Below are 42,595 nucleotides of genomic sequence, written 5' to 3'. Positions count from 1 at the left end.
CACTTCAAGCTGCGCGACAACCCGAGCTTGTCCCGCGCCTACGTCGACGCGCTCGCCGCCGAGTACGTCGGCCTCTGGCGACGCCGCATGATCGACGGCGCATGGGTCGTCGCCGAGGGCGCCATCTACGACATGTGGGACGAGGGACAGCACGTCGTCGACGAGCTGCCGCAGATGCGCCGCTACTGGGCCGGCACCGACTACGGCACCACGAACGCGTTTGCCGCGCTGCTGCTCGGCGAGGGCGTCGACGGCCGCCTATACGTGTGTAGCGAGTGGCGGCACGACTCCCGCCGCGTGCACCGGCAGATGACCGACGCCCAGTACAGCGCCGCCGTGCGAAACTGGCTCGCCACGTGGCGTCATCCGGACGCGGCCCCCGACGCGCCTGCGGGCGTGACGCCCGAGTGGACGTTCATCGACCCCAGCGCCGCGAGCTTCATCACGCAGATGTGGGCCGACGGCTTCCCGGGTATCGCCCGCGCGCAGAACGACGTGACCGACGGCATCCGGTCCGTGGCCGCACTGCTCGCGTCCGGCCGCCTGCTCGTACACCGCTCCTGTGAGGGCCTGCTCGGTGAGATGGCCGGCTACTGCTGGGACCCCGCCGCCACCGAAAAGGGCGAGGACAAGCCGCTCAAGGTGGACGACCACTCATGCGACGCGCTGCGGTACGCCCTCCACTCCACCGCTCACGAATGGCGGCACCTGCTCAGCCTCGCCGCGTAAGGAGCCGCCCCATGGCCGCAACCGCACCACTCACCCTCCCCATACGACTCACCGTCGGCGACCACACGGTCGACGCGGGAGAGCTCACCCTCGAACCCGGCGAGCCCCTGCGCCCCGCAGTCGCCGGATTCCTCCGCGCCGCCGCCGACATCCTCAACGACCAGGAGGTGACCCCGGATGCCACTCCCTGAGACCGGCGCCCCGTGGCCGCCCCCGCAGTGGGCAGAGGTGTACCGCGAGATCGCCCTCGACGACGCCTGGTACTCCGGTGACCGGCGCCGTCTCGCCCGCATCTACGAGCCCCACCCGCGCCCGGCCGAGCGTCGCCGCCTGTGGGGCCGCAAGTCCCTCGACCACCACCCGCGCCGAGACAACCGGCTGCACGTTCCCCTGCCCGGCGATATCGCCAGCACGTCAGCCGACCTGCTGTTCGCCGACATGCCCGCAATCACCGTCACAGATACCAACACGCAAGCGCGGCTCGATGTGCTGCTCGACGAGGGCCGCGTACAGCAGACGCTCATCTCTGGCGCCGAGCAGGCCGCCGCGCTCAGCAGCGTCTACCTGCGCGCAACGTGGGACCGCGAGCTGGTCGACCGGCCGATACTCGACGTGGTGCAACCCGACGCAGCCCTGCCCGAGTTTCGATATGGGATGCTGCGCGCCGTCACGTTCTGGCGCGAGCTCACGACCGACGACGCGCACACCGTGCTGCGCCACTTCGAGCGGCATGAGCCGGGCCGCATCACGCACGCGCTGTACGAGGGCACCGCCGACACCGTCGGCCGGCCCGTGCCGCTCACGGAGCACCCGGACACGGCCGAGCTGGTCGACAGCCTCGACACCGACGGCGACGGGCAGTCCATCAGCACCGGCATTCGCAACCTCACGGCCGCTTACGTGCCGAACATGCTGCCCAACCGCAGGCACCGCGGCGCCCCGCTCGGGCGCAGCGACTACGCCGCGCCGATCTACGACCAGTTCGCCAGCCTCGACGAGACGTGGTCGAGCTGGATGCGCGACATCAGGCTCGCCCGCGCCCGGCTGATCGTTCCGGACGGCTACCTGCGCGACAACGGCCCCGGAGAAGGCGCGAGCTTCGACGAGGACCGCGAAGTGTGGACGAGTCTGCGCATGCCCCCGACCGAGGGCAACGGCATCACGCTCGCTCAGTTCGAGATCCGCGTCGAGGAGCACCAGCGCACCGCCGAAGCGCTCATGCGGCAGGCCGCCCAGTCCGCCGGCTACAGCGCCCAGTCCTTCGGCCTCGATGGCGGCGGGCAGCCCATCACCGCGACGGAGTCGGACAGTCGGGACGCCCGGAGCATGGTGACCCGGAAGAAGAAGGCCGGGTACGTCAGGCATCCGTTGGCCGACATGCTGCACGTCATGTTGCAGCTCGACGCGGTGCAGTTCGGGCAGCGCATCACCCCCGAACGCCCCAACGTCGAGTTCGGAGACGGTGTCGCCGAGTCCGAGCAGCAGACCGCCACAACGCTCGACCTGCTCAACCGTGCAGGCGCTGTCTCCACCAAGACCAAGGTCAAGGTGCTGCATCCGGAGTGGGACGACAGCGATGTACAGGCCGAGGTCGACGCGATCCTCGCCGAGACCGGCGCGGGCGCGCCCGACCCCGTCGGAAACTTCCCCATGGCCGCGTGATCGGTCAGACGTACTGACCCGACCCGAGAGGGACACCAGGGCAGGCACCGCCCGCCCAGAACTTACGGGCCATGCGGCACTGCGTGCAGACCCGCCCGTACCCGTCGGCCGGCCGTTGCCAGTCATGCGGCCGGCCCGGCACGGGCGCGTCGTAGTCACCCCCGATGTGCCGGCGAGCGCGTTCGACGTTGGGATACGGGCGATAGGCCATGGCCCCATCATCACGCGAGGGGGTGACAGATGCCCATTCACCCCGGCATGGTCGAAGACCTCGCCGCCGGCACGCGCGACCTGTACGCCGGGGCCGAGGAACGCCTACTCGGCATCATCGCTCGGCAGCTCGCCGCCGGCCTCGACGCCCCAGGGTGGGCCGAGCGCAAGCTCGCCGCCATTGCCCAGCTGCGCCGCGCCTCACAGGGCGTGGTCGATGAACTGGGCAAGGCCGTGACCCTTGAGGTTTTCGACGTGGTCGCCGAGGCGTACAACACGGGGCACCGCGCCGCGGTCGCCGAACTGGGCGCCCTGTCCGACGACGCCCGCGCCCTGGTCGACGACGTGACCCCGAACGCTCAGGCCGTCGACCGCCTCGCACAGGAAGCGGTCGACGTGGTGACCTCGACGCACCGCTCGATTCTGCGGGCAGTCGTCGACCGGTTCCGGGCGATCGTCGCCGAGGTCACCGCCACGCCCCTACTGGGCACCGGCACCCGTCGACAGGCCACACAGGACGCCATGCGCCGGTTCGCCGACGAGGGAATCCGGGCGTTCGTCGACAAGGCCGGCCGCCGATGGCAGCTCACCAGCTACGCGGAAATGGCCGTCCGTACGTCCGTTGCGCGCGCCGCGACAGAGGCCCACATGCGGACCCTGTCCGACGCCGGTATCGACCTGGTCATCGTCTCGGACGCGCCGCGCGAGTGCCCTCTCTGCCGCCCGTGGGAGGGCCGCGTACTGGCCATCAACGGACCGACCGGCAAGCGCACGGTCGAGCACGCCATCGAGGACGGGCGCATGGTGCCCGTGAAGGTGGCCGGAGCGCTCGACGAGGCGCGCCTCGCAGGCTTGCAGCATCCCAACTGCCGCCACAGCGTGAGCGCGTACGCGCCCGGTATCACGCGCACCGAGCAGGCCGTCAGCGACCCGAGCGGCTACGAGGCCGGGCAGCGTCAGCGCGAGATCGAGCGGCACATCCGCAAATACAAGCGCCGCGCCGCCGCAGCCGTCACCCCGGAAGCGAAGAAGGCCGCCGAGGCGAAGGTCAGACAGTGGCAGGGCGCCATGCGCAACCACCTCACCGCGCACCCCGACTTGCGCCGCCTGCGGCGCCGCGAGCAGCCCGGCGCCTCGAACCTCCCGCCGAAGCGAACCGAAGCCACGGCCGAGCAGGTCGAAGCCGCCCGCTTGTGGTCGGGCGACGAGCAGAGCGCGCGGGAAATGAGCGACGACCAGCTCGCCGCCGCAGCACGCTCGAACCTGCTCGACGAGCGGGCCCTCGCCCGCGTCGAGGCCGAGTCCGACCGACGCGACCGCGAGGAACTGCTCGCCCGCACCCGCGCCGCCCTGGCCGACGGTGACCTCGCCGCGCTCAGCGACGAAGAGCTCGCCCGCGCGTACGGGCACCTGTCCGACGCCGACGCGTTGCGCGTCATGACGGAGATGGACCAGCGCGACCGCGCCGCCAGCCTCCCCGGCGTCCGGCCCGAACTGGTCGGACTGTCCGACGCGCAGCTGGCCGCCCGCGCCCGCAACGCCGACCCGGCAACGCTGGCGCTGCTCGCCGCCGAGGCCGCCCGACGCGACGCCCTCGCCCGGTTGTTTCCCGGCGGACACCTGCTCGCCGAGCTGGTCGACGTGTCCGACGATGAGCTCGCATGGTGTATGCAGTACGCCACCGCCGACGAGCTCGCCCGCATCGCCGCCGAGATGGACCGCCGCGACGGCGTGCCGCTCCCGGCCCCGTCGGACACGTCCGACGCGGTCGCCGACCTGCTCGCCAACCGTGACGCACTCGCCGAAGTCATGGCGCCCGCGCCCGGCCCGGATGAGTGGGGTGCGTGGGCGTCCGACGCCGAGCCGTCCACGTCCGACAGCACAACGCATGACGCGTCGGACACGTCCGACGACGAGCAGGAGGAGCGGCGTATCACGCGCCGTGAGGCGCGGGAGCTGTACGACGAGTACGTGTACGCGCAGTACCTCGCGGCCGAGGAAGATTGCCGCGGCTACCTGCTGAACAAGCGCGCCGAGATGGCTGGCGTCGACCCGATCAGTCTGTTCAGCGGTCCCGCGCGCATCGCCTACGCGCGCGCGTCCGACGAACTCAAGGCATGGTGGGCTGAGCACGGCCGTATGACGCAGGCCGAGTTCATCGAGCAGGCCACCGGCATACGGTCGGCAGCCGCCGAGCGGGCTCGGCAGAATGAGGCCGAACACCAGCAGCGGAGGTAGCGCCGATGGGTACGCGTGAGGACATCGTCCGGGCCGTGACCGCCGGCCGAGAGGCAGGCCGCCGCGGCGACCGCCCGACCGCCTGCCCACACCCCCGTGACTCCCTGCTGCGCACCGCATGGATTCGCGGCTACGCCGAGACCCGGCCGCTCGCCACGCGCGACCGCGCCGAGTAGTACCACCCCTGACAGCACGACCCCGAGGGCCCGCCAGGTGCGGGCCCTCACTGCTATGACCACACGCCCGCCAGGAGCGGGCCCACCAGCCCCAGGAGGGCACCCCATGAGCGACGACAACGGCACCCCCGGCGGCCAGCAGCAGGGCGCACCGGCAGGCGAGGGCGGGCAGGACCCGACCGGCACCGCGCCGAAGCCGACCCCGCCCGCGGCACCGCCAACCGGGGAGGGACAGCAGCAGGGCGAGGACACCGCCGCGCAGATCGCACGGCTTGAGACCGAGCTCGCTGACGCCCGCAAAGAGGCCGGTAAGACCCGCGTCACGGCGAAGCAGAAAGCTGCCGACGACGCACGCGCCGAGCTCACACAGCAGCTGCTCGGCATCCTCGACCCGTCCAAGGCCGGAGAGCAGGCCACCCCGGAGGAACTGACGCAGCAGCTCACTGCCGCGCAGGAACAGGCCCGACAGACCGCCGTCGAGCTCGCCGTCTACCGCACCGCGCGGGAGGCCGGGGGCGACCCCGATGCGCTGCTCGACAGCCGATCATTCGCCGCCGCTGTCGCCGAGCTCGACCCGACCGACACCGCCGCCGTTAAGGCCGCGGTCGAGGCCGCGGTGACAGCGAATCCGAAGCTCGCCGTCCAGCAGCCCGCAGGGCCGCCGCGCTCCGGTGCCGAGTTCTCCGGGCCCCCGTCGCAGGGGGTCACCGCCCAGCAGTTCGCCGCCATGGACTACGCCCAGCGTGCCGAGCTGTACCAGTCCGACCCCGACACATACCGGCGCCTGGCCGGTTCCTGACCCCGGCGCCCACCGCCGGGCATCCCCAACCGCCCGGCACCGCGCCGGAGAGAAGGAGCACCCGTCATGGCCGAGACCAAGGCCGCGAACCTGATCGTTCCCGAGGTGTGGGCCGACATGGCGCAGGCGAAGTTCGCCGGCGCCGTGCGCGTCGGTGGCTCGTCCGCCGTCATGGTCGACAGCACGCTCGTCGGCCAGCCCGGCGACAGCATCAACTTCCCCAAGTGGGGGGCGCTCGGCGAGCTCGACGAGCTGACCGAGGCCGTCGCCATGTCCACCGCCGTCATGGGGCAGACCAGCAGCAAGGCCACCATCAAGGAGGCCGGCAAGGCCGTCGAGATCAGCGACAACGCCATGCTGAACGCGCTCGGCGACCCCCGGTCGGAGGCGCAGCGGCAGTTCGGCATCCTCGCCGCCCGGAAGGTCGACGCGGACCTCATCGGGCAGGCTGCGGCCGACGAGACCGCCCAGGGCGGCGGCAACCCCTACCGGTACACCGCCACCGAGACCGCCCTTTCATGGGGCGTGATCAACCACGCCGCCGCCCTGTTCGGTGACGAGTTCGACCCGTCCGAGTTCGCCGGACTGTTCATCAACTCCGCGCAGCGCACGCAGGTGTGGGACGACGCGCAGTTCACCGACGCCGCCAAGCTGGGGACCTCGATCCCGGTCACCACGGGCACGATCGGCGCCATCGCCGGTATGCCGGTCATCGTGACCGACCGCGTTACCGCAGGAACGTTCCTGCTGCTCAAGCAGAACAGCCTCGGCCTGCTCTACAAGCGGCGGCCGATCGTCGAGCACGACCGCGACATTCTCAAGCGCACCAACGTGATCACGACGAACATGCACTACGCGGTGAAGCGGCTCGACGACAAGGGCGTCTGCGTCGGCACGCTCGCCACTGGGGCCGCGTGATGATGCTCCGCCGCTACCACCACGGCGCGTCCGACACCACGTCGGACGACGCGTCCAAGTCTGCGAGCGCCCCGTCGGACAGGAAGGCCACGGGGCGCCCGCGCAAGCCGAGGGGGTGACCTGTGGGCCGCGTCTACGCCACCCCCGAACAGCTCAGCGCGTGGACCGGCCAACCGGCCCCGCCCGGCGCCGAACGACTGCTCGCCCGCGCGTCCGAGGATGTCGACGACGCCCTACTCGCCGCCCTGTACGCCACGGACGCCGCGGGCATGCCGACGCACCCCGACACAGTGCAGGCCCTTGCCGACGCCACGTGTGCACAGGTCGAGTACCAACTGGCGACCGGTGACGACGGCACCGGCGCGGCCGGCCGGTGGGACTCGGTCAGCATCGGGCCCGTATCCCTGTCCGGCCGCAAGGACGGACCGACAGCCGCGGGCGATGTCGGCCTCGCCCCGCGCGCGCACCGCGCGCTGCGCCGCGCCGGACTGCTGCCGGGGGTGATCTGGTGAACGTCCCCGGCTGGCTGCTGCGCCACCGCATCACGGTCGAGCCGTACCGCGGCGACTCCGCGTACGGGCCCACGTACGGGCCCGCGGTCGCGGTGCGCGCCCTGGTCGCCGAAACCGTCAAGACCGTTCGGGACAAGGAAGGCCGCGAAGTCACCAGCACGGCACAGATCATCGCCGAGCCGGATCTCGACTGCCCGGCCGAGTCGCGCATCACCCTGCCGTCCGGCCGGATCACGCGGGCGCTGAACGTCGCGCACCACACCGCGCCAGGACTCCCGGTGCCCGAATCAGTGGAGGTGAGCGCGGAATGATGCGCACGCGTCTGCGCTGGAACGGCGACGCCGCACTACGCGGCACCCGCGCCGGCGCCCTCCGCGGCCTGCGCCTGGGCGCCGAACATGTCCTCACCGTCTCGCGGGCCCGCGTCCCGATCGAAGAGGCCACCCTCGAACGCTCCGGCGTTGCCACCGTCGACGAGCAGCAGCTCACGGCCGCCGTGTCGTACGACACCGTGTATGCCGTCCGCCAACACGAAGAGTTGACATGGCGGCACGACGCGGGGCGCACGGCGAAGTACCTCGAAGGGCCGTTGACGGAAGAGGCCGCGGCGGTCGCGCAGATCATCGCCGCGCAGTTGCGGAGGTCGCTCCGTGGCTGACCTGCTCGACGGGCTCGCCCGCTATCTGGCTGCCACCGGCCACGGCATCTACGACCCAACCGGCACGAGCGGCGACCTGTTCGTCGAGACCATGCCCCCGGAACCGGCCGAGGCGGTCGCGCTGTGGCTGTACGACGGTGGCGAGCAGGACGCCCGCAACGACTTCGACGACCGCAGGTTGCAGGTGCGCACCCGCGGGGGGCCCGACCCGCGTGTGTCCCGCCGCCGCGCCGAGGCGATTTACAGCGAGCTGCACGGATTGGCGGGCGTCGAGCTGCCCGACGGCACGTGGCTCATCCTCGCCGCCGCGCGCGGCACCCCCGCCCCCATGGGCCCGGACTCATCCGGCCGACACGAACACGTCTGCAACTACGACATCAGCGTGTCGGCCCCCACCAAGCACCGAATCTGAAAGGAGGGGCGCCCATGGCAGGCAGGCCCATCGACGCCCGCGGCTGGATTTTCGAGGTCGAGGATCACGCGGCCCCCGACACGTGGCTGCGTATCGGCAAGCTCAAGAGCTGGAACGTCAACCCGGGTGAGAACGAGGAGACGGCCGACACCACGACGTTCGACAGCGAGGGGCACTATGAGCAGGACGTGATGCAGCGTGGCGCCACGCTGTCTCTCGAAGGGTTGTACGCGGCCACGTCCGGAACGCAGGACCCCGGGCAGGCGTACATCGACGACGTGTGGGCGTACCGGCTCGGCGAGGAGTCGCGCGGCCGGATGCGCTACCGGCACACCTCGCAAACGACGTGGGCGGTGTGGGAGTGCACCGTCACGCCGGGCGAGGCCGGCGGCGAGACCAACGACAAGACAAGTTGGGCGGCTACGTTCACCCGCTGTGGTGCGCCCACATCTGCCGCCGTCACCGTCCCGGCCGGGTTCACCACACTGGCCGCGACCGATACGCAGGGCGACAAGACGCTCGCCGCGGCTGACACGAAGGGCGGCACCAAGTGACAACCGACGACCAGCTCGACAACGAGCAGGCCGAGCCGGACGAGTCGCCCGAGCAGTTCGCGGACTTTGACGCGTTCTTCGCCGAGCAGCCCGAGCCCGTGCGCACCGGCATGCCGTTCCGCCTATACGGGCGCGAGTGGCGGCTCCCCCGCGAGCTCGGCGGCATGTTCGCCCTCCTGGTGCAGCGGTTGCAGGCATCCAAGAACCCCGAGGACGTGCGCACGCTGGTCGGTTACCTGTTCGGCCGTGACGCGCTCGACACGTTCGTCGCACATGGTATGGACGACCCACAGTTCGGGACGCTGCTGCTGTGGGCGACCGAGAACATCCGCAAGCCCGGTTCCATGACCGTCGCCGAGGCTGACGCCGAACGGCAGCGGCGTGACGCCGCGAAGGGAAAAGCCAAGGCGCGCCCGAAGAAGAGCACGGCGAAGCGGCCGACTTCTGGCGCGCGGTCCTGACCAACTGGGCGGCGGTCGAGGCTGACCTCGCCCGCGAGTACGGAACCACCCCACAACAGCTCGCCACGGTCTCAACGCGCCGGCTGCTGGTGCTGCTCGGCGGTCTACCCGCCGAGAGCAGGTTCGCGCAGGCATGGGCACGCACGCCCCGCACGGTGACGGACCCCGTCGAAATCGCCCGGCTGACCGGGCAATGATCAACAACCACAACTGAATAGCGCGCCCCGACGGGCGCCGATGGGGGGTGCCCAATGGCCCTCACCATCGGCGAACTCGTCGGCTTCATCGACCTCGACGACTCCGGCGCCCGCCGTGGCGTGGCCCGGACCGAGGCCGACCTCGCAGGGCTCCAGCGGGACGCCGACGGCCGACTGCGGGACCTACGCGGCAGGTTCGCCGCGGCCGGCGCCGACATGGGCGCCTCGCTCGGCGACGGCATCGGGGGCGGAGCGGAGCGGGCAGAGCGCAGTCTCGCGGGCATCGGGCCGCTGCTTGGCACCACAAAGACGGCCGCCCTCGCACTGTCGGCCTCAGCGGTGGTGGCTGCGGGCGCGCTCGCCGCTGTGCCGCTCGCTGTCGTCGGTTTGGGCGCCCTGGCGCTCAAGGAGAACGAGCAGGTCAAAGACGCGTTCGGCGACATGGCCGAGCACGTCAAGGAGCAGACGGCCGAGCTCGCAAAGCCGCTGGTGAAACCCTTCGTCGCGGCGGCTGGACAGCTACAGGGGATCTTCGACGACCTCGCCCCGCAGATTGGGCAGCTCTTCGAGGGCGTCGCCCCGCTGATCGAACCGCTCGTCGATGGGATCGGCGGCCTCGCCAAGGGCGCCATGCCTGGGCTCGTCACCGCGGTCGAGGCCGCCCGGCCGGTGATCGATGCCCTGTCTACCGGGCTCGCCGCGGTCGGTGATGGTGTCGGCGGCTTCTTCGAGGGCGTAGCCGCGGGCGCCGGTGGCGCCGCTGAGGGTCTGGGCGGCCTACTCGGCGCGGTAGGCGACATCCTGCCCGCCGTCGGTCAGCTTGTCGGGGTACTCGCTGAGGCGGGCGGGCCGGTTCTCTCGGCGCTCGTCTCAGCCCTGGGGCCGCTGGTGGCGAGCTTGGCCGGTGCGCTGGGTCCGGCGCTGGCGAAGCTCGGGCCGCCGCTGGCGCGACTGGTCGGCAGGCTCGGCGAAGCGCTGATGCCGATCGTTGAGGAGCTGGGCCCAGTCCTGGACGCCGCCGCGGACGCGTTCGGTGTCCTAATTGATGCCCTTTCGCCGGTCTTGCCTGTTATAGGCAAATTGGCCGCCTCTGTCCTGCCCGCCCTGATTCCGATCATTAACGCGGTAAAGACGATCATCGAGGCCGCCGCCCCGGTGGTCATGCTGCTCGTAGCCGCACTCGCGGACGCCCTCGAACCAGTGCTGTCCGTACTGCCGAGCGTGATCGAGCCGATAGCTACGGTGCTCGCTGATCTTGCCGAAACGATCCTGCCGATCCTGGCAGACCTGATCGTCGCGCTCTCACCGTCCCTGGCCACACTCGGCCAAACCTTCGCCGAACTGCTGGTCGCACTGGCCCCGCTGATCGTTGCCGTCGGCGAGCTGCTGATCGGCGCCCTGAACGCACTCATGCCGATCATCGAGCCGCTGATCGAGCTGATCGGGAAGCTGGCCGGAACGCTCTCGGGTGGCCTCGCTGCTGCGGTAACCGATGTGGTCGTACCGGCCATCGAGGCCATCGTCGCGCTGCTGCATGGCGACTTCAGCAAGGCATGGCAACTGGCCAAGCAGGCGGCCGGGAACGCGGCCGAGCTGGTCGGCAAGGCCGCGTCGAAACTCGCCTCCCTCGTCGGCAAGGGCATCGCTGCGGCTGTCCGCTGGCTCACAGGGCTGCCGGGACGCGCGTTCGACGCGGTGCGCCCGCTCGCCGGGAAGCTCCGCGACCGAGCGGTCGAAGCCATGCGGAAGTTCAAGGATGGCCTGGTTCAGAAGGGCCGAGACGCGATCGCGTGGGCGAATGATCTTCCCGGCAAACTCGCCCGCGCCGTCGGCAACCTGAAAGACCTGTTGGTCGGCAAGGGCAAGGACGTTGTGCGCGGCTTGTTGCGCGGCGTGAAGTCCATGGGCGGCTGGCTCAAGAGCAAGCTCATGAGCTTCGCGAAGAACATGATCCCGGGTCCGGTCGCAAAGGCGCTCGGGATCTCCTCCCCGAGCCGCGTCATGGCGCGCGACATCGGCCGCTGGATTCCGGCGGGCATCGTGCAGGGCATCGAGGGCGGGGCGGGAGCGGTCGCGCGCACCATGCGCACCCTCGTTACTCCGCCCCCTGTCCCCCAGCTCTCGCCCGCGCTCGCGGGAGCCGGCCCCTTCGGGGCAGCCGGTTCCCTCGGCGTGGCTGGAGCTGGCGGGCCGCTGGTCGCGGTCGAACACTGGCACGCCGCCGAGCACGGTTCACCCGACGACAACGCCCGCGCGCTCGCCTGGCTCGCGAAGGCAAGGGGGTGACCGTGGCGCTCGGCGATCTGGTGACCCGCCCGGGGCACGTGCAGTACGGCGAGCTGCTGCTCGGCCCCGGCACCCCGTACCGGTGGCGGCAGATCACCGGATGGGAGGAACTGCCCGCGCTCGACTCGGGCACCGTCTCACGCCCGGATGCGCACGGCGCGATTCCGGGAACCCTGCTCGCGCAGGCGCGCACGATCGGCCTCGACGGGCTGACCGTGCGCGCCCCGCGGGCAACCATCGGCGCCGCGGTCGCCGCGCTCAACCGCAGCACGGTGCCCGTCGTCGACGAACTGCCGCTCATCGTGTGGCTGGATGAGCGGGGGCCGCTGCTCTCCTACGCGCGCGCAGTGCGGCGCGCGATCCCGGCCGGACTCGGGTACCGCGTTGGCACCATCACGGGAGCCGCGATCGAGTTCGAGGCGACAGACCCGCGTCGGTACGCGCTGGCCGAGCAGACCGCGAGCGCTGGACTGCCCGCGCGCGAACCGGGCCTCGGCTGGCCGCTGGTGTGGCCGCTGGACTTCGGACAGCCCGGCGAGTCCGGCACGATGACCGTCCACAACCGCGGCGACGCCGCCACGCACCCCGTGATCGAGTTCCGGGGGCCGATGGACCGGCCCGCGCTGACGAACATCGGCAACGGCGACACCCTCGAATACGACCTCCCGCTCGGAGCCGATGACCTGCTCGTCGTCGACACCCTCGCGGGCACGGCCACCCTCAACGGCACCGCCTCGCGACTGTACGCCGCGACGGCGCGCTCGGTGCCCGAGCAGACATTCACCTTTCCCCCCGGCGAGACGGCTCTCGTCCTGCGCGCGACCGGCACCCCCGGCGCGTCCGTGACCGTCCGGTACCGCTCGGCCTTCTGGTAAGGAGTACGACCGCATGACCGTGCGCGCTGCATGGCTGCTGCCCCAGGGGCAGACCCGCGAGGACACCCGCGTAGCCCCCGTCGGCACGGTGACGCCCGAGGGCGAGCTCACCAGCCGTGGCGGCGTCATCCCGGGCGGGGCACCGCTGCTCGCCGCCCCGGCCGGCGCGATGACGCTACAGATCGGCGTCGGCCGCGCCGTGGTGCAGGGCACCGCCGCGCAGGGCCCGTACCCGGTCGTCATCGACGCGCCCGAGCTGGTCGACATCGCCCCCGGCGACGCCCTCGACCGCATCGACACCGTGATCGTGCGCGTGCTCGACGGTATGTACGACACCGAGGGACAGACGGCGGCCGTGGTCGAGCTGGTGCAGGGGGAGCCCGCGGGCGCCCCGACACCGCCCGCGCTGCCGCCCGCGTCGCTGCCGCTGTGGGACGTGCGGGTGCGCGCGGGCGCGGCGGCCTCGACGGGCGGTGTCGACTGGGCGAGCGCGCTCACGGACCGGCGCCGGTACACCGTGGGCATGGGTGGCATCGTCCCCCGCGGTGCCACGGACGACGAGGGCGCGTACGACGGCGCGTACCGCGACCGTGGCGGGGTGCTGGAGCGGTGGGACGCTGCGGGCGACGCGTGGCGCCCGTACCGGCCGCCGGAGATCCCCGCCGAGTCCGTCACCACCGGGTTTCTGGCGGGCACCGGTTGGTCAGTGAACACGTTCAACGCCCGGCGCCGGAACGGCACGGTGACGTGGTCGGTGTACCTGTCCCGCACGGGCGGCAACCTGTCCGACTCCTCCAACCTGCCCGACTCGTTCGTCGGCTCCCTGCCTGACGGTTGGGCGCCGCTGTTCGCCTACGAGGCGGTGGCGACGGACGGCTACGGCGACGGCAGCGCACGGTGCGATCCCGACGGACAGGTCACGTTGCGGACGTGGTCGCCCGGCATCGTCCTCGAAAAGGGTCACAACCTCCGCATCAGCGCCACCTACGTGCAGTGATCCCGAGGGGGTGCCGTGATCCCGACCCCCTCAACGACCTACCGCGTGCTACTTACGGACCTGCTGACCGACCGGCTCGTCGACTCTCTTCCCGTACAGGGCCTCGCCCTTGACGACTACATCGGCAAAACCGGGAGCTTGCGCGGCGTTGTGCCCACTCCGAACGCTGAGGTTGCGCAGCGAGCGCGCCGGGCGCTCACCCCGGGCCGCACCGGTCTGTGGGTCGAGCGTGGCCCGGATATCTGGTGGGGCGGCATCCTGTGGACCCGTAAACCTGGGATGGACGACCGCGGGAATCTCGGCGCGGAGATTCAAGCTGGCGGCTGGGAGTCCTACCTCTACCGCCGGTTGCTGGTCGACGACTACGCCGCGACCGCCCGCGATCAGTTCGACATCGTGCGCGACTTGCTCGCCTACGTGCAGGCGACGCCCGGGGGTGACCTCGGTATCGAGGCCGACCCGGGTCTATCTGGTGTGCTGCGTGACCGCGAGTACAGCCGGTACGACCTGCACAGCATCGGTGACCTGCTCGACCAGCTCGCCGAGGCAGAGCAGGGGTTCGAGTGGCGCATTGCTTCGTATCGACGCGATGACCGCACCCGGGCGCGGCGGCTCCAGCTCGGGCACCCGACGCTGCGAACGGGCGCGGCCGATGCGGTGCTCGACCACCCCGGGCCGATCGTGTCGTACTCGTGGCCGTCCGACGCCACCGAGATGGCTACCGCCTGGCAGTCACGCGGCGCGTCCATCAACCGCAACCAGACAGAGGACTCGGCGCCACTCACCTCGCCACTGTTGACCGCCGAGGATGACCTCGCGAACGGGTGGCCGCGGCTCGACGGCACCAGTGACTACAGCACGGTTGAGCGCCAGGACGTACTCGACGGGCACGCACGCGCCGACCTTGCCGCCGCACGCCGCCCCGTCGAGATACCCGAGATCGAGGTACTTCTCGGTGGGCTGGTCAGCCCCGCGCTGATCGGCGCGACCGTGCGCGTCCGAATCCGCGATCTGTGGCACCCCCGACCGCTCGACGAACGGTTCCGTGTCGTCGGCATGTCCGTCTCCCCGCCCGCGCGTGGCCGCCCCGAGACGGCACGCCTGTATCTGGAGGTGCCGTGATGGCGCACGTCCCTCGCGACATCCTCGACCGTCTCGCCAAGCTCGAACGCGAGGTGCGCACGCTGCGCGGTCGGTCACAGATCCGGCCCGCACTCGACTCCGTACTCGGTGGCGATGTGGTGATCGGCCGCGGCGGGCAACTCGTCGCACAGACCCCCGACGACGTGCGCACGTTCGTCGTCGGACAGACAGCGGAGGGCGATTGGGGCATCGGTCTCGGCCGCGAGGACGGCTCGCGCGCACTGACCGTAGGCGACGAGAGCCAGGCATCCGGCCAGATGATCCGCATGTTCAGCCGCGACGGACGCATCATCGTCTCCGACGACGCGTACGCCGACCGCTGGCTCGGCCGCCCTTGGATGCCCGTCCCGCTGTACCCCACGAGCGCCCAAGTCACTAGCTCCGCCGGCTATCTGATCGGCTGGCGCGGTGCTGGGCCCGTGCACAACGCCGTCGCATACCTGCGGCTGATCACCTACGCGGGCGCGGGCGGCGGGCAAGTGCGCGTCGTGATGACCCTGCCCGGCGGCGTCGAACGCGTACTCGCCGAGTACGACGCCGCCGCAGACACCTCGACCTCGCGGACGATCACGTATCCGCTCGACGGTCTCGACTACCTCGATTACGTGAACTGGCGAATCGACCACCGCACCAAGGGTGCCGGCAGCGTCGAAACCGACGTGATCGCAGCGTTCACCCGCAACACCTTCAGCGCTGACGAAGCGCCCACCATCCCCGCCCCGTAAGGAGCACCCCCTTGGCCACGCTGCCCGAGTCCATCCCCACAGTCCGAGTCACCGCCCGCTACCTGCGGCCGGACGGCACCCCGCTCAAGGGTCGGGTGATCTTCCGGGCCCCCGCGCTGCTCACCTTCGGAGCAGCCGACGTAATGCTCGACGGGCCGGTCGAGGCCCAGCTCGACGCATCCGGCGCGATTGCCGTGGTGCTGCCTGCCACGGACGCCCCCGGTATGGACCCGGTCGGCTGGTCGTACACCGTGACGGAAGCACTCGCAGGCGTGGCGAGTAACCGCTCGTACTCTCTCCTGCTCCCCCTCAACGACCCGGAGGTCGACCTCGCCGACGTGGCCCCGACCGACCCCGCGAATCCGAACTACGTCCGCGGCGCCTCGGCATACGAGATCGCCGTCGCCGAGGGTTTCGTCGGCACGCCCGTGCAGTGGCTCGACTCGCTCATCGGCCCGGCTGGGCCCGAGGGTCCCGTCGGCCCGGCTGGGCCGCAGGGTGAGCCCGGACCGGTCGGCCCGCAGGGGCCCAAGGGTGACCCGGGCGACGGTTCGGTCAACTCCGTGAATGGTGATCTGGGGCCCGACATCATCCTCGACGCGGCCGACGTGGGCGCCGTGCCGGACACCGCCCCGGGCTCACCGGGCGGGGTCGCTCAGCTCGACGACGCGGGCGTACTCCCCGCCGCGCAGCGGCCGACCTACAGCGCCGCCGATGTGGGCGCCGTCGCTGTCTCGGAGAAGGGCGCCCCGTCCGGCGTCGCCGAGCTCGACACGGGCGGGAAAGTGCCCGCCGCGCAGCTTCCGCCGCTGGGGACTGCCGAACTGCCCGTCATCGACCCGACCGCGCCCGAGTACGGCGCCACGGGCGACGGTACGACCGACGACGCCCCCGCGCTCCAGGCCGCCCTCGATGCCGCGCGCGACGGGGGCGGCGGCTGGATCATCGTCCCGCCCGGCACGTACCGGTGCGCCACGCTGCCACTGCGCATCTACCGCCGTACGCGGCTCACGCTCGCCCCGGGCGCGTCGTTCCTGCGGGGCGCCCCGGAAACGTTTCTCCTCAACGGGGACGCCAGCCAGGCGTACGGCGGGTACTCCGGGCACGGTGACCTGATCATCGAGGGTGGGCTGTGGGACATGCAGGCACCCGCGTTCCCGACCGACCCGGACATGTGCATCAGCATCGGCCACGCCCGCAATGTGACCATCCGGGATCTGGAGATCCGGGACGTGGCCGGCTATCACGCGATCGAGCTCAACAGCACGAAGGGCGCGACCGTCTCTGGCTGCTCGTTCCGCGGCTACGTCGACACCGGGGGCCGGTCGTTCTCCGAGGCGGTACAGGTCGACGGCGCGTTCCGCGCGTCCGTCTTCGGTGGCTTCGGCCCGTACGACTCGACGCCGACGGAAGACCTCGTCATGCGTGACTGCTACGTCGGCCCGTCCGGCACGGCGGGCACGGTGGCGTGGCCGTCGGGTGTCGGCTCGCACTCGGCGACCTGGGGCCGCTGGCATCGCCGCATCAAGGTCACCAACAACACGTTCGAGCAGTGCTCGCAGTACGCGGTGAAGCCGTACATCTGGGAAGAGTCGACGATCACCGGCAACACCTTCACGCAGTGCGGCGGCGGTGTGTGGGCGCGCACGCTCGACAGCAGCAAGACCGCCGACCGCACCGACGCCGACGGGGTCGACCGCGGGTCGTCGCAACCCTCCACCGGTCTGGTGATCGCCGACAACGTGTTCACGGACGGTGGCAGCTACAGCGAGCCCGTCTATGTGCAGGGCGAGGATTCCGGCCGCTGGTACAGCCTCGCGATCACCGGCAACACCATCGACGGCAGCGGCGGGAGTGAGAACGGCGTCAGGCTGGAGTACGTATCCCGGTACGCCGTGACTGGCAACGTGCTGTCGTCCATCGGCAACACGGGGATCTCGCAAGAGTGGATCGCCGACGGCGTTGTCGCCTCGAACCGGGTCGATAACACTGGCGGATCGGGAATCTCGTGTGACAACGGCACCGACATGCTGCTCGACGGGAACCTGATCACGTCGTGCGCGGTCAACGGCATTCATGCACTGCGAGGCGCGAACATCGTCGTGTCGAACAACTCCGTCACGGGCGCCGGTACCGGTGGTAGCGGCTACGGCTTCCGCTGTACGTCCGGCATCAACCGACTGACGCTGACTGGCAACTCGTACACCAAGGGCCCGGCGAGCCCGCTCGCGGTCTTCGCCATCAGCATCACGAGCACGGTCTCGGGCGTGCGCCGCTGGGGCAACCGCGTCAAGGGCGAGGCCGCCGCAGACATCGGCGACGACACCACCTCGCCCGTTCTGTCGCCGTACGACGACGAGCACTGACCCCACCGCACCTCGCACGCCCCGCGCACCGCGCCGGGCGCTTTTTCATGCCCAGGAGGCACCCACACATGACCGTCAAGGGCGTCGACGTGGCTTCGTACCAGTCGAGCACCTACAGCACCCGCGGCCTCGACTTCGTGTTCGTCAAGGCCACCGAGGGCACCAGCTACACGAACCCCAAGATGCGAGCGCAGGCGCAGCGGGCCCGCGACGCGGGCCTCGTTGTGGGCTTCTATCACTTCTTGCGCCCCGGCTCGATGACCGCGCAAGCGCGGTACTTCGTCGAGCAGGCCGCCAGCGTTGAGGGCGATCCGCTGTGGGCCGACTGGGAAGACCCGCGCGTGAGCTGCGCGGACAAAGACCGCTTCCTCGCCGAGGTCAAGCGGCTCCGCGGCGGCACTCACCGAGTCGGCCTGTACTGCAACGTCGACTACTGGACGCGCCGCGACACCACCAGCAACGCGGGTGACGCGCTGTGGATTGCCCAGTACAACGGCCGCCCCGGATCGCCGAGCGTGCGCGCGAAATGGCTGTTCCACCAGTACACAAGCAACCCCATCGACACCAACATCGGCCAGTTCGCCGACCGTGCCGCGCTGCGTGCGTGGGCAGGCGGCGCCCAGCACCAGGAGGACGACGAGATGAAGCTCGATGACGCCGTAGAGCTCAACGAGTGGGTACCCAAGGCATTCCCCGAGCAGGTCGGTTTGCAGGACGGCGAGATTTCCGTCCGTACCGCGCTCGGGTCCGGCTACGCGTACGCGCACATCGCTGCCGACAACAGCACCGCGATTCTCGCCCAGCTCGGCGCACAGGCCGCCACGATCGAAAAGCTCGCCGACGCCCTCGGCGGCGGTGGACTCACGGCGGCCGAGATCCGCGCCGCGGCCGAGGCTGGCGCCCAGACCGCGCTCGACAGACTCGGCCGCAAACTCACGACCCCGGAGGACTGACTCATGACCGACGCCGCGAAGCGCACCGTGCGCACCGTCATTCAGGGTGTGGTGGCGTTCGCCGTCGCGATGCCTGCCATCGTCGACGCGTCCGGCATCCCCGAGTCTCTGCCGTGGGTGGCCGGCGCGCTCGCCGTCGCGGGCGGCCTGTCCCGCGTGATGGCCTTGCCGTCCGTCGAGCAGCTGCTCGACCGCGTCGGCCTCGGCATCGTCGAGCAGGGAGGCGACAGCACCCGATGACCGCTCCGACCCCGTCCGACCCTGCCGCGGTCACCCTTGAGCTCGAACGACTACGGCGGTCGGTCGAGGTCGGGTTCGCGAAGACCGACGGCGCCCTCGCGCTGCTGGTGCAGCGCAGCGACCAGACAGACGAAGCGCTCAAGGATCACGAGCAGCGACTCAGTCAGTTGGAGCGGTCCCGGTGGCCGCTGCCGAGCGTGGCCGCGCTCGTCGCCATCGCTGGCCTGCTCGTGTCCCTGTATACGGCCGCACAGTGACCGCCCCCTCGGCCCGAGTGGCGTGGCATCCTGCTCCTGTGACAACGCCGAAGTACCGCGCCATTGAGAGCACCATCAGGGCCCGTATCGCCGACGGCACGTACCCGCCCGGTACAGCGCTCCCGTCCGAGGACGCCCTCGCCGACGAGTTCGGCGTCACACGGCCCACCGTCCGGGCTGGACTCGCCGAGCTGCGCGCCGCTGACGCGGTAACGGTCATCGCGGGGCGCGGCATGTTCGTACGCGATCCGGAGATCACCGCGCTACGCCGCGAGCGGTCCGTCGCGTGGGAGATGGCCACGCGGGAGGCCGACCGTGCCGAGCAGGCCGAGGCGACGGTACGCCGTGCGCTCGACCTCGCCGCCGAGCTGGAGGCGGAAGGGCATGCCGAGGTGGCCGCCCGTATCCGCGACACACTCGAACCGTAGGCGCAGTGGAACGCCCCCCGTCCCGGCGCGCTGCCGGGGCGGGGGGCTTCTGTCGTTGGGCTACCGGCCGAGCTGGCCGTCGGCGACAGCCCCTAGAAACGCACGCATCGCAGCAGCCCCGACAGTGAGCACAGGGCCGCCCTGCTGCTTGCTGTCCCGCATGCCGACCGTCGACCGGCTGATGCGTAGCTCGACACACGCGCTGTTCGCATTGCTGTAGCTGGACTTGACCCACTCGTCGCGGGTCGGTTCACACGTCCTATTCATGACTCCCTGCCATCTCGACGAGAAGGCGTCGCGATGCCTCCTCCGTGAGTGCTGATTCCCAGATGTTCGCGAACGCTGCGTCGTAGCGTGCGACTTCGGCCGGCTTATCGAGGTAGAGGTCTCCGGTGTATCCGTCGGCGTAGACCGTCGGCGGCTCCGGCTCCCGCTCGCCGTAAGCGGGGAAGCGTAGGACGCCGAACTGCCCTGAGAGTACGCCCTGATGCAGCCCCGCGCTGAAGGGGATGACACGCAGCTTGACATTGGCTAGCGTGGACAGTTCGGCCATGTGCTGTAGCTGGCCTCCCATGACCGCGCTGCCACCCACCGAGTGCCGTAGAACTGCTTCATTGAGCGCTACGCGCAGCGTTGGAGGTTCTGTCGTACGGGTCAACAGCCCTTGTCGGGCGATCCGTAGTTGGACTCGCTGCTCCACCTCCTCCTCGTCTTCATGCGCCGCACTGATGATCTCCCGTGCGTACGCCTCGGTTTGCAGCAGTCCCGGCACGAGATCTGTCTCGTACCAGTCGATGCGGGACGCTGCCTCTTCCAGACCGATGAAGATGTCGAATCGCTCGGGGATCACGTCGCCGTAGCTGTGCCACCACCCGCGCGCTTTGGTCTCCTTGGCCAGCCCCATCAGTGCCTCTGTCATGTCTGGCGAGGCGCCATAGATCCGGCACATGGCCTCTGCGTCGAGACTACGGAGCGAGGTTTGCCCGGTCTCGATCCGCCAGAGCTTCGCGTCGGACCATTCGAGAGCTTTCGCTGCCGCCTTTGCTGTTAGACGTGCTTGGTTGCGCAGTTCACGTAGGTATCGCCCTAGTTGCCGTCTAGGGACCGTCGAGCCGGTCGGGCGCTCCGCCACCGTTACCCCTCCCTCGCCTCATAATGAGGCATCTCTGGCACTCAAAATGAAAGCATTGCCGATCCACATTCGCAATGCATCTCACTCATTCGAGAATCCGGCGCGAATTCTTCAAATGAAAGCTTGCAGATTCTCGCTCGCAGGCGGAAGCTGAGGGAACCCCGGCGCCACAACTCGTCTCGTCAGTACGGGCGTTGACGCACGCCGCGGGCGGTCAATTTCGACCACGGCCCACCGCCGTGATCTCGAACGACACGAAGAGGTACCTCTATGAGCTACCGCATCGGCGCGTACGTCATCGACCGGCGCAAAGGCGAGCTCGGCCGCGTCATGGGCAACAACGGGCCCTACCTCCTACTGCGCCGACCATGCGGCGGCACCGAATGGGACTGCCCGCCCAGCGCCGCACGACTTGCCACGGAGGCCGAGCGCCACGCGGCCGGCATCGCCGCCAACGGCGCGACGCGCGACCGCGCCGAGGGGGCCCGACGGTGAGACGTGCCGCGCTGAGCGCCCTGCGCGGCTGGTGCGCCTACTGCGAGGCCGACCGCGACGACACCGTGCAAGTGGCGGTCATCGAACGCGGCTCGGGACCGCCGCACGGCCTGCGCATGTGCCTCTTCCACGCGAGCCAGTACGCCAACACCCGCCACGCTCCGCCAGAGCTCGCGGCGGAGGTCACGCGCCTGTGGAACGAGCGAAAGGAGCACACCCTGTGATGCACACACTTCGCCACCGCGTCATGACCACCTGCGGAATCGCCGGACCCTTCCTACTGCTCGCGATCGGTTTCGGCACCGGCTTCGTCATCGCTGCCGCCCTTCGCGGCCCCTCCTGACTCCCGCCCGCGCCGGAGAGACACCCCAGCGTGCCCGGCACGGGCGGGCAGCCTCCGGCCGACGGCGGGTTCCTGACGTAAACCGCCGCCGGCCGGGGGCACACCATCGCACCACCCAGGCGACCGACGGGTGAGGGTCGCACCGCACATCCACACCGACGAAGGGAACGCGCATGCCCGAAACAGCGCTCGCCGGTATCCGGTCCGTTGAGCTGGAGATCACAGGAACCTGCAACGCGGCGTGCCTGCACTGCTGCACCAGCAGCAGCCCCCGCACGCCGCAGGGCAGCATGACCCGCGACGACTGGCAGCGAGTCATCTCAGACATCGCCGAGCTTGGTATCCCGATGGTGCAGTTCATCGGCGGTGAACCCACCCTGAACCCCTATCTGCCCCAGCTCATCGACTACGCCGCCGACGCCGAGCTCGGCATCGAGGTGTACTCGAACCTCACTCACATTCGGCCCTCGTTGTGGGACCGGTTCGAGCGCCAAGCGGTGTGCCTGGCAACGTCGTTCTACACCGACGACCCCGAGCAGCACGACACCATCACGCGCACCCGCGGCAGCCTCGACCGCATCCGGGCCAATATCGCCGAGGCAGTGCGGCGCGGCATCCCCATGCGAGCCGGAATCGTCGAGGTCATCGACAGGCAGCGCGTCGACCAGGCCGCCGCCGAGCTGCGCCACCTCGGCGTGCAGCGCATCCAGATCGACCGCACTCGGAAAGTCGGCCGCGCCGCCGAGCAGGCAGCCACCGAACCCGCCGTCGGCGAGCTGTGCGGGCGATGCTTCCGGCAGCGCGTCAGCGTCTCCCCCGACGGCGATGTGTCCGGCTGCATCCTGTCCCGATTCATGGTCGCCGGCAACGTCCGCGAGCAGCGCCTCGCCGAGATTCTGCACAGCGCACGTTGGGCAGACCTATCCGCGGAGGTTCCCCTACCCCGCGCCGACGGCTGCCCACCGGATGACTCCGGGGACTGCGACCCGGCCAACACAGAGGCGTGTCCCCCCGCCTACGACAGCATCGGAGGGGCAATGCGCCCCGCTCTCACGCTCGGAGTCACCGCGTGAACTGGAAGACACCTGCGGAAGCTCTCGCAGACCACGTCACCCACCGCGCCTCGCGATGGGCCCACCCCGTCGCCACAGTGCCCCGGCACCAGTTCGTGCCCCGATGGTGGGACCGCGGCGTCGACGGCTGGGAACTGCACGACGGGCCCACCGACCCAGAGGCGTGGCAGGCTGCCGCCTACCGAGATATCTCCCTCGTGACCAGCGTCGAGGGGCGGCATGCCGACCGCGCAACCACCGTCGACCGCCCGTACGGCGCCCCCACCTCGTCGGCGACGCTGCCCTCGCTGCTGGTGCGCATGTTCCAGCACGCCCAGATTGAGGACTGCGACAACGTGCTCGACGTGGGCACAGGCAGCGGATACGGGACCGCGCTACTCGCCCGCCGCCTCTCCCCTGAGCAGGTAACGAGCGTCGATGTGGACGCGTATCTGATCAAGGCCGCGCGCGACCGGCTCGCAAGTATCGGCCTCGAACCTGCACTGATCGAGGCTGACGCTACCGGCCCGCTGCCCGTGGAGGCCGGATCGATCGATCGAGTGGTCGCCACGGTCGGTGTGCGCCCGATCCCCTCCGCGTGGCTACGGGCGCTGTGCCTCGGCGGCCGGCTCGTAACCACGCTCGCGGGCACGTCGCTGATCATCACGGCCGAGAAGACCGCCGATGGGGGCGCCACAGGTCGCGTGGAGTGGGACCGGGCCGGGTTCATGCCCACACGCCACAGCAGCGGCGGCTACTCCGACGACGCGCGAGCCCTGCTCAACAAGGCCGCCGTGCACGACGGCGACGACGTGAGCCGAGGCCCGTACCCGGTCGTCAGCGTCGTCGACGCCTGGGACCTCGCATCCATGCTGGAGCTGACCGTCCCTGGGATCGCGCACGAGTACCGCGAGGACGGCGACCAGCGCACGGCGCTCATGGCGCACGCTGACGGCTCCTGGGCTCGCGCAACCGCGATCGGCAGCGATCGGCCTACCGTCCACCAAGGCGGGCCGCGGCGGCTGTGGGATGCGCTCGACGAGTGCCGCACCTACTGGCTCAACGAAGGCGAGCTGCCGGTGCGTGGCGCCCGCGTGTTCATCCGCCCGGACGGCGCTACGTTCCTCGCTCGCGGGAAGTGGCACGTCACACTGACCTGACAGCAGAAGCAGCGAGCGCCCCCGACGACCAACCGTCGGGGGCGCTCCCATTTCCGCAGGTCACCCGCTGAGTGCTTTGCGCACTCTGCTCCACATGAGGGTCGCGACCCGGTCCTGTGGACGTATCCCCAGCTCGTCCCGGAGGGCGTGGGCGAGTTGCGCGGCGCGTTCGCCGGTCTCGGCGAAGGTCTGGCGGTGCGGCTCGGGCTCGCCGGTCCACGTGGTGATCCGGGCGCCCCCGTGGACGGTCATTCCGTGGCGCAGGATGCGCGAGATGGTCAGCGGTACATCGTCCTGCATCGTGCTCAGCACCGGGGCCTCCCCTTGGGCGTGGTTACGCGGAGCAGGCGCATGTCCGCGTGCGAGCACGCAGGAGGGCGTTCACATCCGGGTGCGGGCACGCACAGGAGGGTTACGCACAGCTGCGTCTTTACGCACGGGTAATGCGCCGGTTCCGCGGAAGCCTGCCACCGACCGCTCGGTATGTCACGGGTGCCCGCGCTGATCCGGTGCCCGGATCGCGCACTCGGCCCGGCGTCGTACGCGAGACATACGTACTGCGCAGGAGGCGTACGTACTGCCCAGGGGATCAGGCCGCCAGCGGCTCCTGCTCTGCGTCGTGCTCCTCCGCCTGGGAGTCCGCGCGGACGTCCGCCGCCAGCTGCGGGTCCTCCCGCAGCTTGGCCAGGGCGCGCGAGACGGCGCTCTTGACCGTGCCGACGGAGACTCCGAGCACCTCGGCCGTCTGTATCTCGCTCAGGTCCTCGTAGTAGCGCAGCACCACCATGGCGCGCTGGCGGGCGGGCAGCTTGAGCACGGCACGCCACATGGCGTCCCGTACGGCCTGCTGCTCGGCGGGGTCAGGCGCGGGCAGCGGGTCGGGCTCCGGCAGCTCGTCGCAGGAGAACTCGTCCACCTTGCGCCTGCGCCACTGCGAGGTGCGGGTGTTGACCAGCGCCCGGCGGACGTAGCCGTCCAGCGCGCGGTGGTCCTCTATCCGCTCCCAGGCCAGATAGGTCTTGGTCAGCGCCGTCTGGAGCAGGTCCTCGGCGTCGCTGGGGTTGGCGGTCAGGGAGCGGGCGGTGCGCAGCAGCACCGGGCCCCGCGCTTGGACATAGGAGGTGAACGTCAGTGGCTGTCCCCCGGAGCCTGGCTGCATCGCAAGGGACCGCGCGTGCTTCGCATTGGTGGTCCGGGGAGTCCGAACTGTCCCAGGCGTGGTCATGGCATCCACGCTATGAGCCGCCCGGCCTCCCCGGATCGCCCCAAGGTCCCGATGCCGCGTCCGCCTCAGGGTGTAGGGGTGGCGCTACCTACACCTCCTGAAGGTGGAGAGCATCCACCACGCGGATCAGGGTGGGCCTGGGGACCTCATCGGACGACCGCCACCGGAGCGTCCACCAGGTTCTGGTCGATGTGCACCGTGTGACCACCGTAGGTGCGCCTCACATTGCCCGTGTGCTGGTGGATGCGGCGGTGCGGCTGCCACGCCCGGGGGTGCAGATTCCGCTCCCCGTGCACCGACGGGCGGGTGTGCCAGCGGGCGAACCACACGGCGGTGGGCAGCCCCCGCGCACCTGCCGCACGGGCCCGCTCCAGGTGCGCGATGCCGTAGTTGGCGCTGCTGTAGTAGCCGGCGACGTAGCCCTGGGCGCGCACCGCGCTGTTCCAGCCCTGGATGAAGCGCAGCGTGGTGTCGGCACAGCTCTTGCGCTTGTACCGGTACGCCTCCATGTCGAGGTAGACGGCGCTGCTCCTGCCCATGCCCAGCTGCTGCGCCTGGCGTACCGCGTCCAGTCCCTCGCGCTTGCCCTGCCCGTAGGGGGCCCTGCTGGACATCCGGACTTTGCGCTTGTTCTTGGCGATGACGCAGGGCGACTGCGAGCCGACGTAGACGGGCAGCAGCTTCCAGCCCTGCCGGGCGACGGTGCGCACCCAGCCCGGGCTCAGGTGCTTCTGCTTCGCGCACGCCCTGCCCCGGCCGCCGATGTAGACGCCGGCGGCGCCGAACGGCGAGCTGCCGCGCCATGCCCGCATGGTGGCCGCCGAGGGTGCCTGGCAGGTGTCGAAGGCGTTGCCCTTGAAGATGTGCGCCCCGAAGTTGCGGGGGTCGCCCCGGATGAGCGACGGCTGCCCCGCCGGTACGCCCGCGGCGCCGGGCGAGGCCGGGTCGGCGGGTGCGTCGGGGGCGGCCGGGTCGGCCATCCCACGCGCGTCGGTGATCCCATCGGTGACGGGTCCGGCGGGAGCGGCGGGCGAGGGGGCCGTGGGGACCGGACCGGTGCCCGGCAACGGAGCGCCGGTCCCGTCCGGGGTGGAGGTGATGGGGCGGCTGGAGGCGGGGGAGGGAGGGGCGGGCTCCGCACCGGAGGCGGGGACAGCGCCCCCGGTGAGTACGGTGGCGAGCGCGGCCGACAGCAGGGCCGCCCGTCCCATCATGTGATTTTTGGTCGCCATGGGCCGAGTGAACGAGCCGCCGCCCTTCGATCCGGTCAGGCTCGCCCAACGGGCCGCCGGGATTCAGCCATTCGCCCGATCGTCACCGGGTGAGCACCAGGCCCGAGGTCGGGACACCGGTGCCTGCTGTGACGAGCACTCGTGCACAGTCGTCAACCTGGTTGACGGAGGTGCCGCGGAGCTGGCGTACCGCCTCGGCGATGCCGTTCATGCCGTGCAGATACGCCTCCCCCAGCTGCCCCCCGTGGGTGTTGAGCGGCAGTGTCTCCGCGGCGACGAAATCCGCACCCGTACCGCGCGCGCAGAAGCCGAACTCCTCCAGCTGCATCAGTACGAACGGGGTGAAGTGGTCGTACAGCACGGCCACATCGATGTCCTGCGGCCCCAGCCCACTGGTGCGCCACAGCTGCCGTGCCACGACGCCCATCTCCGGCAGCCCGGTCAGGTCGTCGCGGTAGAAGCTCGTCATCTGTTCCTGTGCGCGCCCCGCACCCTGGGCAGCAGCTGTGATCAGTGCGGGACGGTGCGGCAGATCGCGGGCGCGCTCGGCAGATGTGACGACCAGCGCCTGGCCGCCGTCCGTCTCCTGGCAGCAGTCCAGCAGCCGCAGCGGCTCCACGATCCAGCGCGAGGCGGCGTGCTCGGCCAGGGTGAGGGGTCTGCCGTAGAAGTGGGCGGCCGGATTGGTCGCCGCATACTTCCTGTCCACCACCGCGACCTGCCCGAACACCTCGGGGCGCAGACCATAGGTGTGCAGATAGCGCTGCGCGGCCATGGCGACCCAGGAGGCGGGGGTCAGCAGTCCGAAGGGCAGCGACCAGCCGAGCGCCGCCCCCTCCGCCGAAGGCTCGCGCTGCTGCACACCCGAACCGAAGCGCCGCCCGGAGCGCTCGTTGAACGCCCGGTAGCACACAACCGTCTCCGCGAGACCGCAGGCGACCGCCAGTGCCGCCTGCTGCACGGTGGCGCAGGCCGCGCCGCCTCCGTAGTGCACCCGCGAGAAGAACGACAGCTCACCGATTCCGGCCGCCTGCGCGACGGTGATCTCGGGGCTGGTGTCCATGGTGAAGGTGACCATGCCGTCCACGTCGTCCGGGGACAGCCCCGCGTCGTCCAGGGCTGCCCGTACGGCCTCGACGGCGAGCTGCAGTTCGCTGCGCCCCGAGTCCTTGGAGAACTCCGTCGCGCCGATGCCGACGACGGCTGCCCGGCTGCCGAGGGAGTCGGCCTTCCGCAGGCTCATGCGGGGGTACCTCCCGGGTCGGCGGTTCCAGGTGGCTGCTGTATCTGCTGCGGCTGCTGAAGGGTGACGGTGACCGTGCCGGTGACGTGGTTGCCGAGCCGGTTGGCGCCCCGTACGGCGATCTCGACAGTGGCGCCCTCGCCCTCCGGCGCGTCGGGGGTGGGTGGCGTGACTGCGGTGACGTGGCCGGACAGTGCCATGGTGTCGCCCGGGTAGTTGGGCGCGCCCAGCCGGATGGCGACTCTGCGCAGCACGGCGTGCGGGCCCGCCCAGCGGGTGATGTAGCTGCCCACCAGGCCGTTGGTCGTCAGGATGTTCATGAAGATGTCGGGCGAGCCCTTCTCCCGCGCCGCCTCCGGATCGTGGTGGACGTCCTGGAAGTCCCGCGAGGCCAGGGCCCCGGAGACGATGAGGGTGCGGGTCACCGGAACGTCCAGCGGCGGCAGTTCGTCACCCGCACGGGGCTGCGGCGTCGTCACAGCTCCCGCCTCCATTCGGTGCCGGCCCCCCGGAAGACAGGCAGCTCCAAGTCGTCGTCCACCCGCAGGAACTCCAGTTCGACCGGCATCCCGATCCGCACCTCGTCGTGGCGCACACCGGTGACGTTGCTGACGATCCGCACCCCCTCGGCCAGCTCGACCAGCGCCACCGCGTACGGCGGGTCGAAGGCCGGGAAGGGCGGATGGTGCATGACGACATACGAGTAGACGGTGCCGCGCCCGGACGCCGCGACGGGCTGCCATTCGGCGCAGCCGCAGACGTTGCAGCCGGGCAGCCACGGGAACCGCGGAGTGGCGCACGCCGTGCAGCGCTGGAAGAGCAGCTGGTGCCTGGCCACGCCCTCCCAGAAGCCCGCGTTGTCCCGGTTGACGACGGGGCGGGGACGCCGCGGCTTGTCGGCACCGGTGCCCGTTTCGGCCGTTCTTCGGTTCACCGGGCGGTACTTGAGGACCCGGAAGCGGTGCGTCCCGGCGAGCGCGCCACCGGCCCGTACGTCCATCCGGGTCGTGACGAAGTACCCGGTCCCCAGCTTGGTCGTCTTGCGGGGGGAGACCGACTCGATCACCGCGTCGTAGGTGATCTCGTCCCCGGGGCGCAGCGGCCGCACGTACTCCTGTTCGCAGTCGGTCGCGACGATCGAGGTGTAGCCCGCGCCGTCCAGCGCACCCAGCAACTCGCCGTACGGCCCGGAACGGCCGCCGCGGGACCCTGCCGGCCCGGCCATCGTCCAGACCTGGAGCATCGTCGCGGGCGCCGAGCCGTCAGCCGGTACGGGGTGGCCCAGCACCTCGCACCAGTGCCGGATCATCGGCTCGTTGACCGGGTCCCGGCCGCACGCCGGTTCCGCCGCCGGGCGGCCCGCGTACGCCCGCAGCCGCTCGTACAGCGCGTCGGTTTCGCCCTCCTCCGGTAGTGCGTGAGTCCTCGCGCTCACCGCCGCCCCCTCCGCTTGCCGAGCCGGTCGGCGTCGGGCGGGGACATCAACTCGCGGAAGTACGCGCGCAGGTCGGCACGGAGTCGGCGCTGCCATTCGGTGGGGCCCATTATTTGACTGTCCGTCAGTTATGCAGCTGCTGTCAACAGCTCGGAGGCGCACATGAAGACGACCGCGCGCCCGCGACGGAATCGCGGACGCGCGGCCTCAGCCCCATCCCCATGAGCGCGCCCGGCGTCCCAGAACCGGGCGGCCCGTCAGTCCGTCACCACAGATTGCGGAAGACGACGTTGGCGGTCTCGTTGTGCGTCTCGTTCTCCTGGTTCACGACAGCACCGTTGCCGTTGACGGTGGCGTTGTTGGCGTTGTTGGTGTTGTTCCCGTTGCCCACCGCGCCCTGCACCTGGGCGTTGGAACTCGCGTTGGAGTTGGATCCGTCGTCCGCGAGGGAGCCGTTGTCCGCCTGGGCCACGCCGGACAAGGCGGCGAGGGCGAATGGAAGGGCGGCGGCGGCCGCGATGACGCGGGCGGTACGGATGCGTGCCATGTTCATTCCTCCAGGAACGGAAAGCTGCGCCACGAGGGCGCTGCACCGGAAGTGTGCTGCGGCCGAGGGCAGTTGGCTCGATTCCCCTCGGCTCGCTTACGACGTCGCGGGTCCAGAGTTGCCCAGGCCCCTCGGGGCGAATTCGCCCGGACGGCCCCTTTCCCCCGCACGTATGACGACGTATCGATAAACCCCCCGTACGCCCCCAACACCACCCTTTCCGCCCCCGCTCCCCGGCTCCCCGCCGTCGCACCGGCGGAGGGAAGAGCACGTAAGGACACGTCAGGGCACACCGGAGAGCAGCCGACGCGGACAGCCCGCCGATCGCTCCACAGGCGGCCGCATCCGGCTCCATGTGCGATACGGGCAACAACGTGCGATCGAGGGCTTTTCGACCTCGAAATCCCGTACGAATCTGGGGAGATGGGCTCCCTCGCTCTCGCGCACGCGCTGGCCGCCGCCGAACGGGGACTCGCTGTGCTGCCGCTGTCCCGTACGAAACTCCCCGCCCTGCGCTCGCCGCACCGCGCAAACGGTTCGCCGAGCGCCGCGCCACGCTCCCCCGCCACCCCGGGCCACCCCCCTCCCCGTCACCCGAACGGCCCCATGGCGGCCCCGGAACGACCCTGCCACGGCGAGTGCGGACTGCTCGGTCACGGCGTGTACGACGCGTCATCCGACCCCGACCGGGTACGTGCCCTCTTCGCGGCGGCGCCGTGGGCGACCGGCTACGGAATCGCCTGCGGGCGGCCCCCGCTGCACCTCGTCGGGCTCGACCTCGACGTGAAGCACGGCACCGACCCGCTCCGCGCACTGCACCGGCTCGCCGCCGCACACGGCTTCACCGTCCCGGCGACCACCACCGTGCTCACCCCGAGCGGCGGCCTCCACCTGTGGCTGCGCGGCCCGGCGGATGTCGCGGTCCCCAACTCGGCGGGACGGCTGGCCCCGGGCATCGACGTCCGCGGCACCGGCGGCTACCTCGTGGGCCCCGGCTCCGTCACCGTACGCGGCACCTACCGGCTCGCCCCCGGATCGGCGACCCGGCCGCCCGCCCCCGTACCACCGCCGCTGCTGGCCCTGCTGCTGCCGCCCCCGACGCGTGACGGCGCTACGGCCGGGGCGGGCCGGCGAGGTGTTGCGGACGGAGGGGCGCTGGTGCGCTTCGTACGGGCCGCACCGGTGGGCCAGCGCAACGCACGGCTGTTCTGGGCCGCCTGCCGTGCCTACGAGAGCGGCCGCGGCGACAGCCTCGCGGAGCCCCTGGTGCAGGCCGCCCTCGCACTCGGGCTACCGGAGCGCGAAGCCCGCTCAACCGTCGCCTCTGCGGCGCAGCGCGCGGGCAGGTATGTGGCGGGGTGAGGGGACCGTCCGGTATGCCGCAGGGTGAGGGAGGCCGTTCGGTACGCGGCGGGGTGAGGGGCCGTCCGATACACGACGGGTGAGGGCCGTCCCGTGCGCCGTGGGCTCAGGGAGGCCGTTCGGTACGCGACGGGTTGGGGGAGGCCGTCCGGTACGCAACGGGGTGAGGCCCGTCCGGGGCGCCGTGGGGTGAGGCCGGCCGTCCAGTACGCGGCGGGGTGGGGGACATCGGGTACGCGGCGGGCTGAGGCCCGTCGTTCCACCGTGGGTGAGGTGGGCCGTCTCCCGTACGCCGCGGGGTAGGGGGAGGCCGTCCGGCACGCCGCCGTCGGTCACTTACCCGGTGGGCGCCACCCGGGGTCGCGGCCGGTCAGGGCCACGACCTGGTCGAGCAGGGGAGCGTCCTCGCCGACGTGGACGACCGGACCGAAGATTCCCTGCTCCCCGTCCTCGCTCAAGGCCCCCGCCAGGAAGTCATGGACGGCGCGCAGGCTCAGCTCGTCCACCTGGTACTCCTGACCGGTGGCCCGCGCCAGGTCCCAGCCGTGCACAACGAGCTCGTCCAGCGTGACCAGCCCGCCCTCCGTACCGGTCAGCGTGACCCCGCCCGCCTGGGTACTGCCTGTCCACGCCCCCGGCGCCGACCAGGCGACCGCCAGATCCGCCAGATCGTGCGGCAGCCGCTCACGCCAGTCGTCCGGGAGGGTCTGATCCCCCACACTGCCCGGTGCGGAGGCCGTGCCGTCTCCCACCTCCTTGCGGGCCGTGTACTGAAGGCCGACGGCGAGCTCGCCGATATGCCGCAGCAGGTCGCGTACGGCGAACTCGGTGCAGGGGGTGGGGTCGCCGAGTTGGGCATCCTCCACCCGGGTCACCAGCGCGGCCGTACGGCGTGCCGCGGGCCGCAGATCGACAGGCACGACCGCACCCCCTCCCGCCCCCGGCCCCGCCTCCGCGGCCGGCCCCGGTCCTGGCGCACTGTTCGCACCGTCCACCATGTCGCTCGCCTCCCGATCCGCAGACACCTCACTGCCGCTGCTGCACGTACAAGCAGCCCATTGGGCCCGTGCACAACAGCCTCCGTGGATACCGACCATCCGGCATGCCGGAACTCATCGACCGACGGCCCGTTCCCCGCCCGTCACCCGGGAAGGGAGCACCGCAGGAATTCCGCCGTACGGGTGTCGGCAGCGCAAGCCAGCTCTCGATGCGCCAGCAATGGCTGCCCTGCGTGATCCCCATGGGATGACGGACGCCTCCGCCCGGCCAAAACACTGACCGCGGCGCGCTCGGGCGGCCCTTGGCGTGCTGAACAGGGGGCGGATCAGGTGCCGTTGCCGCGGCTCATCGCGCAGGAGAGCGAGCGGCGGGGTGACGGCTCCGCGGTCTCATGGACCCTTACCACGTGATGTAGACCGCGCCGTTGCTGCCGTCGGCCCCGGCTTGCCCGCTGCTCCCGGGGTGACCTGCCCTGCCTGACTGACCATACGTCGGTCCGCCGTCGCCACCTGCGCCCTTGATGGCGTCGGCGACCGGAGCCGGGTGGGCCGTCGTTGCCACCCCTGCCGCCGGTGCCGCCGGTGCCGAGGGTGATGCCGTTGTCGACCGACTTCGCCTTTCCGCCGGCTCCGCCGGCGGTGCCGCTGCCGCCTGGGCCGGGCCCTCCTCCGATGGCAGCGTTGACGTTGCCACCATCGCTCCCGCGCTTGCCTGCTTGCCCGGCCGCGCCTTTGTTGTCACTGCTGGAGCCTTTGCCGACGTTCGCGGACGCCATCCTGGTGCCGTCGCAGCCAAACTGATTGTTCTCGAGAATGGGTGGGTTCGGCTTGGTCGCGCCGGGGGCCCCGCGCCCGCCGGCGCCACCACTGCCGCCCTTCCCGCCGCTCCCCTTCGCCACAAACCCGCTGTATCCGCCACCGCCCCCGCCACCACTGGCCGCCGAACCGCCATTGCCGCCGTTCCCAGGGCCACCACCGACGGCGCCCCCGATACTGCCCGCCGAGCCTCTCGACACACCGGACGTCCCACCGCCCGTGGCCTTCTCACCGGCGGCCTTGCCTGCGGTGCTGTCCTTGCCGGACGCGCCGTCGGAACGGCGCCCTCCGCCCTCCCCGAGGGCACCGCCTTGACCGCCGGCACCAGGAGCGCCGCCCTTGCCGCCAGCGCCAACCTCCACGGTGAGCTTCTGCTTGGGTTCGACCTTGGCCTTGCATTGGACGAACGCGCCGCTTGCGCCCCCGCCACCACCGGATCCCGCGCCCCCTCCTCCGCCTCCGCCACCGCCACCACCGCGGGGGCCCGTGCCCCCGCCCGTCTGCTGGTCACCACCACCGCCGCCACCACCGGCCCCGCCGCCGGCACCGCCGCCACCCCAGACGGCGACGGTAATCTCAGTGACCCCATCCGGAACGACCCAGGTCGACTTGCCGGTCTTGGCGAACCACTGCCCATTCGCGGCCTGCGCCGGTGACGCGGTCCAGGGCTGAGCGCCCAAGACACTCGCCGCCACGCCCACCGCCGCACCGACCGCAACCGCCCTGCGCCCGCCCCGGCCGCCGACGCGGTGTCAGGCTCTGCCCGCTGACTGGTCACCAGCCACGGTGATCACCTCATCTGGGTCACAACAACGCGTCACATTCGTGTGCTTATGTGCACACCATTCCGTACCGCGCCTCAGTAGCGCCAAATCCACCGTCACCCTTCTGCGCGCTCCCCCTCGCGCAATGAACGGCGGGATCGCACCCTCTGACGGGCAGTGCGGGCGTGCACCGGCTGCAAAGCGGTCCGGTAGAGCGATGCGGCCGAAGCGACAACAAGCTTTCTGCTTCTGCGAGTTTCGCCCGGCGTAGCCGCTGGACGCGCCTGGTGGCCCGCCCTTAGCCCACAGACAGCGGGAAGCCATACGACGGACGAGGGCTCAAGAGTCACGCTCGCGGTGCAACCCGCCCCGTTCCCATCCCACCCACGTTGGTACGGATGCTCCGGGCCCACATGAAGAAGTACGGCACTGCTCCCGACGGTCGGCTGTTCTGGGCTGCTCGCGGAAGACGCCCCTTCGCTGACGACCCGTACTCCCTGAGGCGCGCGGGCATCTCGCTATGGATCAAACAGGGGTCGACCCTGTCGAGGTCCGGGACGGCGAGGGGCGGGCAAACCGGCTGACCGCGCGTGCGCTGGAGAGCGAGGAGTAACCAAAACCCTGGCCCGCGTATAGCCCACACAGGCTGGTCAGCGGTGGCATACGGGCGAGACAGGGTGAGACACGCATGCGCAGAGGGTGTTCCTCCTCCCCGGGAGAACACCCTCTGACCTGCACTCTTTCTAGCCGCGCGGAGGCGGTGGGATTTGAACCCACGGAGGTGTTGCCACCTCTACGGTTTTCAAGAGGGTCACGGCGCATGGGCGTGCGATGCGTTGACCTGCGTGGACGGTGGCTCAGAGGGGCGCAGGATGGCGCGTGGGGGACGTGTGGGGGCAGCCCGCCCCAGACTTACGGTCTCGTAGTACAACGAAACCTCTTCGGCTCCAACTCGGCCAAGCTACCCAAACGCACGCGCAACTTTGCCCTGTAACGCTGTTTAAGCACATTTTCCTTGTACAGCGATAACTACTTTGAACTCTTTCCAGAGAAGTGACCCATCAAGTTCGCAGCCGCGCCCACCCGTTGACCGATACCTGGATCTATAACCAAACAGATCGTTCCGGCCAACACTAGAAGCAAGGAGTCAATAGCAGGCTGCGGAGCGCCGCCCAAGACGCCGTAGGGCTTCACCACGATAAGCAGTACGGAAGCAGCCATGAATCCAAGGGCCAGGGCTCTCCGTATCACACGAAGAATCCGTCGGCTCGTGAGGTCCCGAGGTGATACCTCCGATGCCAAGCTAGACCATCGCCCTTGGGCAACATCCACCAAGGCGCGCGCGAAGTTGCTGCGCATGTCCGCTAAGTCATCACCGCCTCGCGCGGCTACTGCCCTCCACCTACGCGCAGATTCGGCTATACCTTCAGCGTTGTTTATTACCGCGACATCACTTTCCCTGTCTCCTGTTTTCAGTTCTCTTTTCCAGCTTGTCTGAGCTATTCGCTCGATTCGGAGCAAGCTGGCCACCAGCATCACTCGTTGAGGGCTCGCCACGTACGGTCGAAAACCATATGACGGAGAAAGCTGGCGCTCACCGACCACAAAGGATCCACCATAAGCACGTTGTGAAATTTCGGCCAGATCAAGAAGCTCAAGCAATATTCGAGCGGAAGGAATCACACCACGAGGCTCTTTGTGGCCGAAACGACGAGAGGCCGCCCGACCAATTTCCTGAGCACTGACAAAGGCGGTACCGAATACGATCAGCTTGGCCGCTTGCTCAACTAAAGCCCCCCAAAATAGCTCATCCGATGTGAGGACGCCCGACACCCACACGGTGTTCCGTCGAACCTGATCGGTGACTGCACTCATCCACTCAGGGAGGATAAACAAAAGAACGCAAGAGACGCCCACGGCAATCCGCCAAGCCACTGCGGCCCAATAGGACACACGCAGGAGCATCACAAAGACCCTTGCGTAACAAATTAACACCGCTAAAAGTAGGGCAAGAAATAAGAAGTAATGCCCACCTGACAGAACCTTCAATACTTGTTCATCGAAAATCTCAATCTTTCCGAACAAGGATTCGAGAGCGTAGGCGGTAGGAACCCACAGCAGCACGCCAACTACAATAATCAGGCGCGCATGGCGACTCAGTAAATCCTTTACTGCGGAATCCCAGCTACTGCGAGAATACACCGACCAGTAGGCACGCTGAACCGCGTCTTTGACAACAAGGGATTCTTCAACTGACAATTGAGGGATACTGTCGACCCTGGTTGCGCATCTTAGAGACGCGACAGAGAGGCGGGAAATTCGTACGTCAGGAACGCTCGATATTTCAGTTTTTCGCTCTTCAAGCCAAAAAGCGAGGATCTCTCTCAGGTTTTTCGGGATATCAGACTCGGGGTGTGATGCGACCCAAGCCCTTATGGCTCTCGCTTGGACGGTAGCGATTGGCCCCTGCCGCGAGTGCCTATTTCCTTCCTCCGGCAATTCCCCACCCCCTGGGTCGCTTAGGACTCACTAACTATTTACCTGTAGATTACTTCGCCGGGTAGCATTTCGTTGCTGAAGCATCTGTCGGGCAGTCTCAGCCGAAGTCGTACGCCGTCTTCACAATCCGCGCCAATTCCTCTGCAATTCCCGGGCAACACACCACTGTCGCGCTCGACGCTGCCGTGTGCGGTGTCCCGTCCCAGTCCATCACTCTGGCGCCGGCCTCCCTGGCGATTGCCGTACCCGCTGCCGTATCCCATGGGTGATTGCTCAGGGCGATTGAGGCATCAAGGCGGCCTGCGGCGACCCAGGCGAGGTCGGTTGCTGCGGAGCCGAGCATGCGGACGCGCATGGCGCGGGTGGCCAGGAGGTTGGTCAGCGCGAGGCGGGGGGCGTTGCGGTTCTCCGCGTTGTGGCCGACGGCGTAGTCGCCGACGGCGACGATGGCGTCCTTCAGTGCCGTAGTGCGGCGAGGCGAGATCGGCTCCTCGCCGCGGAAGGCACCCTGGCCTTCGGCCGCCCGGTAGCGCTCGCCCAGGAACGGCAGGTCGATCACGCCCAGCACCGAGCGGTTCCCTTCGACCAATCCCAGCGATACCCCGCACAGCGGCATGCCGTTGACCAGGTTCGCCGTGCCGTCGACCGGGTCCAGGGACCAAGTAAGCCTGCCCCCAGCCTCGTTGCTGGCGCCGTGCTCCTCTCCGAGAAAGCCGATCTCCGGTGTCTCGGCGAGCAAGAAGCCCCGCAGCTTCTCTTCGACCGCGAGGTCGATCTCCGAGACGGTGTCCCGGTCCCCCTTCGCGGTGACCTTTCCGAGCGACATGGTGGTCACCAGCTCGGCGGCCTGGTCGACGGCGCGGCCGGCGACTTCGAGAAGCGCGGCGAGGTCGGTCATTCGGTGGTCCGCCTTTCCCACATGCTGGTGAAGATCTGGTCAAAGGTCGAATAGAGGCCACCGACTGCTCGACGCTTGCGCACCAGGAAGACCGGCGAATCGACACCCCGCGTCTCGGGAAGATACGGCTGGGCGACGCACATCTGCTTGTCGATCAGGGTGAGATTGAACCGGATCGGCTCGTCGTAAACGCCGATCTCCACACGTCCGGCTGCTTCTTCAGGAAGCTCGCCAACGACGCGCTCTTCGAGGATCGCCATGTTCAGCGCCGTCAAGGCCGAAAGCTGCCCTTCGGGGTAGCCCTCTTCTCGCTCTCGATCGGCTATGTACCGTCCGTTGGGCTTGAGGAAGAGCGCCTGGAGGCGCGTACCGGCCTGAACGATCTCCTTGAGCCGTGAGCCGGAGTACGCCTGACAGAGCAGGTTGAGCGATAGGCCGCACATCCGGATGTCTGTCGCGCTATCGAAGATGTCCGACGCGGGGACCTTCGCCTGGAACTCCGAGCGGCTGACGTAGACACCCGTGAGATCCGCGAACTGGTTGCCGACCAACTGGGCCAGTGCGTCCTGACTCCCGTCGCCGTCTGCGCCGCCGAGCTGCGGCCCACGCTGCCGGCCGATGATGTCGGCTGCGACCAGGACGTCCCCGGGAGGGGTCGTCACCCCCTCCCAGGACTCCAATGCCTCCGGGCTGACATGCCAGTCCAGCATCGCGGACAACAGCTCGGCGAACTCCTCTACCGAGAGGCCCCGGGCCGCGCGAGCGGCAGCGAGCTGGTTGCGAGCGAGCTGGGACAGGTCCGGCTTGTAGGCGGTCCGGCCATGCAGTGACACCACTTCCGCCGACCCGTTGTCAGGCTCCCGCAAGTTCTCCCCCTCCCACAGCGTCAGCCGCCGACGGCTCGTTTGCGCGCCGGTGCTGCCGCCTGGTCCTTGATCGGTGCTTTGTCGTGCGGGTACGGCTGCCCCACACGCCCGTACAGCTCGATGAGCTGCGACTGGAGGACAGCCACCGACCGGCGCAGCTCAGCCAGCTCCTTCTTCACCTCGGCGATGTCCGCCGCCGCACTCCCCACGGACGTGAGCTGTTCCCGAACCTCACTCAGTCCGTGCGCGACTTCCTCCAGGGAGGCGCGATCCGACGCGGCCTCTTCCGGAGTGGCCTGGACGTACACGGCCTTGCCCGGGTGGCCGTAGATCAGCCCTTCTTCGCGGAGGATCTTGAGGGCGTCCCGGACCACGGTGGTGGAGCCGCCGTACTGCTTGATCAGCTCTCTCGCCGACGGAAGCGCCGAGCCGACAGGCAAGTCGCCATCGGCGATCTGCCTGCGCAGACGCTCCGCGAGCAGCCGATAGGCGGGGCCCGCGCTGGTCTCGGCCAAGGTGTCCTCCTTCTGCATGCATCTGGCTGAAGCAGCCGCACCTAGTCCAGCACACCGCCGCCGCAGCACACAGCGAAGGTGAAATCCGGGGGCGCAGAGTCGCTTGACAACCTCATGCACCAGGTGGAACCTAGTGCATGAGGTTGAGCCCGGGTGAGACCGACCGGGACGACCCATGCATGCAAAAAGCCCCGGTGATGTCGGCCGAACGGGAGCGGCCACTCCCAACCCGGCCCACCGGGGCTGCACCGAAATTCCTCGTCAAAGGAGTCCAACGATGCTCGACGAGCGTACCGGCGTCGTCACGGGACAAACGCCGAGCCGGCGCACTGTCCCCGAGACGATGCTGCTGGTTGCCGAACGACTGTCCGCGATGGCTGACCTGCCACCGGTCACGGTGGACGTGCACGCCTACCGGCCCCATCTCGGCGGCCCCGGCGTGACCCTCCAGGTCGCCTCCTGGGCCGCTCCGGAGGACAAGTTCCCCGCTGTAGCACAGATCTTGACCGCGTTCGGCGGTGGTGAGCCGGTGGCACACCAGTACGACGACAACGACCTGGGGTGTCACTTCAGCGGTGACGCGAACTGGCAGGGCGTGGAGATCAGCGTCTTTGCTTGCACGTCGCCCACTGACACTTGCCGCCCGAGTGTTGGGGAGGCGGCGTGATGGCGACGAAGCCGGCATACGACGCACGCCCGACGTGCGCGAGCGCGCGGTGTCCGCGGTGCCAGGCGAGCACATCCGTATCGCGGTGCCGTACCGCGGCTCGGGAGGTGTGCGGTTCCTGCGGACACACCTGGACTCCTGGGCCGCGAACCGAGCGTGCGGAGGTGCGCTGATGACTTTCCGTCCCGTCCGCCACGCGTCCTACCTCTCGCTACGAGGAACCACGCGTCCCCACGTCCTGACGGACAAGCCCCGCTACCAGCGTCCGAGCCGCCGCGGTCGTGGCGACACCCCGATACCGGGAGTCGACCCGACCGTGAACGCCGACGCGGCATGCAAGGACATGCCCACGGATCTGTTCTTTTCCGAGGGCAACGAGGAGATCAGGGCCGCCAAGGAGATCTGCCGCTTCTGTCCCGTCCGCGCTCGGTGCCTGGAGCGGGCGCTGGCCAACGGCGAACGGTTCGGCATCTTCGGCGGACTGACAGCCGACGAGCGCAGCGAACTGACCCGCGGTGCCAGGTCGAAGCGAAAGGGGGAGGCGGCATGAACGAGCCGACGAGGCCCCAAGGTTCGCCCACCAACCCGACGTACGTGCTGACGGATGCTTTCGGTCGCCAGCACGCTTCCCTGGCACCGGCGCGTCAGACAGGCCAGGTCGCGCCCCACTACACGGGCCACGCCTGCGCCTGCGATTCCCAGGCACCGTCTTCCGGCCCCGGCCGCCGCCTCGCGCTGTCGCCCGGAACCGTCGCAGTCGGCGTCGCCGGCGCGCTGGTCGTCGGCTCGGTCCTGGTCGCGCTGCTCCTGTCCGTGGCCATGGTCGCGCTTGCCGTTGCTACGACCGCGGTGTCGGTCATGGTCTGCGCGCTGGTGCTGCGCTCCATGGCCGGGCTGGACATCCCCGTCTCCGGCAGCCGTAAGCACCGCCGCTGAGCCCCTCTCTCTTCCTCTTCCTCTGTGCCGTCGGGCCTTGCTGCCCACTGCCGCTGCTGCGTCCTGGCCGCAGGCCCGACGGCCCTCTGTTCGGAGGTTCCAGCCACCTATGTCGACCCCGACGAAGCACTCCCTGACCCGAGCGCTGGCTGAGCAGCGCCGCGAGCTGGCCGCTCTGCGCCACGATCACGCCGAGCTGCTGGCCGCCGCCCGTGCTGCCGTCTGCGCGCACTACGACGGCCAGGCCCTGCCGCTCGCCGTCCTTATCGACACCCTCGAACAGCTCGGGCAGCTCCCCGAGTTCTCCCCGTACGTGACCGACGCGGCCCTGAACTTCCTCGGCGCCTCTGCCGACGTCGCCGACGACGGCCATGCATCCGGTCTCACCGCGCTGACCAGTGGGAGGCGCATCGCATGAGCGCCAGGACCCGCTGTCCGCTGTGCGGTTGGCACCGGACGTACCGCAAGCAGAAGGCCGGCCGTCGCGCCGTTCGCTCGCACACCTGCCACCCGGCGCACGAGAGGAGGCCCGCATGAGCGCGCTGATCAGTGCAGCGAGCGCAGCACTGCCCCTGTCTGGTTGGGGCCTGCACACCCTGTGGATGCGGCGGCGACTGGCCACCGCGAACAAGGACCCGCTGACAGGGCTGCTGCGACGCGACGCCTTCGAGCAGCAGGCCGCCCGCATGCTGACCGCCCAGATGAGGCCGTGCGCTGTCGTCGTGGTCGACCTGGACGGCTTCAAGGCCGTCAACGACACCTGGGGGCACGCAGCTGGCGATGAAGCGATCCGTGCGGCTGGGCAGGTTCTTGGCCGTGCTGGCAGGGACAGTTGCGGCGGGCTGGTCGCCCGACTGGGCGGTGACGAGTTCGCAGCAGTCGTGCCGATATCCGGCACGACCGCTCTGACCTCGCTGCTGGAGGGCTGGCATCGCGAGTTGCGTGCGCCGTTGCCCTTCGAGGGGCACGAGTTGCGCCTGGGGGCATCTCTGGGGGCCGTCTTGCACGAGCCAGCCGCGCCCGCTGACCTTTCGCGGCTGCTGCGACTGGCGGACGAGGCCATGTACAAGATCAAGCGCCACGGCGGCGGCTGGCTGCTCAGCAACAACGACGGCTCCCAGTACGCCACCGTGAACGGCCGCCGTGCGGGCCGACGCGGCGCCATCCCCCTCGGAGAGCAGGCCAGCGCCACGGCTCACGCCCTCGGCTCCACCTCCGAGACGGGCGGTGAGTGAGGTGCGCATGCGTACGCCGATTGGTCTGCCTGTCGAGGTCGGCGAGCTGGACGGCTACGTGATCGCACTGACCGTCGAGCAGTTCCTGGGCTGGCCCTCGCTGTGGTGGCACACCTGGGCGCCGGACGGCTCGTACGCAGGCCAGACCAACAACGCGCACTGGCTCGCGCTGCTGATCGCCGACCACCGGCACAAGACCGCCTAGGGCCCGCCGCCGCTCTGCCGAGCGCCTGGTGCGGCCGACAGCGTCCCTTCCCGTGCCTCCTCCCCGGAGTTGATCGTGTCCCACTTCCTTCTCAACCACGCCAACGGCGCCGAGCGCACGGTGCCCGCTGTCGGCGGCCTGGTCGCCGCCGATGGCACGCCGTTGGTCGAACCCGTCCGCTCGAACCGCCCCGTCGAGGACAGCCCGCAAAAAAGGCCCTCGGCGCCGACTCAGCAGCACGCTCCCGAGACACCCGCATCAGCCAACACAGAGTCCCCGAGCGACCGAGGCGAACCCGCGGCCCCCAACCCGCCAGGGACCAAAGCACGCTGGCTGCTGATCGGCGTTGTCGTCCTCGGCGCACTCGTGATTGCCGCGATCGGCTTCGCCGGCTCGTACAAGGCAGTGCGCGACCTGGCCGTGCGCCAGGGGTTCGGCGGCTTCGCGCCGTACTTCCCCATCGGTATCGACGCCGGAATCGTCGTACTCCTCGCGCTCGATCTGCTGCTGACGTGGCTGCGCATCGCCTTTCCCCTGCTGCGCCAAGCGGCCTGGCTGCTGACCGGCGCAACGGTTGCGTTCAACGCAGCCGCTGCCTGGCCGGACCCGCTCGGCGTCGGGATGCACAGCGTCATCCCGCTCCTGTTCATCGTCAGCGTGGAGGCAGCGCGGCACGCCGTCGGACGCGTCGCCGACATCACGGCCGACAAGCACATGGAGGGCGTACGACTGGCGCGCTGGCTGCTCGCCCCGCCGTCCACCTTCCGGCTGTGGCGCCGCATGAAGCTTTGGGAGCTGCGCTCTTACGAAGAGGCAGTCACCATCGCCCAGGACTGGGCCGTCTACCGGGAGCGGTTGCGCGCCCAGTACGGAAGAACATGGCGCCGCCACGCACCCACTGACGCGGTACTGCCGCTCAGGCTCGCCCGGTACGGCCTCCCTGTCGCCGACGCGGTCGCATGCGTCCAGAGCCCGGACGCGCCCGAACCCGACCGCATCCCTCCACACACGGACGCACCCGACGCCGAGTGCATCCCTGCCTCCCCGGACGCACCCCGCTCCACTGCATCCAGCAACCAGCCGGACGCACCAAAGCGGACCGCACCCCGAGCCTCCCGGACCCGCACCCCGCGCGCGTCCACCCGTCCCAGCACGGGCGCAGCGACCACGGCCG

General features: G+C 69.9%; 47 protein-coding genes and 2 pseudogenes. 35 read left to right on the top strand and 14 right to left on the bottom strand.

Annotation, left to right across the window (positions count from 1 at the left end; genetic code table 11):
* The 23 genes from ACQEU8_RS18855 to ACQEU8_RS18745 all read left to right on the top strand — a co-directional run.
* A partial coding sequence (locus tag ACQEU8_RS18855) for a terminase (RefSeq protein WP_433102062.1) occupies positions 1 to 729 on the top strand: 729 nt, incomplete at its 5' end.
* 11 nt (positions 730 to 740) lie between these two features.
* Positions 741 to 920: a hypothetical protein gene (locus tag ACQEU8_RS18850; protein ID WP_433102060.1), complete on the top strand. Its 180-nt coding sequence runs from the start codon at positions 741 to 743 to the stop codon at positions 918 to 920.
* The gene (locus tag ACQEU8_RS18845) at positions 907 to 2,391 is read left to right on the top strand and encodes a phage portal protein (RefSeq protein ID WP_433102058.1); all 1,485 of its coding nucleotides are present in this window, start codon (positions 907 to 909) and stop codon (positions 2,389 to 2,391) included. The genes ACQEU8_RS18850 and ACQEU8_RS18845 overlap by 14 nt, the downstream gene beginning before the upstream one ends.
* 240 nt (positions 2,392 to 2,631) lie before the next feature.
* A complete protein-coding gene (locus ACQEU8_RS18840; protein ID WP_433102056.1) occupies positions 2,632 to 4,839 on the top strand; it encodes a phage minor capsid protein in 2,208 nt (735 codons plus the stop codon).
* A gap of 5 nt (positions 4,840 to 4,844) precedes the next feature.
* Positions 4,845 to 5,015 carry an Rmf/CrpP fold protein gene (locus ACQEU8_RS18835; RefSeq protein ID WP_382930531.1) on the top strand — a complete coding sequence of 57 codons (171 nt, stop codon included), beginning with the start codon at positions 4,845 to 4,847 and terminating at the stop codon, positions 5,013 to 5,015.
* Positions 5,016 to 5,121: 106 nt separating this feature from the next.
* Complete coding sequence (locus tag ACQEU8_RS18830) at positions 5,122 to 5,814, top strand: hypothetical protein (RefSeq protein ID WP_433102054.1); 693 nt, start codon at positions 5,122 to 5,124, stop codon at positions 5,812 to 5,814.
* Between the two features lie 66 nt (positions 5,815 to 5,880).
* On the top strand, positions 5,881 to 6,732 hold the full coding sequence (locus ACQEU8_RS18825) for a N4-gp56 family major capsid protein (protein WP_433102052.1): 852 nt from the start codon (positions 5,881 to 5,883) through the stop codon (positions 6,730 to 6,732).
* A gap of 122 nt (positions 6,733 to 6,854) precedes the next feature.
* Positions 6,855 to 7,244 carry a hypothetical protein gene (locus ACQEU8_RS18820; protein WP_433102050.1) on the top strand — a complete coding sequence of 130 codons (390 nt, stop codon included), beginning with the start codon at positions 6,855 to 6,857 and terminating at the stop codon, positions 7,242 to 7,244.
* Positions 7,241 to 7,555 (top strand): hypothetical protein, encoded by a 315-nt coding sequence (locus tag ACQEU8_RS18815; protein ID WP_433102048.1) that lies wholly within the window; start codon positions 7,241 to 7,243, stop codon positions 7,553 to 7,555. Before ACQEU8_RS18820 ends, ACQEU8_RS18815 begins: the two co-directional genes overlap by 4 nt.
* Positions 7,552 to 7,902: a hypothetical protein gene (locus ACQEU8_RS18810; RefSeq protein ID WP_433102046.1), complete on the top strand. Its 351-nt coding sequence runs from the start codon at positions 7,552 to 7,554 to the stop codon at positions 7,900 to 7,902. The genes ACQEU8_RS18815 and ACQEU8_RS18810 overlap by 4 nt, the downstream gene beginning before the upstream one ends.
* Positions 7,895 to 8,314: a minor capsid protein gene (locus ACQEU8_RS18805; protein WP_433102044.1), complete on the top strand. Its 420-nt coding sequence runs from the start codon at positions 7,895 to 7,897 to the stop codon at positions 8,312 to 8,314. Before ACQEU8_RS18810 ends, ACQEU8_RS18805 begins: the two co-directional genes overlap by 8 nt.
* A 14-nt stretch (positions 8,315 to 8,328) precedes the next feature.
* A complete protein-coding gene (locus ACQEU8_RS18800) occupies positions 8,329 to 8,868 on the top strand; it encodes a phage tail tube protein (RefSeq protein WP_433102042.1) in 540 nt (179 codons plus the stop codon).
* Positions 8,865 to 9,329 (top strand): hypothetical protein, encoded by a 465-nt coding sequence (locus ACQEU8_RS18795; protein WP_433102040.1) that lies wholly within the window; start codon positions 8,865 to 8,867, stop codon positions 9,327 to 9,329. The genes ACQEU8_RS18800 and ACQEU8_RS18795 overlap by 4 nt, the downstream gene beginning before the upstream one ends.
* Positions 9,330 to 9,580: 251 nt before the next feature.
* The gene (locus ACQEU8_RS18790; protein WP_433102038.1) at positions 9,581 to 11,812 is read left to right on the top strand and encodes a phage tail protein; all 2,232 of its coding nucleotides are present in this window, start codon (positions 9,581 to 9,583) and stop codon (positions 11,810 to 11,812) included.
* Positions 11,813 to 11,814: 2 nt separating this feature from the next.
* Positions 11,815 to 12,687 (top strand): phage distal tail protein, encoded by an 873-nt coding sequence (locus ACQEU8_RS18785; RefSeq protein WP_433102036.1) that lies wholly within the window; start codon positions 11,815 to 11,817, stop codon positions 12,685 to 12,687.
* A 13-nt stretch (positions 12,688 to 12,700) separates the two neighbouring features.
* A complete protein-coding gene (locus ACQEU8_RS18780; RefSeq protein WP_433102034.1) occupies positions 12,701 to 13,684 on the top strand; it encodes a hypothetical protein in 984 nt (327 codons plus the stop codon).
* Between the two features lie 15 nt (positions 13,685 to 13,699).
* A complete protein-coding gene (locus ACQEU8_RS18775) occupies positions 13,700 to 14,806 on the top strand; it encodes a hypothetical protein (protein ID WP_433102032.1) in 1,107 nt (368 codons plus the stop codon).
* Complete coding sequence (locus tag ACQEU8_RS18770) at positions 14,806 to 15,552, top strand: hypothetical protein (protein ID WP_433102030.1); 747 nt, start codon at positions 14,806 to 14,808, stop codon at positions 15,550 to 15,552. The genes ACQEU8_RS18775 and ACQEU8_RS18770 overlap by 1 nt, the downstream gene beginning before the upstream one ends.
* An 11-nt stretch (positions 15,553 to 15,563) precedes the next feature.
* Positions 15,564 to 17,918, top strand: a complete 2,355-nt coding sequence (locus ACQEU8_RS18765) for a right-handed parallel beta-helix repeat-containing protein (RefSeq protein ID WP_433102028.1) — start codon at positions 15,564 to 15,566, stop codon at positions 17,916 to 17,918.
* A gap of 68 nt (positions 17,919 to 17,986) precedes the next feature.
* Complete coding sequence (locus ACQEU8_RS18760) at positions 17,987 to 18,871, top strand: glycoside hydrolase family 25 protein (protein WP_433102026.1); 885 nt, start codon at positions 17,987 to 17,989, stop codon at positions 18,869 to 18,871.
* A 3-nt stretch (positions 18,872 to 18,874) separates the two neighbouring features.
* On the top strand, positions 18,875 to 19,111 hold the full coding sequence (locus ACQEU8_RS18755) for a hypothetical protein (RefSeq protein WP_433102024.1): 237 nt from the start codon (positions 18,875 to 18,877) through the stop codon (positions 19,109 to 19,111).
* Positions 19,108 to 19,368, top strand: a complete 261-nt coding sequence (locus tag ACQEU8_RS18750) for a hypothetical protein (protein ID WP_433102022.1) — start codon at positions 19,108 to 19,110, stop codon at positions 19,366 to 19,368. The genes ACQEU8_RS18755 and ACQEU8_RS18750 overlap by 4 nt, the downstream gene beginning before the upstream one ends.
* A 38-nt stretch (positions 19,369 to 19,406) precedes the next feature.
* On the top strand, positions 19,407 to 19,796 hold the full coding sequence (locus ACQEU8_RS18745) for a GntR family transcriptional regulator (protein WP_433102020.1): 390 nt from the start codon (positions 19,407 to 19,409) through the stop codon (positions 19,794 to 19,796).
* 60 nt (positions 19,797 to 19,856) lie between these two features.
* Here ACQEU8_RS18745 and ACQEU8_RS18740 read toward each other — a convergent pair whose 3' ends face one another.
* Both ACQEU8_RS18740 and ACQEU8_RS18735 read right to left on the bottom strand, forming a co-directional pair.
* Positions 19,857 to 20,063 (bottom strand): DUF397 domain-containing protein, encoded by a 207-nt coding sequence (locus tag ACQEU8_RS18740; protein ID WP_433102018.1) that lies wholly within the window; start codon positions 20,061 to 20,063, stop codon positions 19,857 to 19,859.
* Positions 20,056 to 20,928, bottom strand: coding sequence for a helix-turn-helix domain-containing protein (locus ACQEU8_RS18735; protein ID WP_433102016.1), 873 nt, complete (start codon positions 20,926 to 20,928; stop codon positions 20,056 to 20,058). Before ACQEU8_RS18735 ends, ACQEU8_RS18740 begins: the two co-directional genes overlap by 8 nt.
* A 270-nt stretch (positions 20,929 to 21,198) precedes the next feature.
* Here ACQEU8_RS18735 and ACQEU8_RS18730 point away from each other — a divergent pair, with 270 nt between their 5' ends.
* The 4 genes from ACQEU8_RS18730 (at position 21,199) to ACQEU8_RS18715 (ending at position 23,978) form a co-directional block, all read left to right on the top strand.
* On the top strand, positions 21,199 to 21,423 hold the full coding sequence (locus tag ACQEU8_RS18730) for a hypothetical protein (protein ID WP_433102014.1): 225 nt from the start codon (positions 21,199 to 21,201) through the stop codon (positions 21,421 to 21,423).
* Positions 21,420 to 21,647 (top strand): hypothetical protein, encoded by a 228-nt coding sequence (locus tag ACQEU8_RS18725; RefSeq protein WP_433102012.1) that lies wholly within the window; start codon positions 21,420 to 21,422, stop codon positions 21,645 to 21,647. Before ACQEU8_RS18730 ends, ACQEU8_RS18725 begins: the two co-directional genes overlap by 4 nt.
* A 292-nt stretch (positions 21,648 to 21,939) precedes the next feature.
* Positions 21,940 to 22,839, top strand: a complete 900-nt coding sequence (locus ACQEU8_RS18720; protein ID WP_433102010.1) for a radical SAM protein — start codon at positions 21,940 to 21,942, stop codon at positions 22,837 to 22,839.
* Positions 22,836 to 23,978 carry a methyltransferase domain-containing protein gene (locus ACQEU8_RS18715; RefSeq protein WP_433102008.1) on the top strand — a complete coding sequence of 381 codons (1,143 nt, stop codon included), beginning with the start codon at positions 22,836 to 22,838 and terminating at the stop codon, positions 23,976 to 23,978. Before ACQEU8_RS18720 ends, ACQEU8_RS18715 begins: the two co-directional genes overlap by 4 nt.
* 87 nt (positions 23,979 to 24,065) lie before the next feature.
* Here the strand turns inward: ACQEU8_RS18715 and ACQEU8_RS18710 are convergent.
* The 7 genes and pseudogenes from ACQEU8_RS18710 to ACQEU8_RS18680 all read right to left on the bottom strand — a co-directional run.
* Positions 24,066 to 24,290: pseudogene (locus ACQEU8_RS18710) on the bottom strand (AMP-binding protein); the annotation flags it as partial.
* A gap of 277 nt (positions 24,291 to 24,567) precedes the next feature.
* Positions 24,568 to 25,203, bottom strand: coding sequence for a SigE family RNA polymerase sigma factor (locus ACQEU8_RS18705; RefSeq protein WP_433102006.1), 636 nt, complete (start codon positions 25,201 to 25,203; stop codon positions 24,568 to 24,570).
* A gap of 146 nt (positions 25,204 to 25,349) precedes the next feature.
* Positions 25,350 to 26,435, bottom strand: coding sequence for a DUF1906 domain-containing protein (locus ACQEU8_RS18700; RefSeq protein WP_433102004.1), 1,086 nt, complete (start codon positions 26,433 to 26,435; stop codon positions 25,350 to 25,352).
* A gap of 82 nt (positions 26,436 to 26,517) precedes the next feature.
* A complete protein-coding gene (locus ACQEU8_RS18695) occupies positions 26,518 to 27,678 on the bottom strand; it encodes a lipid-transfer protein (protein WP_433102002.1) in 1,161 nt (386 codons plus the stop codon).
* A complete protein-coding gene (locus ACQEU8_RS18690) occupies positions 27,675 to 28,157 on the bottom strand; it encodes a MaoC family dehydratase (protein WP_433102000.1) in 483 nt (160 codons plus the stop codon). Before ACQEU8_RS18690 ends, ACQEU8_RS18695 begins: the two co-directional genes overlap by 4 nt.
* Entirely contained in the window at positions 28,154 to 29,113 is a 960-nt protein-coding gene (locus tag ACQEU8_RS18685; protein WP_433101998.1) for a Zn-ribbon domain-containing OB-fold protein, read from the bottom strand. Before ACQEU8_RS18685 ends, ACQEU8_RS18690 begins: the two co-directional genes overlap by 4 nt.
* A 265-nt stretch (positions 29,114 to 29,378) precedes the next feature.
* Complete coding sequence (locus ACQEU8_RS18680) at positions 29,379 to 29,660, bottom strand: hypothetical protein (RefSeq protein ID WP_433101996.1); 282 nt, start codon at positions 29,658 to 29,660, stop codon at positions 29,379 to 29,381.
* Between the two features lie 423 nt (positions 29,661 to 30,083).
* Here ACQEU8_RS18680 and ACQEU8_RS18675 point away from each other — a divergent pair, with 423 nt between their 5' ends.
* Positions 30,084 to 31,022 (top strand): bifunctional DNA primase/polymerase, encoded by a 939-nt coding sequence (locus ACQEU8_RS18675; protein WP_433101994.1) that lies wholly within the window; start codon positions 30,084 to 30,086, stop codon positions 31,020 to 31,022.
* A gap of 332 nt (positions 31,023 to 31,354) precedes the next feature.
* On the opposite strand, the gene ACQEU8_RS18670 is transcribed toward ACQEU8_RS18675, so the two are convergent.
* From ACQEU8_RS18670 to ACQEU8_RS18650, 5 genes are all read right to left on the bottom strand, one after another.
* Positions 31,355 to 31,942, bottom strand: coding sequence for a TIGR03086 family metal-binding protein (locus tag ACQEU8_RS18670; RefSeq protein ID WP_433101992.1), 588 nt, complete (start codon positions 31,940 to 31,942; stop codon positions 31,355 to 31,357).
* Between the two features lie 2,687 nt (positions 31,943 to 34,629).
* Complete coding sequence (locus ACQEU8_RS18665; protein WP_433101990.1) at positions 34,630 to 35,859, bottom strand: hypothetical protein; 1,230 nt, start codon at positions 35,857 to 35,859, stop codon at positions 34,630 to 34,632.
* A gap of 337 nt (positions 35,860 to 36,196) precedes the next feature.
* Positions 36,197 to 36,997, bottom strand: a complete 801-nt coding sequence (locus ACQEU8_RS18660) for an inositol monophosphatase family protein (protein ID WP_433101988.1) — start codon at positions 36,995 to 36,997, stop codon at positions 36,197 to 36,199.
* Positions 36,994 to 37,863, bottom strand: coding sequence for a DUF5919 domain-containing protein (locus ACQEU8_RS18655; protein ID WP_433101986.1), 870 nt, complete (start codon positions 37,861 to 37,863; stop codon positions 36,994 to 36,996). The genes ACQEU8_RS18660 and ACQEU8_RS18655 overlap by 4 nt, the downstream gene beginning before the upstream one ends.
* Positions 37,864 to 37,883: 20 nt before the next feature.
* Positions 37,884 to 38,378: a GntR family transcriptional regulator gene (locus tag ACQEU8_RS18650; protein ID WP_433101984.1), complete on the bottom strand. Its 495-nt coding sequence runs from the start codon at positions 38,376 to 38,378 to the stop codon at positions 37,884 to 37,886.
* A gap of 277 nt (positions 38,379 to 38,655) precedes the next feature.
* Between ACQEU8_RS18650 and ACQEU8_RS18645 the strand changes: the two genes are divergently transcribed.
* The 7 genes and pseudogenes from ACQEU8_RS18645 to ACQEU8_RS18615 all read left to right on the top strand — a co-directional run.
* The gene (locus ACQEU8_RS18645; RefSeq protein WP_433101982.1) at positions 38,656 to 39,045 is read left to right on the top strand and encodes a hypothetical protein; all 390 of its coding nucleotides are present in this window, start codon (positions 38,656 to 38,658) and stop codon (positions 39,043 to 39,045) included.
* 172 nt (positions 39,046 to 39,217) lie between these two features.
* Complete coding sequence (locus ACQEU8_RS18640) at positions 39,218 to 39,595, top strand: WhiB family transcriptional regulator (RefSeq protein WP_433101980.1); 378 nt, start codon at positions 39,218 to 39,220, stop codon at positions 39,593 to 39,595.
* Positions 39,592 to 39,981, top strand: a complete 390-nt coding sequence (locus ACQEU8_RS18635; RefSeq protein WP_433101978.1) for a hypothetical protein — start codon at positions 39,592 to 39,594, stop codon at positions 39,979 to 39,981. Before ACQEU8_RS18640 ends, ACQEU8_RS18635 begins: the two co-directional genes overlap by 4 nt.
* 109 nt (positions 39,982 to 40,090) lie before the next feature.
* Positions 40,091 to 40,399 carry a hypothetical protein gene (locus tag ACQEU8_RS18630; RefSeq protein WP_433101976.1) on the top strand — a complete coding sequence of 103 codons (309 nt, stop codon included), beginning with the start codon at positions 40,091 to 40,093 and terminating at the stop codon, positions 40,397 to 40,399.
* Positions 40,400 to 40,514: 115 nt separating this feature from the next.
* Entirely contained in the window at positions 40,515 to 41,216 is a 702-nt protein-coding gene (locus ACQEU8_RS18625; protein ID WP_433101974.1) for a GGDEF domain-containing protein, read from the top strand.
* Between the two features lie 7 nt (positions 41,217 to 41,223).
* On the top strand, positions 41,224 to 41,421 hold the full coding sequence (locus tag ACQEU8_RS18620) for a hypothetical protein (RefSeq protein ID WP_433101972.1): 198 nt from the start codon (positions 41,224 to 41,226) through the stop codon (positions 41,419 to 41,421).
* Positions 41,422 to 41,754: 333 nt separating this feature from the next.
* Positions 41,755 to 42,370 (top strand): annotated as a pseudogene (locus ACQEU8_RS18615) (DUF2637 domain-containing protein); the annotation flags it as partial.
* Between the last annotated feature and the right edge of the window lie 225 nt (positions 42,371 to 42,595).

It is taken from the genome of Streptomyces sp. CA-250714 (genome assembly GCF_050936705.1).
Classification (GTDB): Bacteria; Actinomycetota; Actinomycetes; order Streptomycetales; family Streptomycetaceae; genus Streptomyces.
Note: the sequence above shows the minus strand (reverse complement) of the source record. Positions and strands in the feature narration are given on the sequence as shown.

What these genes read in the sequence shown, in the direction of transcription:
- ACQEU8_RS18850 (WP_433102060.1), top strand. Translation starts at nt 741, where the DNA reads ATGGCCGCAACCGCACCACTCACCCTCCCCATACGACTCACCGTCGGC.
- ACQEU8_RS18845 (WP_433102058.1), top strand. Translation starts at nt 907, where the DNA reads ATGCCACTCCCTGAGACCGGCGCCCCGTGGCCGCCCCCGCAGTGGGCA.
- ACQEU8_RS18840 (WP_433102056.1), top strand. Translation starts at nt 2,632, where the DNA reads ATGCCCATTCACCCCGGCATGGTCGAAGACCTCGCCGCCGGCACGCGC.
- ACQEU8_RS18835 (WP_382930531.1), top strand. Translation starts at nt 4,845, where the DNA reads ATGGGTACGCGTGAGGACATCGTCCGGGCCGTGACCGCCGGCCGAGAG.
- ACQEU8_RS18830 (WP_433102054.1), top strand. Translation starts at nt 5,122, where the DNA reads ATGAGCGACGACAACGGCACCCCCGGCGGCCAGCAGCAGGGCGCACCG.
- ACQEU8_RS18825 (WP_433102052.1), top strand. Translation starts at nt 5,881, where the DNA reads ATGGCCGAGACCAAGGCCGCGAACCTGATCGTTCCCGAGGTGTGGGCC.
- ACQEU8_RS18810 (WP_433102046.1), top strand. Translation starts at nt 7,552, where the DNA reads ATGATGCGCACGCGTCTGCGCTGGAACGGCGACGCCGCACTACGCGGC.
- ACQEU8_RS18800 (WP_433102042.1), top strand. Translation starts at nt 8,329, where the DNA reads ATGGCAGGCAGGCCCATCGACGCCCGCGGCTGGATTTTCGAGGTCGAG.
- ACQEU8_RS18790 (WP_433102038.1), top strand. Translation starts at nt 9,581, where the DNA reads ATGGCCCTCACCATCGGCGAACTCGTCGGCTTCATCGACCTCGACGAC.
- ACQEU8_RS18780 (WP_433102034.1), top strand. Translation starts at nt 12,701, where the DNA reads ATGACCGTGCGCGCTGCATGGCTGCTGCCCCAGGGGCAGACCCGCGAG.
- ACQEU8_RS18770 (WP_433102030.1), top strand. Translation starts at nt 14,806, where the DNA reads ATGGCGCACGTCCCTCGCGACATCCTCGACCGTCTCGCCAAGCTCGAA.
- ACQEU8_RS18760 (WP_433102026.1), top strand. Translation starts at nt 17,987, where the DNA reads ATGACCGTCAAGGGCGTCGACGTGGCTTCGTACCAGTCGAGCACCTAC.
- ACQEU8_RS18755 (WP_433102024.1), top strand. Translation starts at nt 18,875, where the DNA reads ATGACCGACGCCGCGAAGCGCACCGTGCGCACCGTCATTCAGGGTGTG.
- ACQEU8_RS18750 (WP_433102022.1), top strand. Translation starts at nt 19,108, where the DNA reads ATGACCGCTCCGACCCCGTCCGACCCTGCCGCGGTCACCCTTGAGCTC.
- ACQEU8_RS18740 (WP_433102018.1), bottom strand. Translation starts at nt 20,063, where the DNA reads ATGAATAGGACGTGTGAACCGACCCGCGACGAGTGGGTCAAGTCCAGC.
- ACQEU8_RS18730 (WP_433102014.1), top strand. Translation starts at nt 21,199, where the DNA reads ATGAGCTACCGCATCGGCGCGTACGTCATCGACCGGCGCAAAGGCGAG.
- ACQEU8_RS18720 (WP_433102010.1), top strand. Translation starts at nt 21,940, where the DNA reads ATGCCCGAAACAGCGCTCGCCGGTATCCGGTCCGTTGAGCTGGAGATC.
- ACQEU8_RS18705 (WP_433102006.1), bottom strand. Translation starts at nt 25,203, where the DNA reads ATGACCACGCCTGGGACAGTTCGGACTCCCCGGACCACCAATGCGAAG.
- ACQEU8_RS18700 (WP_433102004.1), bottom strand. Translation starts at nt 26,435, where the DNA reads ATGGCGACCAAAAATCACATGATGGGACGGGCGGCCCTGCTGTCGGCC.
- ACQEU8_RS18695 (WP_433102002.1), bottom strand. Translation starts at nt 27,678, where the DNA reads ATGAGCCTGCGGAAGGCCGACTCCCTCGGCAGCCGGGCAGCCGTCGTC.
- ACQEU8_RS18680 (WP_433101996.1), bottom strand. Translation starts at nt 29,660, where the DNA reads ATGGCACGCATCCGTACCGCCCGCGTCATCGCGGCCGCCGCCGCCCTT.
- ACQEU8_RS18675 (WP_433101994.1), top strand. Translation starts at nt 30,084, where the DNA reads ATGGGCTCCCTCGCTCTCGCGCACGCGCTGGCCGCCGCCGAACGGGGA.
- ACQEU8_RS18660 (WP_433101988.1), bottom strand. Translation starts at nt 36,997, where the DNA reads ATGACCGACCTCGCCGCGCTTCTCGAAGTCGCCGGCCGCGCCGTCGAC.
- ACQEU8_RS18645 (WP_433101982.1), top strand. Translation starts at nt 38,656, where the DNA reads ATGCTCGACGAGCGTACCGGCGTCGTCACGGGACAAACGCCGAGCCGG.
- ACQEU8_RS18640 (WP_433101980.1), top strand. Translation starts at nt 39,218, where the DNA reads ATGACTTTCCGTCCCGTCCGCCACGCGTCCTACCTCTCGCTACGAGGA.
- ACQEU8_RS18635 (WP_433101978.1), top strand. Translation starts at nt 39,592, where the DNA reads ATGAACGAGCCGACGAGGCCCCAAGGTTCGCCCACCAACCCGACGTAC.
- ACQEU8_RS18630 (WP_433101976.1), top strand. Translation starts at nt 40,091, where the DNA reads ATGTCGACCCCGACGAAGCACTCCCTGACCCGAGCGCTGGCTGAGCAG.
- ACQEU8_RS18625 (WP_433101974.1), top strand. Translation starts at nt 40,515, where the DNA reads ATGAGCGCGCTGATCAGTGCAGCGAGCGCAGCACTGCCCCTGTCTGGT.
- ACQEU8_RS18620 (WP_433101972.1), top strand. Translation starts at nt 41,224, where the DNA reads ATGCGTACGCCGATTGGTCTGCCTGTCGAGGTCGGCGAGCTGGACGGC.